We start from the raw sequence: 57,671 nt of genomic DNA, 5'->3' as shown, positions 1-57,671 counted from the left end.
TGTCCTGCTTGCATCCAGTTAGCAAAGCAATGACCAACAGAGTTAATAGGTAAGATTTCCGTTTCATTTTAGATATTTTTATTTAAGTTACTGAGTAAAAGCCAAAAAGCTTTATTCATTTCATTCTTTCATTAGCTATCATTGTTGACAAAGGTTAAATATTCGTTTCAGCTTTTTTTGACAGATACATTTGCTTTGTTCAAAAACGTTCTACCCGTGAAAAAAATCGCCTGCTTAATTATAGTCATCTTGTCGCTTGCCGCCGGCACAATCAATGCACAAAAAAACGAAACATCGATAGTCAGGTCGCTCGGTGTGTCGGCAAGACCTGTTAAAACGCTCAATGCCGCAGAAAGCTTTGCTGACATAGACTTTTTAAAGGTCTCGCTTGCTGATAAAGAAATTGTTGCGCTCGGCGAAGTCACGCATGGCACAGCCGAAGTGTTCAGGTATAAAGATCGTTTGGTCAGGTTCCTGATCAGCAATCTGAATTTCCGGTCAATTGGTTTCGAAAGCGATTATGCGGCCGTAGCGAAAATAGATGATTACATCAATGGCGTGGCAGACACGCTTATCTTTCTACCAGGAAGCGCGCTGATGTCTACAAACAGGCAAATGATCGACTGGCTTCGCAGGTATAACGGCACACGACCTGAAGCCGATCGCGTACATGTTTACGGACTCGAAGCGCGCGGTTACTCAGGTATCATTACTAAACTGCTGACGGAAGAGCCTGGCCTGGAATCAGCCGACCGGGAACGACTTCGGGAGATAGCCGGCAAGCCTTATGAAAGAATAGACAAAGCGGACCGTAGTGATCTGTTGAATCTGGCGGTTCGCCTGCGGCGGACGAATTTGTCTGAAATCCGGGCCCATTACGTTCAGATGCTTGAACAGATCGCAAAATACCCTGCTGAGGGACGCGGATTCAGGGATGCATATATGGCGAGAAATGCAGAATGGCTGAAGCATCGGGCCGAAAACGGCAAACTGATCATCTGGGCTCACAACGGCCATGTGGCTAAAATGAAACTGTATGGTTATCCGACGCTGGGAACCCATCTGCATGAGCGTCACGGAAGCCGCTATGGCGTTATCGCAACCGACTTTAATCATGGTAAGGCTTACGTCAACGTCTGGATAGCTAAGAATAAGCCCCTGCTTGGTTTTCAGGCCCACTATTACCCCGAAGTAAAGTCACCAAAAGGCTACGAATACTACTTCAGCAAAAGCCGGTACAGCAACTTTATCCTGGATCTGCGAGAGGATGACCACGATGCGGACCTGGCTGCTTTCCTGAAGTCACCACGTGAGATGCGGCTTATTGGCGCATGGAGTGTGCCGTCTGCAAAAAAGCTATCGCTTTCAGACAACTTCGATATACTCGTCTATTTTAACGAAACAACAAGTCAGTGGTAAGATGTCCTGCCGGATTTGCAATCCGGAGAATTGAGCCGCGGATTTTTAATCCGCACGATGACAATCCGGGTTGAAAACCCGGTGCTCAGTTACTCCAGATTATAAATCTGGAGCGACGACCGCACGATAACAAGCCGGCTAAAAAACGATGTCCTGCCGGATTTGCAATCCGGCAGCACTGAGCCGCGGATTTCTAATCCGCACGATAACGAGCCGGGTAAAAACCCGGTTCTCAGTTGCTCCAGATTATAAATCTGGAGCAACGGCATGGTAACAAGCCGGGTTGAAAACGATGTCCTGCCGGATTTGCAATCCGGCAGCACTGAGGCGCGGATTTTCAATCCGCACGATGACAAGCCGGGTAAAAAACCCGGTGCTCAGTTGCTCCAGATTATAAATCTGGAGCGACGGCCGCACGATAACAAGCCGGGTTGAAAACGATATCCTGCCAGATTTGCAATCCGGCAGCACTGAACAGCGGATTTTTAATCCGCACGATAACGAGCCGGGTAAAAAAACCGGTGCTCAGCTGCTCCAGATTATAAATCTGGAGCGACGGCCGCACGATAACAAGCCGGCTAAAAAACGATGTTCTGCCGGATTCGCAATCCGGCAGCACTGAGCAGCGGATTTTCAATCCGCACGATGACAAGCCGGGTAAAAACCCGGTTCTCAGTTGCTCCAGATTATAAATCTGGAGCGACGGCCGCACGATAGCAAGCCGGTTAAAAACGATGTCTTGCCGGATTTGCAATCCGGCAGCATTGAGCCGCGGATTTCTAATCCGCACGATAACGAGCCGGGTAAAAACCCGGTTCTCAGTTGCTCCAGATTATAAATCTGGAGCAACGGCATGGTAACAAGCCGGGTTGAAAACGATGTCCTGCCGGATTTGCAATCCGGCAGCACTGAGGCGCGGATTTTCAATCCGCACGATGACAAGCCGGGTAAAAAACCCGGTGCTCAGTTGCTCCAGATTATAAATCTGGAGCGACGACCGCACGATAACAAGCCGGGTTGAAAACGATATCCTGCCAGATTTGCAATCCGGCAGCACTGAACAGCGGATTTTTAATCCGCACGATAACGAGCCGGGTAAAAAAACCGGTGCTCAGCTGCTCCAGCTTATAAATCTGGAGCGACGGCCGCACGATAACAAGCCGGCTAAAAAACGATGTTCTGCCGGATTCGCAATCCGGCAGCACTGAGCAGCGGATTTTCAATCCGCACGACAATCCGGGTTGAAACCCGGTTCTCAGTTGCTTTGGATTATAAATCTGCGCGACCCCGGCGGGGTTATACCTTAGGCATGTGGGGACAAAAAAAGAGGCCTTTCGGCCTCTGCATTTATTTTTTCTTTGTTCTTGGGTTTGGTCCGGCTTTCTTTTCCATCTTCTTCAAAGTTTTCTCCTTAAACTCGCTCAAGGCATCGGCCAGGCTCTGCAGCTCAGGATCAAGGCCGGGCGCGAATTCTTCCGGACGCTCAGGCGCTACTGGAATAGGATAGGACTCATCAGGCTCTTTCTTGGTAACGAGTTCAGTACCATCATTCGCAGGCGCGCTGCCTTTAAAAATCAGGTCCATCATCGATGAGTCGAGCCTGAAGTGATATTGCTCACGGTGAATACCGGCATCAAGCAGCTTTTTTACTTCCGGATATTTTGATGAGTCGAACTTCGGAATCGGGAGGGTCTTGGCCCAGTCAATACCCAGTGTTTCCAGCGCTTTAGCAAAAGCCATCTGGTGCGCCTCATCACGCACAATGAGAAATGAAACTGTCGAACGCAGCGTCTTGTTCTCTGACATCTGGTAAATGCGCGACTTCTGAATACGGCCGGTTGCTTCGAGCACCAGGTTGTCCATGAGGTCGAGTACCAGGTTGCCATGATTGTGGACGTATGAGCCGCTCCATGGGTTGCCAGCAGCATCAACAGGCAATGCCCCCTGCGCGCCCATAATGAAATGATGCGGATTTTTTGCCAGACGACCAACATCGAGGGTTGCCTCGCCGCCTTTGCCCGGCGTGTCAAACTTGTCGCCATTATAACCGGGCGCGCCATCAAGTAATTGCGATATAGTTTTGCTGATCAGCTCTACGTGGCTAATCTCCTCAATGCCGATCCCCTGAATCAGATCAAGATAAGGGATTCCGTCGCCACGGAAGTTGAAACTCTGAAACAGAAACTGCATCATGGTCCGCATTTCGCCGAACTGTCCACCCAGGCCTTCCTGGAGTACATTTGCAGCTGCCGGATCCGGTTCATCAACCACGATCGGGTTGATCAATTTTTGCATGTGGTAAAACATAATCTTATTTTTAGGTGGTTTAAAATTCTATTGTCTGCACAACGCCCGATCGGTTTCTGGCGGGTCTTCGTCCCGTCTTGTTCTGTTGATCATCTTGCTGAGCAGGCTGTTCATGGAAGGTCATAAATTTGATATTTCACTGTAACCGCTGCCCGCACCATTTGTTTAAAATCAAGCCCCTTTAATGATAATGAGGTATTGAAAGGTCGGTCTCAGTATAAGATTTCCCTTCTATACTGTACAGTTTTATTGCTGGAAGGATATACTTATCTTCGGTTATGATCCGGATCGTCCTCTCTTTTTTATTTTCCGGCTGCGTGTTCAGCGCCCTGGCTCAGAATCCGGTCGACAAGCAATTGGAGTGGTACGCGAAAGCAAACCCCGCGGCGCCGATTTTTGTCCATTTTGATAAGAATGTGTATTCAGGCAACGAAACCGCATGGTTTACCGCTTACCTGTTCGGACCCCTGCGCGACCAACATGAGGTTCTATGCATGTCATTGATACGGGACTGGGATTCTTCTTTGGTGCTGCAGCAAAAATTTATAACGGGTAGAGGGCTCGCTTTTGGACAGATCCAGCTTCCAGACAGTCTGGCCGGCGGTAACTATCGCTTTATCGCCTTTACAGATCATATCTACAAAGGGGAACCCCGGGCAATCTTTATTCAGCCGGTTACAATCAAAACCGGACATCAGCTGCCGCTCAATGCCAGGCTGGTCCTTGAAAAACCTTCCGACACCCTCTTAAATACTGCCCAATTGCGCCTGGCAGTAACCAGCGGCGATTATCGTTTGTTAGACAAGCCGGTGGATGTACTTTACAGCTATGGTAACATCCAAAAAAAGACCAGGTCAGACATAGCCGGTCAGCTCGTCATGCAAATACCGCTCAATCCGTCTGCACGCGATCCGAATATACATGTCCAGGTATCCTTGAGAGGAGATACCGATCGGGTAGCATTACCGCTCATTCCACCCTTACGCAAGGCGGTAGTCAGGTTTTTCCCGGAGGGGGGTCATCTGATCGATGGCCTGCCTTCGGTAGTTGCTGTCGAAGTTCAGGATCAATACGGAGCACCGGTAGCGACATCCGGAACGCTGTTTGAAGACCAATTGCCCCTGCTGCAATTTGAAACAAATGAGCTTGGAACGGGCCGGTTTATGCTGAGCTGTCTGAAAGGCAAAACATACACGGTTAAATTGAAACATCCACAGCTGAGAGACAGTCTATTCAGACTTCCGCCTGCACTTGAGCAAGGCCTGGCCCTGCATGCAGCCCGGGCGGTGGTGGGGGACAGCCTTAGAATACGTATCATGAGCACAGAGACAAACGAGCTCGTTTTTTACCTGCATAATTTCAGACAGTCTTACCTGGCTGCAAAGCACAGTATGCGTGGATCAGCCCAGAACTTCGTATTTCCGCTTCATGATGTACCTGAAGGCTTATGTGCACTTACCATAACTGATAGCCGGGGGCAGCCGCTGGCTGAACGTATGTTTTATGCACACTACCGGAAACCTGACAGACACCTTACTCTGGTGTCATCAAAAGCCCGCTATGGCAAACGCGAGCAGGTTTCAATAAATATCGAACCTATGCATCACGTTACGGATGCCCTCGTCTCTGTAGCCTGCGTCCAGGCCAACCGGCTCAGTGCAATAAATCATAAGGATATTCGCAGTCATCTGGCTTTGCGCGACGACCTGGAAGACTTTCCACTTACCCTGAATGCCTTGCAACACAGCGAACAGCTGGAAGACATCCTGCTGATTAAAGGCTGGCGGCGTTATACGTGGGACAAGGTTCGGAACAGCCAGGCTGCAGATACGGTGGTACACCGTGACAGCATGGTCTTTGCCGGCAGTATAAAGCGAGGCCGGAAAAGTCTGAACAAGCCGGTAGAGATTGCGCATCTGGCGGGGAAGCGGTTCAGTCAGATTCAGACAGACGCTGCGGGAAGATTTTTCCTGAAGCCCTTCGACCTATATGTCGGGTCCGGTCAGCAGGCCTATTTATTTGTTCCTGGCAAAACATCCGAACAATACGAACTAAGTGTAACCGACCCTTATCAGACATTGGCTGTAAATTATGGTAAAAGATATTTCGCCATGCCCATCCCTGTTGCACCCATGCTCGAGCAAGAGAACAGGTCGCTGAGTTTATCCGGAAATGAGCGGTCAATTGTGCTGAAAGAGGTGGTGATTAAAAAAAATAGAAATGACTTTTTCGCGGGAACGCGGGGCGTAAATGCGTGCGGCGACTATGTCTGCCAATACAACATTCTAAACTGTCCAAACCACGCCGGCGATCCGCGTCTGAGGCAGCCCATTAAAGGAGAAACATACCTGACAAACGGCTCAAGGCAAGTTTACCAGGGCTGCAATGACCGTCCTGCCGGTGCCTCGTCCTTCAAACTCAATCCGGTATATCAGCACAAGGAGTTTTATGTAAATACCTTCACTGAACCGGTCGATCAGGCGTTCTGGTCTACATTGTACTGGAATCATGCCCTGCAACTTGAGGCAGGTAAACCTAGAATACTGAAGTTTTTTACCGGCGATATAACAGGGCCTTTTAAGATTGTTGTGCAGGGCATAAGCAATGCTGGTGTGATCTACGAGGAAATGGAGTTTGAGGCAGGAAACTGATATACACTGCGCTTATGCATATCGCGTAATTTATATTCGCCTTAGAAACGGCTACAACATTCTTAGATTCGGTTACAGGGCTGCGCCTGGCTCTTTCCATCTTTGTCATATCAAGTTGAAACAAGATCAAAAAAAGCATGAATATGAAAAAAGTATGGTTTATAACAGGCGCGTCAAAAGGGCTGGGTCTTAATTTAGTTCAGCAGTTACTTACAGAAGGACATCTCGTTGCCGCCACCTCAAGGAATGTGCAGTCGTTCGAAGATTCAATAGGCAGCCATGTAAATTTTCTGCCGCTGCCCATGGAGATTACGAGTAATGAAGACGTCAAAACGACAATCGATAGCGTAATGCAAAAGTTTGGGCGTATCGACGTCGTCGTGAACAATGCGGGTTACAGCCAGATCGGGGCCGTCGAAGAACTGTCTGATGAGGAGGTGAGAAAGAATTTTGACGTAAACGTTTTTGGTGCGCTGAATGTCATCCGGAATGCGGCACCTTATCTGCGCAGCCAGCGGTCCGGTCACATCTTTAACATTGCGTCTATAGGCGGGTATCTTGGTAATTTTCCGGCCTTTGGCATCTATTGCTCTACAAAGTTTGCTATGGCCGGCTTTACTGAAGCACTTGCAGAAGAAATGAAACCCTTCGGCGTACATACCACGCTGGTTTATCCCGGGTACTTCCGCACAGGTTTCCTCGAAAAAGGCTCGGTGATGACACCCGCTAATCCGATTGCTGCCTATCAGAATGCCCGCGAAGTTGAAGCTGCTCATTTAAATGACATTAATGGCAATCAACCAAATGATCCTCAGAAAGCAGCTGAAGTATTTATCGGGCTGAGCGAACAGCAACAGCCGCCCGTTCACTTCTTTATGGGTGTAGATACATATGATTTTGTTAAAGGCAAAATCAGCCTTATTGAAGAAGCGCTTGAGGCTACCAAAGAACTTGCCGCATCTACTGCAATTGAAAACTAATTTTCAAAAATTAAGTATTTTAGAATATGCATACGACATTTCGCTTCCGCTCCCTTCAGGATTTACATACGTACTACAGTTTGCCGCAGCCCGAGCATCCGCTTATCAGTGTCATCGACTATAGCAAAGTGAAATATCCTGAAAGCGCATCAGAATTGCGGTGGATGCAGGACTTTTACATCCTGGCGCTGAAGCGGAATGTTAGTGGCAGATTTAACTATGGTCAGCAGCCTTATGACTTCAACTCGGGCGTGTTGTCATTTTTTGCGCCGCAGCAGCTCTTGCATGTTGAGATCAATCCCGATGTGCAGATTGAGCCTTCCGGCTGGCTGTTGCTGATTCACCCGGACTTTCTTTGGAATACTTCGCTGGCCAGGACAATCAAAACATACGACTTCTTCCAATACAAAGTGAATGAGGCACTGTTTCTTTCGGATAAGGAAGAAAAGGTCATCGCCGGAATCCTGCAGAATATCGAGCGCGAGTATCAGTCAAACATGGATAAATTCAGCCAGTCGCTCATTATTAACCAGCTGGAATATCTTTTGATCTATGCCGACCGCTTTTATCAGCGCCAGTTTTTAACCCGGAAAATTACCAATCACCAGGTTCTGGATAAACTGGAGTCGTTGCTGGAAGATTATTTTTCAGATGAACACCAGACGGCGAAGGGTCTGCTGAGTGTTCCGTCTATTGCATCACAGCTGAATATTTCACCGAACTACCTGAGCAGCTTGCTGAAGGTGCTGACTGGTCAGAGTACCCAGCAGTTTATTCACGAAAAACTGATCGCGAAGGCGAAAGAACAGTTGTCATCGACAAACCTGTCGGTGGCTGAAATTGCTTATACACTTGGTTTCGAGCACGCACAATCTTTCAGCAAATTGTTTAAGGCAAAAACGAATCAGACGCCACTGGAGTTCAGAGCGCAGATGAACTGATAAGTTTTTGGCTTACTGATGTAAGCCGGTTAAGTAAAATTTCGATTGGATTATCGCGATAGCCCTCTGTAAATGTCGCTTATGACCCGGACCGGGCAAGGCCGTATCAGGTAGTTTTGCTTAACACTTAACAACAATGTTATGAGAAAGATAACACCCCATCTATGGTTCGACAACAACGCTGTAGAAGCAACGCAATTTTACACAACACTCTTTCCCGGGTCAGAAATAACGAATATTTCAACGATCAGAGATACCCCTTCGGGCGATTGTGATATCGTCTCGTTCAAACTGTGGGGGCAGCCATTTATGGCTATCAGCGCGGGCCCATTTTTCGAGCTCAATCCCTCGGTTTCCTTTATGGTAAACTTTGATCCCCTGTTCTTCGGTCCAGGCGCGGACGCAAAAACGGTTGCGCAGGCAAAACTGGAAGCGGTTTGGGAACGACTAGCTGAGGGCGGAAAGGTGCTGATGCCGCTTGATCAATATCCCTTCAGCGAGCGATATGGCTGGATACAGGATAAGTATGGTGTAAGCTGGCAACTGATCCTGACCGACCCCGCGGGTGATAAAAGGCCAGCTATTATACCCTCGTTAATGTTTACAGGCGGCAACGCCGGCAGGGCAGAAGAAGCCATTGATTTTTATGTTGCTGTGTTCAACGACGGTAAGCGTGGCGAAACGCACCGGTATGGCCCCGGTCAGCAACCAGACATAGAGGGTTCTCTTACTTACGCTGACTTCCGGATTGAAGGCGCGTGGTTTGCGGCCATGGATAGCAGGCAGGAACTGAACTTCGGTTTCAACGAGGCTGTGTCATTTATTGTAAACTGTGATACGCAGGAGGAGATCGACTACTACTGGTCTAAACTATCGGCTGAACCGGCTGCCGAGCAGTGCGGCTGGCTAAAGGACCGTTTCGGACTTTCCTGGCAGGTCAATCCCTCAAGAATGGATGAAATGCTGAAAGATCCCGATCCAGAGCGCGTTAAACGCGTGACACAGGCCTTCCTCGGGATGAAGAAATTCGATATTGCTCAACTCGAAAAAGCGTTTGCGGGCGTATAAAAAGCGCTTAAGGCCGGTCCGGCAGACCGGCTTTGCTATGTTTTGCCGGCGGCAAAACACATGACCAAGCCGACGCGCAAAGTAGAATACCTCTGTCATTCAATAGCGCAAAAAATGACTGCTGAAATCCGACAAACAAAACCTGAGGATTTTGAGTTTATAGACCATATCGCTTCAAATGACCCGTAAATTAACTCTTGCGGCAGCACTGGTAGGCCTACTCGCTGCGTGCACCACCGACAAAAAACCGAACACCTCTGGCAAACCTGTTGATTCTTCGAAAACACCTGCTACACAAGCCGCTGCCGGCACCAATGCCTGGACAAAAAGCCTGCAATTGCTTGCCCAAAGCGCCGACGAACAAAATACCGGGAAATTGAAAGCGTATTTCAATTTTCCGGTAAATGCCGACACGACCCAGATATGGGAACTCGTTTACAATAGTCAGGATGAAGATAAGCGGCCAAAGGAACTTCCACAGATCTTTACCGAAGCTGATTTCGAGACCAATTACAAATATATCTTCAACGAAGATTTTTCCACTAGCCTGCTTGCCGTAAACGTAGCAGAACTTGCGAACAAAGGCGAGTATACAACACAAAAGGTAAACGGCAGACAGGACACATGTTTCATGATTGCCCAGTATGACAAAAAAGCTTCCGCCCTTCAGCTCTCGGTTTCGTATCCAGGTGGAACAGATGAGGAAGGTAATTATGTAAGCGAAGGTGAATATGCCGTAATCTACTTTTTCAAAATCCTGCCTAACGGGCAACTCTTGTTTGATAAAGTTCTGTTTGCGGGCTAAACAACTGCTTTGAGCTATTCTTCAGCGAGACAATTGTTATTAATGCGCGGCACATGCGGCCGCCTGCTTATTGCTGCGTATGAGCGGCTCGTTGTGAATTGCAGTAGGACTGGATTTTTTCGATTTTGCCGTTGGTATCAAAACTGTATACATCGCACGAATGCACCGAACTTAACAGCCGGCCATCGCGCCTGAAGGTTGCATAACCATAAATAACAACGTGGCTGTCATCGCAAACGGTGCCACGTTCCTCAAATCTGGTATCTACGGTGTTGAAGTAAGCCGCGATACCTTCACAAAACCGAAGAACCCCGGCCTTTCCTTTTATGTGTTTTGCTTCTTCGTAGATATGAAATTCGACATGATCGGCCAAAGTAGTGGCTGCATCGGTAAATTTTCCTGTCGAGAATGAACGGGCGGCGTCCAACCGCGCTGTGTTAAAGACTGACATGGCTTGCTAAACGCTGTGTTCGTCTTTGGTTCCTTTAAGCACCGCATAAATGGCCATCGCATGCCCATGCCCGAGGCCGAAATCTGCCTTTAGCCAGTTAGTGATTTCTGTAGCCTTAACCGTTAATACGCCGTCTTCTGTAAATCCTTTTTCAGCGGCCATAGCCCTGAAATCTGCCGGGTCTTTACCCGTTTGCTGCTTGATTGTTTTTAGGTATCCCTGGAATGACATGAATCTCTGTTTTTGTCAAAGTTAGCAGATGTTCGTGATACAACCCGGCCTGCCTGCGACATTTTTGAGGGCGATAAACGACAATTGAGATCCCCTGCTTGGGAAGCAGGCATTTAGCCCGAAGCAATGCTCCGGGCTGTTAACCAGAGGGACGAATTGATATTTTGAAAATTGCTGTTGTAATCGCCATATAAGAATATCGTGCTACTGATGCATGACTCAGTGTTCAGTGTTGTCCGGGGAAAGTTTTGCGAAAGCCAATAGTTCTTTGGTTTCCAATTGATGTGAGGCTATGGTATCGAACCGCTCACCGCCGCGGGGGCTCCTTCTTTTTGGCGAAAAAGAAGCAAAACGCTCCGGCTGTGTATCTCTTCTTGCATAAAAGCATCAAAAGTCCGAGGGCGGCGGGAAAAGGCCCGGATTACCCCTGCATCATTCTGTTCCGGGCTGGTTCCCCTCCTTGGTTCTTCGCGACCTCCTTAAAACAGTGCAAGACTTTTAATACTTTTCTGCGGCGAGAAGATACAAGGCCGGTTCGCACCTAACAGTGGCAATAAGCAGGCAAAACCCTCATCAAAACCACCGCCTGTACGTAAAACCCCAGACATAGAATACAGGGGGGCTTGATTCAGAAGACTCAGGCAAATACTGTTTTGAGACTGCTTAGAAGGATTCTATTTCATTCAGCCAATTTTTACCGGACAACAGTGACTAAGTGTTTATGGGTTTCTGAACCACGATGCAAACCGGGAAGAATTTTTCATAACGCGCAGCCAATCAGGCTTGCTGCTTTTCCGGTAAAAGAATACTTACCATTTCAGCAATCCGGTTAGATATGCCAACTTCATTATCATACCATGTTACCACCTTAACCATTCTGCCAATGTTTTTGGTCATGCTGCCATCGATTATTGATGAATGGGTATTACCGAGAATATCTGCAGAAACAAGCGGTTCTTCTGTGTATTCCAGAATACCTTTGAGTGCATTGTCAGCGTAATGCCTGAAAAGATCGTTAAGTTGCTGCGCAGATACCTCACGTTTCAGGTTGATCGACAAATCGGCAATGGAAGCATCGATAACAGGCACCCGGTAAGAATAACCATCCATAATTCCTTTCAGGTTAGGCAGCACGTCGCCAATTGCTTTTGCGGCGCCTGTTGTTGTCGGAATGATGGAATGTGTTGCTGCGCGGGCCCGGCGAAGGTCTTTGTGCGGCGCATCCTGCAGGTTCTGATCTGCAGTAAAAGCATGTACAGTTACCATAAAACCGGATTCTACACCAAATTCTTTATCAAGGATATAAAGGACCGGGGCAATACTGCCTGTGGTACATGAGGCCGTCGAGTAAATGTCATCATCGCCAATCAGCTCGTCGTTGATGCCATGAACAATCGTTTTCACGCCGCCTGTGGCAGGAGCGGTGATCAGCACTTTTTGCGCGCCCGCGCTAATATGGGCCTGCGCCGCGTGGCGGTCTGTAAACCGGCCGGTTGACTCAATCACAACGTCGACCTCCATCTCGTGCCAGGGAAGTTTTGCGGGCTCCCTCTCACTAAGCAGACGGATTTTGCGGCCATTCACAATGATATTTTCGCCATCTTCCGATATCTCTCCCGGGAAACGCCCATGGGCTGTATCATATTTTAGCAGGTGCGTCAGGGTTCTTATATCTGTCAGATCATTGACCGCGACAACTTCTGCATTCGATTTATTTTGGAGGGCGCGAAGGGTCATTCTCCCGATGCGGCCAAATCCGTTAATTGCTATTTTCATAACTGTTGTGTTTAAGATCAAAATGTATTTTCAGCGATTAAACCGGTCAGCGACGTCCTGAACGCCCGCCGGTAATCGGATGGGGTAACCATAAAGTGGCGCAGAAAAACCCGGCGCATAGACACAAGGCCGCCTAGTCCACATGCCGCTGCGACTTGTTCAAGTGACATAGCGCCATCTTCAAGGTGTCTTCGGGCCGCTTCAACGCGCAATTTTTCCAGATACCGGGCAGGCGGTAAACCTGTTTGCCGGTGAAAAACACGTGTAAAATTCCGTTGACTCATGTGGACGTGTTCAGCCATTGTTGCCACATCGAGCGGCTCCCCAATGTGTTTTATAAGCCAGGGTCTAAGCTTTGCAGCAAGTTCGTGCGTCTCGTGAATGGGAAGAAGGTTGCCAAATTGCTGTTGAAAACCCGGACGGTTAAGATAAAATACCAGCCTGCGTGCTACCTGCAAGGCTATGTCCCGGCCAAGGTCTTCCTCAACCAAGGCCAGGGCAAGGTCAATTCCGGACGATACACCGCCAGAGGTATAAATTTTTCCGTCGCTCACATGGAAGGGGTTAGAGTCTACCAAAATCTTCGGGAAGTTCCGGCTAAGCAGTTCGCTGCGGTCCCAATGGGTGGTTGCCCTTTTGCCATCAAGCAGGCCTGCTTTCGCGAGCGAAAAGGCGCCTGCGCAAATCGAGCCGATCCGGCGCATTTCCTGTTCTTTTGCTATCAGCCAGGAATAAAATGACGAATACCTGGGATCGTCAAGATTCTGGGCGCCATGCGTGCCCGCAATCAACAGCGTATCAATGGAATCGCTTATATCGAACACAGTCTGACTGCAGGTGATATCCAGGCCAACTTCATTTGTCACTACCCGATCAGCCGTAGGCGCTACAACCCGGACAATGTAGGAGGCGTCTTTACCGGCAGCCTCAAGAACGGCATTGGCGCTGTTAAATACATCGACGGGTCCTGAGAAGTCGAGTAACATTCTACCTGTCATTGCCACGATTACTACATGTCGTTTCGTAGCTCCAGTCTCAGTGCGTTTCTCCTGATTCATGAAACAAATCTAAGCTTTCTGAGATCAGGCTGAAAGGACATAAATTATACAATTCAGGCCAAATCAGATCTCCCTCTAGTCTCGTTTTATTGGAGTTTATAGATTAGATCCGCGCCCGATCTAAAAAAGCTGTTACGATCAGCCGTTTGCGAAGCATATCCCAGCTCTATACGCCGATGCGCTGGAAATTATCAGAAAGGGTCAGACACATAAGTCGATGTCCGTCAGGCTTTACTGTGTCTGGAAGCGGGATTTTTTAAGTCTATTGTGCATGACTTTAGATGCAGGGTTCATCCAGCAGATGTTAGAAAACGCCAGCAGACCGATTAACCGGCGCTGCTGGCGTCGTAAATGGGTATAAGTTTTAAACTTCTGACTCCGGCGCGCCGTTCGGGTCCATCCAAACAAATTCCCAATGGTGGCCGTCGGGATCATCAAAGCTGTGCTGGTACATAAAGCCATAGTCGCTTGCCGGGTTAGGAATTGTTGCACCGGCGGCTTCCGCTTTGGCTACCATTTCGTCAACCGCTTCTTTGCTATCTGCAGAAAGGCAGATGGAACATTCAACGGCTTTATGTGCATCGACAATCTGTTTGTCGGTAAAAGTCTGAAAAAATGCCCTTTTCAACAGCATGACGTAAATTGTGTCGCTGATCACCATACAGGTTGCTTTTTCATCGGTAAACTGCGGATTGAAGCTATAACCGAGTTTGCTGAAAAATGCAACAGAACGGTCGAGGTCTTCAATGGGCAGGTTGACGTAAATTTGAGTTGCCATCGTATTTCTAATTTGTTTACCCAAAATTACGTTTATCGACTTTTGCCGAAAGCGTGCAAATACGACAAGCGCGCGGGCGTTTTGTGACTTATTATCTTTATCTCCAGCCCAACGCAGGCGCTACATGTGTCAGAATCGAAGACAATACATGCACATTGTACTCAACGCCCAGGGTATTCGGAATTGTTAGCAAAAGCGTATCTGCCTCTTTGATTGCTTCATCTTTCGCAAGCTCTTCATTGAGTTGATCCGGTTCGGCGGCGTAACTTCTGCCAAAGATTGCGCGCTTGTCCTGTTCAATCATTCCGATCTTATCTGTACGGTCGGCTTCCCGGCCGAAATAGTAGCGATCCTGGTCATTCACGAGCGCAAAAATTGACCTGCTCACAGAGACCCTGGGCTCGCGGGTGTGACCCGCTTTTTTCCAGGCCTCGCGGTAAAGCCTGATCTGTTCAGCCTGCTGTTCGTGAAAAGGTTTGCCGCTTTCATCATACTTCAGGGTTGAGCTTTGCAGGTGCATGCCGTTTTCGGCGGCCCACACAGCGGTAGCGTTGGAAGCTGCTCCCCACCAAATCCGTTCCCTCAGGCCAGCTGAATATGGCTCGAGCCGCAACAGGCCGGGCGGATTAGGAAACATTGGGTAGGGGTTGGGCTGGGCAAATCCGATACCCTGAAGTTTTTCGAGAAACTGCAGCGCTTTTCGCCGGCCCATATCGGCATCGTTTTCACCTTCATCCGGCGTGTAGCCGAAGTGACGCCAGCCTTCTATGACCTGTTCGGGCGAACCCCGGCTAATGCCCAACTGGAGCCTTCCTTCAGAGATCAGGTCGGCCGCTCCCGCGTCTTCAACCATATACAATGGGTTTTCGTACCGCATGTCAATTACGCCTGTGCCTATCTCGATCCTGCTGGTCTTTGCGCCTACGGCCGACAGCAAAGGAAAGGGCGAGGCTAGCTGCGCTGCAAAATGATGCACGCGGAAATAGGCACCGTCAAGGCCGATCTCTTCGGCCGCCACAGCGAGATCAATAGATTGCAGCAGCGTATCACTTGCTGTCCTGACCTGATAAGCCGGATGGTTGGCCCAATGCCCAAAAGATAAAAATCCGATTTTTTTCATATGTCCTGCCGGTAAATTTAAGCGTTAATCTTTGATCTGAAAACAGCCGGCGAGCAACAAGTGTTGGCTGAAAGTCAAGAGATCTATACACGATTTTTCAAGCCGGCAATGTCTATAAAACAAATGGGTGAAGCAGGTAACTTGTATATATAAAACATAACTGCTAGTTTCGGGGAAATTAACCCCTCATACAATGATTTGCGCAAATTGCAGCACTGAATTCAATACCAAATACTGTCCGGAATGCGGCCAGGTTGCCCGGGTCAAACGCATTAATGGTCACTATATTCTTCATGAAATAGAACATGTGCTGCACTTCGAAAAGGGTATCCTTTATACCATCAGGGAATTGCTGATCAGGCCAGGAGACAATGTACGGCGCTTCATTACTGAAAACAGAAGCCGCCTGGTTAAACCGATCATTTTCATCATTGTTACCTCACTTATCTATACGCTTGTGAACCATTTCTTTCACATCGAGGAGGGCTATGTGCAATACCAGGGCGGCAAAACATCTTCGGTTAGCCATATTATGAAATGGGTTCAGGATCATTATGGTTATTCAAACATCATTATGGGTTTGTTTATCGCATTGTGGATACGGCTGTTTTTCAGGAAACATGATTATAATGTCTATGAAATTCTGATCCTCCTGTGTTTTGTAATTGGGATGGGTATGTTGATTTATGCCATGTTTGCCATTGTACAGGGATTGACGCACATACATGTAATGACAGGTGCTGGTTTTGCCGGGCTCGCTTACACAAGCTGGGCTATCGGGCAGTTTTTTGATAAACGGAAAGTGATTAACTACTTTAAGGCATTGGCTGCTTATATTCTCGGAATGATTACTTTTATGATTGCTGCAGCGCTGTTGGGCGTGCTGATAGACATTGCCATGGGAAACAGCGCTGGCACTTCTGTTATCAAGTTGTCAAACATTCCCTTGCAGTCAGTAACCATATTGGGCTGATATACCAAAAAAAGGCAAGTTTCAGTGTCCAATTGACAAACCATATAACAACTGCCTTTTTATTCGACTGTTATGGCTGAAATCAAGACAAAACCTACTGCCGCAGATGTAGGGGAATTCATCGATGCGTTCGCCGATACCGAACAAAAGCGCCTGGATGCCCTCCAGCTGTTACAATTCATGCAGGAAGTTACCGGGCACACGGCTAAGGTGTGGGGATCGTCCATTATAGGATTCGGTAGTTACCACTACACATCCGAGCGGAGCAGGCAGGAGGGAGACTGGCCGCTGGTCGGTTTCTCGCCACGCAAGGCGGCCATTTCCCTGTATGTATACTCAGGCGCACCGGGACAGGAGGAATTACTGGCTGGTCTCGGTAAATTCAAAATGGGAAAAGGCTGCATTTACATAAAAAAGCTTGCTGATGTCAATCAGGAAGTACTCAAACAGCTCATCGAAACAACGATCGTTTTTTTGGAAGACAAGTACGGCAAAGCTGCTATTTAATGATATTTCGGCAGCTAACCCGGGTGTCAGGGGTAAGCGGTCGAAAGTAACTATACCAGACCTGCACGTGCCACCGTCATTTGGTTGGTGAGCCATGCCGGATGTTATCCTGCAGCAAGTGCAGCCCGGCAAAAATGGATAACTTTATAAACTTCCTGAGTCAGGCCAGTTTTTCCAATGGGTGTTTGGCTTTAACCGGGGCTGATAAAGCGCGGGATTTCCGCTCACGATTACTTTAGCAATCAGCTGCCAGGTTTCATAGGCGCCCGGCCTGTTCTCGTTCCAATTCTGCCGGTTTCGTTCATTTGTAGCTTTTTCCTGCTGTCTTATCATGCCGGCGAACTGCTCAAAGCTCAGTTTTGTTCCTCCGGCTCCGGTGTGCGTCTGATAAGTAAGAAGCATCTGTCGTTCGCTCATAGGTTCATTGGGAGTATAATTAAAATCCCTGTGATGCCATTCGTCAACAACCAGTATCTTTTTCATTCCCGACGGCAGCGACTTTCGAAGTTCCGGATCTGTTGCGCGGAAAAGCGCCCTGTGGCTGACAATGACAAGCCGGGCCATCTCTTCTATACGCACGCTGCCCGATTCTGTCTCGCTAAGCTCAATCCCGGCTTCGCTGAATGCGCGACTGGTGTACGTTAACGAAACCTTCGATCCACGCACCAGCCAGAAAGCTGCGCCTTCCTTTATTTCTTCACCATTAACGCTTTCTTCAAAACTGTTAGCTAAAACAGGGTAAATGCTGTAGCTATTGGTGGAGCGGCCGTTGTAATGTTCAAGATTAAGCAGACAATTACCGTAGTAATGGATATCAAGGCTGATTGCCCCGGCCCGCGGATTATAGCCGAGCCGTTCAACGGCAATGGCCCATCTTTCACGTTCATCACAGAAAACGTTCAAACGAACATCGATGAGGTAGGAGTACGGCTCGCCAAGCATGACGAAACCATCATTACCATCGTTGCTATGATCAAGCTTATCCAGTATTTCCTGTTCAGTAGTCAAAGAAGACACAAACATTACATGACCGGTTCGACAAGCAGGACATTAAATTTATGACCATCAGGATCGGCGAAGCCCCCGTACAGGAAACCATCGTCGTCCCGGGATGGCTCACGAAAGACACTTCCGCCCGCACTTTCGGCCAATCTCATCCATTCATACACCTCTTCCGCTGAGTTTGCAGAAAGGGAGAACATCACTTCATGACCACTGCTCAACTGATCGGCATGAATACCGAAGGCACTGGCAAGTTTCGGCTTTCTGAAGAAATGAATAACCAGATTATTTTCGGCAAAGAGAAAACTTGCCAGGTCGGCTGTTGCTGCACCATTAGGCTTAATTCCCAGCGCCAGGTAGAATTCAGCTGATCTTGCCACATCCTCAACGCCTAAATTCACCCATATTTGTTTCGTGATCATCATTTGTTGTGTTTGACTTCGGAATCAACCAATTCGACCTCCGCAATATCTTTACGTTTTACCGTTTTTTAAGTCGATCGAGGTTAAGCCGGCTTAACCTGCATTTGAACAATTCCCCAGATCACCCCGAGCAGCACCTGGAAAATCAAAATAGAGATCATCACCATGACGCTTCTCATCACCAGCGTCCATTTGCCATACCCGAAGGGCGAGAATAACTGCCGGTAGTACCAAACGTCGTACAAAAACACCGCGGGTGTGACTACCCCGATATAAATCATTGAGAGTACCTTGATATCAGTGTAAAAAATTACCACTATCGTGAATAACAGACCAATTATCAGTTCGGCTGCCGCTTTGTAAGAGTTTGCAACCAGGTGTTCTGAAAAATTCATTTTGGCCCGCCTGAACCATAAAAAACTGAAAACTGAATTGAGCGGAACCAGCAGGATGATCACCAGCTTGGGGTACTTAGATACAAACTGCTCGAATGCGTTCATAGCCTGTTTGTTATTTCCCGGGGTAAGTTGGGAAATCTTCACATGAACATAGGGAGAAATGAGTGCGGTAATGGTAAGAATGAGAATGATCAGTGTGATGAAGCTGAAGTAATTCACACGTTTTCCCTGGATGTATTCGCGCACGCTGTGTCCGGGCCGCGTGAACAGTTCTTTTACGGTATACAGCAGACCTTTGTCTACATGCCAGACGCCGTGTACAAAATCATGCTCTACAAAGTGTTTGATCGAATAACGGTGGGTACTCGCCTTTTGCCCGCAATCCGGACAGTATTTTGTTGTTAATGGCGCGGTACAATTCAGACAGCCGTGTGACATGGTTATAGAGCCTCTCGTAGTTTAATTTCTTTATTAATCATCATCAGGTTGATGAGGTTCGGCAGGTAGACAGGAAACAAGGTAAACGCAATCGCGGCAAGGTACCTGAGTTTTGGATCTGTAAAAGCCAGATACAATAACGCAGCAAAGGCAAGCAGCATAACTGCACCAAGGCCGGTAAGAATTCTTTTTATCAATTGTCGCTTTTCATAAAGCTGTTCAAGCGTGAGCGCTTTATGGTCTTGTTTCGTGATCATAGTCTGTTTAGATTGGTAGATCAAAAATAAAAGAAATGTTTAATTATAAGGGCATTCCGGTTGAATATCCTTTAAAAGATATTTAAATGCGCGCGCGGGCTCTTCACAACAACTTGAACCAGTCCATGCCGTTTGGCGCAAACTTTTTTCAGTATTAATGGGTTTGTTAACTGTCTGGCCGCCTGCATTTGCCGATGATTACCAAATCAAGTTTTTATGTCAGTTCTTCTCATCCGGATTCTTTTTTTCTGTTGTGTTCCAACAGGGATATATCTGCTGGTCACTGGTATCAGGCTGCTCAGAAAGGGCTTTAACGGTTCACTCGTGCTCGACATTCCGTATACGCAAACGACCGGGACTTTTACCCTAACGGAAGCTGGTCGTTTTTCAATCTGGCAAAAATCTCCGCTGTTGAAATTAACGCCCGCCGGCAATTACAAGCCTGTTATTCGTAATGCACGCACGAGCGAAATAATCCTGCTTTCCCGCTCACTGCTCAACATGCAAACCAGTAATTTTCACGAGGGTCGAATGGAACTGTTCACCTTTGAGGCACCGGCTGACAGGTATTTGCTTGAGCTGGAGCCTGGCTCTGGTCTAAGCGGCATACAGCATAGGCTCGCCGCTGCATTGTCATCAGGCAGCATAGATCTTTCAAAACACTTTATTCAGATCAGAAAGAGTCAGCCGCAGATAATGACTTTATTAGCGATTCCAATTATTATTATCGGTTCGGCAGGTACCCTTGGTGGATTTATACTCGGGCTTATTGCTGATCAGCTGTTTGCTTAGCTGGGCATAGTGCGTGGTTTTATAGTGGTGGTTACCCGGATCTGCAACAACTACGCTCATTTTTCGCCGGTTATTTTTCTTGCAAACCTATCCTTAACATGCCGCTGTATGTATGTCGCCAGTCCGCGACCGGCTTCTGCACAGCGAGTCATGGCCTTTATATTTGCGGCGCCGGCGCTGGCATTTGTGTACTCGTAGGTAATGCCGTTAACAAAACGTACGCGGATAAATCCTGAACCGGCCTCATAGCCCGTTACGCCTGAATCTCCGTGTTCATTTGCATATTTTTTCATAGTCGAATCCGCTGCTTGTCCTGAATTTCGGCATACATCTATCGCGCGCTAGCGTCATAACAACGTACACAAGTATACAATCGTTTGAAGAATCCGCAATCCGGCTACAAAACTTCCCGATTTGGCTACATCGTCTGATGAACTGTTAAAGAACTTTGTTACATCAAAATTACAGGTATGAAAAATGAATTAAAAAGTAAGGTCTGGTTTATCACCGGAGCCTCGCGTGGTTTCGGGCGGGTATGGACAGAAGCAGCATTACAAAGGGGGGATAAGGTAGCAGCAACAGCACGTAACCCTGCAAGTCTGGCGCCGTTGAAAGAACAGTTTGGCGAGAATGTATTGCTGATCGAGCTGGATGTAACGAATCCAACGCAAGCCGCACAAGCCGTGCGACAGGCATATGATTATTTCGGAAGGCTGGATATCGTATTAAACAATGCAGGGTATTCGCTGGTCGGAACGATTGAGGAAGCACATTCTGATGAAGTTAAGGCTATGTATGAAACCAATGTATTCGGTCCGCTGGCTGTTATCCAGGCTGCATTGCCCATACTACGAGAGCAGGGCGGCGGTCATATTCTTGGTACATCAAGTAATCTGGGCCATGTCACCTTACCCGTTATCGGCTATTACTGCTCAACGAAGTGGGCGTTTGAGGCCATACATGAAAGTCTTGCTGCCGAGGTGCAGGCATTCGGCATCAGGGTGACGATCATCGAACCCGGCGCCTATGCTACTGAGTTCGCCAGTCAGGATTCGCTTCGTTTCGCTGCAGGAATGGATATGTATGCAGGTGTGAAAGAGCAGTTTTTTCAGTCACTTCAAACGTTACCAAAGGGTGATCCGCTGGCTACGCCCCAAGCGCTCTTTAAAGTAGTGGACGCGGAAAGTCCGCCCCTGCGCTTCCACCTTGGCAGCGAAAACCTGCCCTGGGTAAGAGCGGCCTATGCCGAACGCCTGGCCGTATGGGAAGAATGGGATGCTGTCTCAGTTTCTGCGCAGTCTTTAAACGGGCGGCAGTCCTGAACGCGGCGCCGGATCAATTGATATCATTAACTTTGATGGTGATGAAAAGAGAAGAAAAAAATCTGCTCAGGTTTGATACCCTGGCTGATGCCCACAGGGCATTTGGCATAACAGCGCCGCTGCATCCGCTGATCAGCATGATCAAGCAGGCGCCATCCTGGTCTGCACTCGGAATACCTGCACAGCATGTCTTAGGTTTTTATAAGATCTCATACAAACCAAAACTTTCCGGCAAGCTGCGCTATGGGCAGGGCTATTATGATTTCGATGAGGGCGGACTGCTGTTTGCAGCTCCCGGACAAATCATGGGACATCTGGAGAACGAGGAGGCCGTTTGCTCTGAGTATACATTACTTATTCATCCGGACTTCTTTCTTGGACATCCGATCGCCAAAGAAATTGGTCAATATGCGTTTTTCTCTTACACCACCAACGAGGCGCTGCACCTCTCAGAAACCGAAAAGGCTACCATCATGTCAGTTTTTAAATTTATGGAAGAAGAACTGAACAGTCGCATCGATGATTTTAGTCAGAATGTGATCATAGCGCAACTTGAATTGCTCCTGAACTATGCAAACCGCTTTTACCGCCGCCAGTTCATTACGCGCAAAGCTGCCAGCACTGACCTGCTGCAGCGACTTGAAGACATCCTGAATGGCTACTTTAATGACGAGCAGGCCTTGAGCCGGGGCCTGCCCAGCGTCCAGTTTCTGGCGGAAAGTTTGAATCTTTCTCCGGGTTACCTGAGCGACATGCTGAGGACCCTCACCGGCCGGAACACGCAGCAGCACATTCATGACAAGCTCATGGAAAAGGCGAAAGAAAAGTTATCGACTACACGGCTGACTGTTGGGGAAGTGGCTTATGCTCTTGGCTTTGAACATCCATAATCTTTCAGCAAGCTGTTCAAAACAAAAACAAATCTGTCTCCGCTCGAATTCAGACGCTCCTTCAACTGATGCAAACGGTCGAATCACGTATCAAGGCCTCCGTTTCAAGATGGAGGCCTTTTGTCGTTGCGGCCTGACTAACTCATTGAAAATAATCCGAATGGATTGCCTTCTGTATCAACACAGATAGCGCAAAAACCATACTCGCCGATAGAAAACTTTGGCCTGCTGACTGTGCCTCCGGCCCCGGCAACGCGCGCTTCCTCAACGCTGCAATCCTCGCACGGGAAATACACCATAGTATTTACGCAATGTCCATCGCCTTCTTTTGTTCCCGGCATCTCAATCAAGGCCCCGGAGACACCCTGATTTTCCATCGGCGAAAAAAATGCCATTTTCATGCCTTCGTCCGATTCGCCAGGCGGATTGCTGTCAATAAAATTTGTTCCGATAACTGCGTTGTAAAACTTTTTTGCGCGTTCGATATCCTTCACGTAAATCTCGAACCATGCGATGATGTTTTGATTCATTGCTGAGGTGTTTTGTTTATCAAATGTACGTTGCACAGGCGGTTAGTGCCATGGTCGCTTGCGCCAAATGAGCGGGCGGTTTGTGACAATTCGTTGGAGAGGGATTTTCCCGGCTTGCAAACACCCGGGATACTAAAGTTGTTGTAGCCGTATACACGGGTAGCATGCTAAGACAGGCTGTAAACTTGTAACCATATGCCACTGTCGTTAAACCAGCATAAATCATGACAAACAAAGATCTACTCCATAAGGCAAATGCGGCGATAACGGCCGGCAACCACGAAGAATTCCTGACCTATTGTACAGATGATACCGTATGGGAATTTGTCGGTGAACAGACGCTTCGCGGCAAAGAGGCGGTGCGCAGGTATATCAATGAAACCTATCTAGAGCCACCGGAATTTATAGTCGAAGATCTGATCGCTGATGGAGATTTATTAACAGCGGTAGGAGAGATCAGCCTGAAAGAGGAAAGAGGTGAAACAAGATATTACCGGTATTGTGACGTATGGCGCCTCCGCGATGGTAAGCTGCACAGCTTAAGGGCATTTGTGATTGGAAAGAGTGGCTCGGTGATAGAGGATGTATAATCAATGCTTGAATCATCTAACCTGGCGCACGTAAAAATGCCGGCGAAAATGTAAACATTGCTCTTAAAGTTTACTTTTGCAATGCATGCGTTTTAAACTGATTCTTTATTCCCTTGTCTTCCTTTTTTGTTTCAACAGCGCTAAAGCTAGGCCTTGTAATTGCCAAGAGGTATTGCGTAATAGCATAAAAGCGGTAGCCGCAAACTATTCGCTATTTAAAACGAAGGTTACGCGGTCCAATTCGTATTCTTATCACGCATTCAATTCCGTTTACCTGGAAAAGGCGCAGCACGTGGCTGACAGTCGAAGTTGCCAGGCGCTGATGGACGAATGGGTTAAATTCTTTAATGATAGGCACCTCTGGGTAATAGTCAATCCGACTGGCGAAAAAATCAGTTATATCAGTAAACAGCTGAACTTAAAAATTGCCCGTTCCAGATGGGCGGATAAAAAAATTGCGAAAGATTCGATAGAAGGCCTCTGGGAAATGGAAGGCTATCGAGCAGTAATCATTCCTGATAAAAACATATATGGCCATTTTGATGCCCTGATTGTATCATCTGATAACAACGTTTTCAAACCTGGAATGTTGAAAATGCACCTTTGGAAGCGAGACGGTTTTTACGAGATGGACTTCTATCGCCGCGATTCCACAGTCGTTAGATCTGCAATCAGATTCACCGGTCGTAATACACTGATAGACAATGATGATATAGCCTGGCGGCGGATGGAACCCCTCAGCCCTGGTACGCCGGTGCCGTCATTACATGAGCTTTCTGTGAATGACCCATACCGGCCGACATTGAGTTGGCATGATAGTGTCACGGCCATCTTCACGCTTCCCAGCTGCGCACCTCGGTACGCTCCGGTAGTCGACAGTGTGATAAGTCAAAATAGAGAAAAGCTGGCATCCTGCGCATATTTGGTCATTGATATCCGTAATAATGGAGGCGGCAGCGACCGGACGTACAGGGCGCTGCTACCGTATATGCTGAGCGGGCCCGTCGTCATGCCAAAAGTCGGCTACTATATGACCGAAGAAAATGTGAAATTATTCAGAAGCACTGGCATACTAAAGAGCCTCAATTCAAAAGACACATTGCAGCGAGATACCATGCTAACGGCTGTATCATCATCACCGGTAACAGCTAATACTTATCATGAAAAGCCAGTTCAGGTTGCTATCCTCATGGGCCCGCAGACAGCCAGCAGTGGCGAAACGTTTGTGCTCAAGACTAAAGCGAGTCCGCGTGTCAGGACCTATGGCCAGGCAACAGCAGGCTGTGTAGATGGATTCAACGGCAATGTTATCGATGTAGGCGGCGCTACGTTACGATATCCAACATCTGTTCGTACCGTCAATCTGCCCGAAGATGCTATAGACCCCTTCGGTATTTTGCCTGACGTTCCGGTATCACCGCATGAGCCGGAACCGCTCCGGTTTGTAATCGGGCATATGAAAACTGCGGATGCAAACAAATTAAACCGGTAAGATTTCAGATCAATCAGTCGACGGGTTCCCAAAGCTCAATAGCATTGCCTTCCGGATCGAGAAGGTGCACAAACTTGCCGTACTCATAGGTTTGAATTTCATCAGTGAACTTTATGCCCTCACGTTGTAATTCTGAAACGAGCAGCTCGAGATCATGAACACGATAATTGATCATGAAATCTTTTTGTGAAGGTGCAAAGTAGGCTGTGTCGGCGGGGAAGGTGCTCCAGGCCGTTGATCCCGTTTTTTCCGGATTCTGCTCATCCCGCCAGTTAAAGGTAGCACCATAGGCAGTGACAGGAATGCCCAGATGTTTTTGGTACCATTCATTCATGGCAGCAGGATCTTTGCACTTAAAGAATATGCCGCCAATACCGGTTACTTTCTTCTCCATTGTCTGTTCAATGTGCTTATGTATATCATCAGATAGCTTGTGGTCCTGCCACCGATTATCTTAGCCGTAAATCTCTTTTCTGGCCGATGCAAGCGTATTCTTCAGCAGGCCTACAATTGTCATCAGGCCTACACCGCCGGGTACCGGAGTAATATATGATGATTTCGGTGCAACATTTTCAAAGTCGACATCACCAAACAACTTAAATCCTGACTTCGTCTGATCTGATGGTTCCCTGTTTATACCCACGTCGATAACAACGGCGCCCGCTTTAACCATATCGGCCGTAATAAAATTTTTCTTTCCAATAGCTGCTACAATGATGTCGGCCTGCAGAACCTGTTCCTTCAAATTTTTGGTTCGGCTGTGCGTAAGGGTCACTGTGCAATTTCCCGGATTGGCGTTGCGGGCCATAAGGATACTCATCGGCATGCCGACAATGTTGCTTCGTCCGACAACAACACAATGTTTGCCTGTGGTATCAATCTCGTAGGCCTCCAGCATCAGCATAATCCCGTAAGGCGTAGCCGGCAGATAACAGGGGAGGTTTCTGACCATTCTGCCCAGATTGATCGGGTGAAAACCGTCGACATCCTTTTTCGGATCAATCGCTTCTGTCACTTTTTCCGGATCAATATGTTTCGGTAGCGGCAATTGAACAATGAGTCCGTCAACACCCGGGTCTGCATTAATCTCCCGCACTTTCTCCAGAAGCGCTGCTTCAGACACTGTAGTGTCAAAGCGAAACAGTGACGACTGAAAACCGACTTTTTCGCAATTCTTCATTTTGCTGGCCACATAGGTCTCACTGCCGCCGTCATTGCCAACCAGAATAGCCACCAGGTGTGGTTTACGACCTGCTTCAGCAAGAAAGGCTGCAGCTTCTTCAGCAATGTCCAGTTTGATTTTTTCAGATACGAATTTTCCGTCTAGGATGTTCATGGTTTATCGGTTTAATAACCCCTTGCAATATTTCCGGCGAAATACTCCCCACCACGATCCGGCTGCGCACTCCGCTGTTGAACTTGCCTGGCAGCTACATGGCCAGAGGTTGGTATCGGTTTAAGTTGATATATGCGGCATCTGTCTTTTAATCAACATTTATAGTGTGATAAATGTCTAATAATCAATCAGATGCCGATTTCTAAATTCAGTATTAGTCAAGTTTGAGCACCGCCATAAATGCAGATTGCGGTATCTCTACGTTTCCGACCTGACGCATACGTTTTTTACCCTTTTTCTGTTTTTCAAGCAGCTTACGCTTACGCGAGATATCGCCGCCATAACACTTCGCCGTAACGTCTTTGCGTAAGGCACGAACGTTTTCACGGGCAATAACTTTTGCTCCGATCGAAGCCTGGATAGCTATTTCGAACTGCTGACGCGGAAGAAGCTCGCGCAGTTTCTCGCAGATCTTTTTGCCAAAATCGTAAGAATTTGCACGGTGAATAAGTGAAGACAGGGCATCGACAGGCTCCTGGTTCAGGCGGATATCGAGACGCACAAGATCTGACTTGCGATACCCGATCTGGTGGTAATCAAACGAAGCATAACCCTTGGAAATCGTCTTAAGCTTGTCGTAAAAATCAAAAACGATCTCGCCCATTGGCATTTCGAAGATCAGCTCTACACGGTCTGCCGTCAGGTATGACTGATTAACGATAATCCCGCGTTTCTGAATACAAAGGCTCATGACCGGGCCAACAAATTCGGCTTTGGTAATGATGTTTGCTTTGATGTATGGCTCTTCCACGAAATCCATCTTACTTGGATCAGGAAGATCTGAGGGGTTGTTTACAATAATTTCCTCGCCCTTGGTCGTGTAGGCAATGTACGAAACGTTGGGTACGGTCGTGATCACTGTCATGTCGAACTCGCGCTCCAGCCGCTCCTGGATAATCTCCATATGCAGCATACCGAGAAATCCGCAACGGAAACCGAAGCCAAGCGCGGCAGAACTTTCAGGTTCAAAAACGATCGAGGCATCGTTCAGCTGCAACTTGTGCATACTCTCACGCAGCTCTTCGTAATCTTCGGTATCAACCGGGTAAATACCGGCAAATACCATTGGCTTTACTTCTTCAAAACCCTGAATGGCCCCGGCCGCAGGGCGGTCAACCGTAGTGATCGTATCACCCACTTTTACTTCCCGGGCTTCTTTGATGCCCGAAATAATGTAACCCACATCGCCGGTTTTGATCGAAGTGCGGGGCGACATATCCAGTTTCAGCACGCCGACTTCGTCAGCAAGATACTGTTTACCCGTATTGATGAATTTTACTTTATCGTTCTTTTTAATTTCACCGTTTACCACTTTGAAGTAGGCGATGATACCGCGGAATGAATTAAAAACCGAATCAAAGATCAGCGCCTGAAGTTCCCCTTCAGGATTACCGACAGGCGCAGGCACGCGGTCAATAATGGCCTCAAGGATATCAAAAACGCCCATTCCGGTTTTCCCGGAAGCGGGAATAATGTCTTCACGTTTGCAGCCGATGAGCTCAATGATCTGGTCTTTTACTTCCTCGGGCATTGCGCCGGGAAGATCCATTTTGTTAAGCACCGGTATGATTTCCAGGTCATGTTCCAAAGCCAGGTAAAGGTTTGAAATAGTCTGAGCCTGAATACCCTGAGAAGCATCGACGATGAGCAGAGCACCCTCGCAGGCTGCAATAGAACGGGATACCTCGTATGAGAAATCCACGTGTCCGGGGGTATCGATGAGATTGAGCACATAGTCCTGACCATTGAGCGAATAGTTCATCTGAATGGCGTGGCTCTTGATCGTGATGCCGCGTTCGCGCTCCAGATCCATATCATCAAGCAACTGGGCCTGTGCTTCGCGCTGGGTAATGGTTTTTGTGTATTCAAGTAAACGGTCGGCCAGGGTACTTTTTCCATGGTCGATATGCGCAATAATGCAAAAATTACGTATGTGCTTCATCAGTGGGCGCAAAGATACGATTTTGACTTTATAAAATGGGTCATGAGACAATGTCGATCAGCTATGGTCCATGGCGATGGGAGTTGCTCAGATAAAAAAATGAAATACCTTTGCACCGCATGGAATGGAAAGACCTTTTATCAAGCCGCCGTTGGGGATATGCGCCAAATCCTGATCAGGATGATGACGCCGCCCGATCACAGTTTCAGCGCGATTACGATCGCCTCATCTTCTCATCGCCATTCAGGCGCCTGCAGAATAAAACGCAGGTCTTTCCGCTGCCGGGCAGTATCTTTGTGCACAACCGGCTTACACACAGTCTTGAAGTGGCCAGCGTTGGGCGCTCGCTCGGACGCATTTTTTATAACCGCCTGAAGAAAGACCGGCCTGACCTTGATCTGGAACTGCCCCTGATCAGTGAGGCAGGAAACATTGTTGCCGCCGCTGCACTGGCACATGATATCGGCAATCCCGCATTCGGACATTCCGGCGAAGCCGCCATTTCCAGGTATTTTACAGATGGGGAAGGCCGCCGGTATGAAGCGGACCTGCTGCCTGAACAATGGTCAGACTTTGCCAGCTTTGAAGGGAATGCCAATGCCCTGCGCATCATGACGCATTCATTTCATGGCAAGGGAAACGGGCAGTTCGCGCTCACGTATTCTACGCTTGCCGCGATTGCGAAATATCCATGTTCTTCAGACGCAGGCAAACAAAAGAAGATCCTCCACAGGAAAAAATATGGTTTCTTTTATTCAGAGCGTGAGACTTTTTCGGCGATTGCCGAAGAGCTGAAGCTTGCAAAGGAAGACGGCGTACAACCGATCTACAAAAGACATCCCCTTGTTTATCTTGTTGAGGCCGCAGACGATATTTGTTACGGCGTGGTCGACCTCGAAGACGCACACCGGCTCAAAATCCTGTCTTATGACGAAATCAAATCATTGCTGCTGCCGATCTGCGGGGACGACCGCATGGAAGCCCGGCTGGAGAATGATATGAGTGATGATGATGCTAAAGTCAGTCTGTTACGGGCCAAGGCAATCAACAACCTGATTATGACATGCGCGGACGTGTTTTACACACACCAGGACGAAATTCTGGCCGGTACCTTTAACAGCAGCCTGACCGATGCCCTGCCTGAACCGCTTTTGTCGGCCTGGAAAACCATTGCAGACGTTTCAGTAAAAAAGATCTACAACTACTCTTCGGTTATTCAGAAAGAAGTGTCGGGATATAAAGTGATGGCTGGCCTGCTCGAAGAATTCGTCCCTGCGGTGGTAAACGGCAAGGGTCATTACTATCAGAAGCTTGTGAAATTAATCCCCGGGCAATTTCTCACAGAAAGGGAAGATACCTATTCGAAAGTGCAAAGTGTGCTTGACTTTGTTTCAGGCATGACCGATCTCTACGCTGTGGAACTTTATAGCAAAATTAAGGGCATTTCGTTTCCATACATTCCGTAGCCGCAGGGGTGGCCGGTTATCCGGTTGTATAAACATGCGCCGGCAGGCTGTTTAGGGCATCAACAAGTTCACGCACCTTTTCTGGTGTTGTCTGCTCGAAACTATATTCATCGGTCAGACTTCCCATCAATGCGTCAGTATTCCGGAATAACATATTGCTCGGAATGTGTACTTTACAGGAAGCATGGAATTGTTCTGCACCGGTCGTTGCCAGTTCAGCGATATTTTGTGCGTTTACGCCGGCCCCGGGCATAATTTCGATCCGGCCGGCTGCCTGCCTGACCAGGTCGGCAATCGTGTCTTTACCTGCTATAGCACTTTTTCCGGCACCAGAGGTCAGAATGCGCACAATACCCAATCTGATCAAATCTTCAAGGGCCTGGCATGGTGCGTTTGTCATGTCAAATGCCCGGTGAAAGGCGACGGGCAGGGGGGCTGCAAGTGCGATCAGCTCAGCCATACGCGCCAGGTCAATGTTGCCATCCTGATCGAGTATGCCTGTAACTATTCCGTCACAACCAGTTGATTTGCAAAACTCTATATCGGCTTTCATGACGCTGTACTCAAGACCGGTATACAGGAAGTCACCACCTCGCGGCCGGATGATTGGCCACAGTTCAATGCCGAGCATCTCTCTGGCCAGCTGCAGTTGTCCTGCAGAGGGAGTTGTACCGCCTTCGGCCAGGTTATCACAAAATTCAACCCGGATGGCACCGCCTTCCTGCGCCGCAAGTGCAGATGGAAGGGAATTTGCGCATACTTCTATACCCCTCATGACTGATAGTAGCTTTTACCCTTAATAAGCGTATCCTGCTTGTCAGCGTTGCAAACCGCATAACTGAAACCTTTCTGGATAGCATACGCGCCATATTCTCCCTTTTTGTTCAGCGCGAGAAAACCTACCTGTATATTTTTAGCGGTTTCAGGTTTTTTCCTGATGATGCGCATGACGGCCTCTTTGCAGGCTGCTTCCGGTGAATAACCCTGCCGCATCAGTTCGACAACCAGGAAGCTGCCAACATTCCTGATTACCTCTTCGCCTACACCGGTTGATGTGGCACCGCCAACCTCGTTGTCTACATACAGTCCGGCACCGATAATTGGGCTGTCGCCTACACGACCGTGCAGTTTGAAGGCCATTCCGCTGGTTGTACAAGCGCCCGAAAGGTTTCCCTGGGCATCAAGTGCCAGCATTCCGATTGTATCATGGTTGTATTGATTTCCCGGTAACCTGGTAGGTGCAACTCTATACGTCTTGTTCTCTATATTGATCACAGGCTCATACTTTGCTTTCTTCAGCCATTCTTTCCAGGCCTTCTCTGACTCTGCCGTAAGCAGGTTTTCCTTTTTGAAACCATTCTCAAGGGCAAATTGGAATGCGCCGTCGCCTACAAGCATGACATGCGGCGTTTTTTCCATTACCAGGCGGGCTACAGATATCGGGTGTTTGATATGCTCCATACCGGCCACAGAACCGCAGTTGCCATTATTGTCCATAATGCAGGCATCTAAGGTAACTTTTCCATCCCGGTCAGGTAATCCGCCGTAACCAACAGTTTGTATTGCAGGGTCTGCCTCAGGCACGCGTACACCTTTTTCAACCGCATCAAGTGCAGCCCCATTTTTTGACAGGATGGTCCAGGCGGCCTTATTTGCCGGGATGCCAAAATCCCATGTTGAAATGACGACCGGCTTCCCGGCAGCGGGTTTCAGGATGGCTGCGCCGAAACTTTTCTGCGCCGCCAGAAACGACGCTGAGAGGACCGAACCTTGTATGAATTTTCGTCTGTTGAGCATGTTTGATTAATAAGTGTCGTTGCGGCCTGTAAAAGCGCGCCCCCGAAGATAAAAATAAGCATGAAATGCTGCCTACTTATTTTCTAAATGCATAGGACCAGGGCTTGCGAATTCACATGCTGATGGATAAATTTTATCCGCCAGCATGTAAATTCCTGTATATTTAGCACATGAATTACCCTGAATTGCTCGAAGGGATCAGGCAGGAAATTGCGGGCCGGTTTGCGGTTGCCGCCAATGCTGACCTGGTTTATCATAACCTCTCACATACAGAGTCTGTTGTTCGCCATGCTTCTGAACTGGCCGTACATTATAAATTAAACGATCAGGATTTTTTTGTTGTCATGGCTGCCGCCTGGTTCCATGATATCGGCTACCTCACTAACGTCGGGGAACACGAACTTCAAAGCGCGGCCGATGCGAAAGCATATCTGCAGCGCCTGTCGGTACCCGTAGGAACCATTGAAGCGATCGAACAATGCATCCTGGCTACCAGGATACCGCAAAGACCGGAAACGCTTGTTGAACAAATACTTTGCGATGCAGATCTTTTTCATCTTGGGACTGAGGATTTTAAAGAGCGGAACCGGGTGATGCGTAAGGAAGCACAATTGTGCACGGCGCAGACAATTGATAAAGATAAATGGCGCGAAAAGACCATCGCGTTGCTCCGTTCGCACCGTTACCACACGGATTATGCCCGGCAAAAACTGGAAGCCGGAAAAGCGCGTAACCTGAAGCGGCTCGAAGCGCGTGCCGAAAAGTTAGCCGAAACAGCCGGTAAAGCTGCGCTGGCGCCTGCGCCGGAGATACAAGCCGCGGAGCCCAATAAAAAGTCAAAGTCTGACCGGCCGGAGCGGGGGATCGAAACCATGTTCCGCATCAGTTCGGGCAACCATCAGCGTCTGAGTGATATGGCCGATAACAAGGCCCATATTATGATTTCAACGACGTCGATCATCTTGTCAATTGTAATCAGTATTCTGCTGCGTAAGATCGAAGACGAACCGCAAATGATCATTCCGACCCTTTTGCTGCTGCTGGTTTGTGTGACAACAATGGTTTTTTCCATCCTGGCCACCAGGCCTTCGCTTCCGCGTGGCGTGTTCAGTCATGAAGACATCGAGCAGAAAAAGGTAAACCTGCTTTTTTTTGGGAATTTTTATCGCATGAGCCTGGACGATTACAGCATGGGCATGCATAAGATGATGGATAGTAAGGACTTTTTATACGGAAGCCTCATCCGCGATGTGTATTCGCAGGGCGTAGTGCTTGGTCACAAATACCGTTACCTCCGCGTGGCCTATAATGTGTTTATGTTTGGCATCGTCGCCGCTGTGCTCGCCTTTATTATCGCTGCCTTTGCAGACTATTGATTATGACAAGGCCGGTATTTTACAATCGTGATTTGAGCTGGACCGGTTTTAACGGCCGGGTGCTGGAAGAAGCGGGCAAGCCTGGCGTTCCGTTAATGGAAAGAATTCGTTTTCTGTCTATATTCTCATCGAATCTCGACGAATTTTATCGCGTGAGGATGCCTGTTGTTATGGCGCTGCACGCCAACGGCCGGGATAAGCGTGCTGTCGAAGAAAACGTTCAGGCGCGAATAACTACACGCATATCTGCACAGCAGGCCCGTTTTGGCCAGATCTTGTCCCAAACGATTATACCTGAGTTAAATGAACTTGGCCTGAGTTTCCATTATGGCAGCGAACTTCCTGAAGCGCTGCTGCCATCGCTTCGCGCTGTGTTCTTTAATGAAATTCTGGGCTTACTGCAAGTTTCAAAGGTAGAGTCGGGGAAACAGCTTCCGCCGGTAGCCAATAACAGGATTTGCCAACTGGTCGTAACTGCCGACAGGACCGGTGCTGAATGCCTGTATCAGGTTTATGTGCCGGCAGAGGAGGCGGGCCGCTTCGTCAAAGTCACAACCCAGGACAGTGAGCACATTGTTTTTATCGAAGACATTATTCGTTCTTTCCTGCCTGCCCTGTTTCCTGATCATGCCATAAACGGCGCATACAACATGAAAATAACGCGCGATGCCGAGCTCAACATTGCTGAGGAATATGGCGAGCGCCTGCCGGATATCCTGGAAGCGCGGCTGCAGCAGCGTGAACTTGGAACGGCCACCCGGCTTTTGTATGAACCGGGTATCAGCATGCGTCATCTCTACGCCCTTATAGCCGCATCGGGTCTGGAAAAGGCTATGGTGGTTGCCGGCGGCCGGTATCATAATCTTAAGGATCTTGCTGCCTTACCGGCAGGAGGCAGGGCTGCATCGTATCCGGTGCAACAGCCTGCCGAAATACCTGATCTAACTGCTGCAGAGCGCCTTCATAAGGAGATTGAAAGAGGAGACCTGTTGATCCACACTCCATACCAGGATTATAGTCCGGTGCTGCGCTTCTTTAATGAGGCGGCGACAGATCCCGATGTCCTGGAAATATCAGTAACGCTGTACAGAGTTGCCACCCAGTCGAAAATTGCCGGAAGCCTGATCACTGCGGCCAGGAACGGCAAACGCGTTACGGTGCTTGTTGAACTCAAGGCGCGGTTTGATGAGGCGAATAACATCAGGTGGGCGAAGACAATGAAAGCCGCCGGCGTGGCGATTGTGTACAGCCGCTACGATCAGAAAGTGCATGCAAAGGTTGCTTTGATCAGGCGGCGGAATAACGCAATGCCCTATCTGGGCCTGATGGCAACCGGTAATCTGAATGAGACGACAGCCAGGTTTTATACAGATCATATTCTGCTTACCGCTGATCAGGACCTCCTTATGGGCTTAGGTGATTTGTTTGCGTTTCTGCGTTCAGGAAAACAGGCAGCTGTACCGCATTTTTCAGAGCTCCTGGTGGCCGGATTTAACCTGCAGGAACGATTTATGGAGCTTATAGATGGCGAGATCAGTGAAGCCACGGCCGGCAGGCCGGCGCGTATCGTGTTGAAGATGAACAACCTGGAAGAACGTAAGCTGATCTCAAAGTTGTATGAAGCATCAGCCGCAGGCGTGCACGTACAGTTAATCATCAGAAGTATTTGCTGTCTTATTCCGGGTATACCGGGGCTTAGTGAAAATATCACGATTCGCCGTATTGTAGGCCGATACCTTGAACACGGGCGGATCTTCATTTTCGGCATGGGCGCTCGCGAACAGTTGTTTCTTGGTTCTGCAGACTGGATGAACCGCAATATTTACAACCGAATCGAAGTTTGTTTTCCGCTGAAAGATGCCCGCCTTAAAGAAGAGATTAACGAAATGATCAGACTGCAGCTGGCGGATAACCTCCAGGCAGTTACGCTGGACAGCGAGTTGGAGAACATTCCCATGGCCGTCAGTCAGCAACCGGTCGACTCGCAGGCAGCAATTTATCAATTCCTTGCTCAAAGTACGGTGATTAAAGAAACGCATTCAACGACACCTTGATTATGAAGCTTCGCTATCTCATCTATGTATATCTGCTTTCCTTTGGCGTAACAGCCTGCCGGGAAAAGGAAACATTCACATCGCCGGCAGGGTATGACCTTAATAAGCCGGAAAAGTTCGTCATGCCCGAAAGCCTGCTCGAGATTTCAGGGATCTGCTTTCGCCCGGGCCAGTCTGACACAATCTATTCGATACAGGATGAAGAGGGAAGGCTTTTCCGTCAGCAGTGGGGGGTGAAGGCCCAGAAAAACAGCCGCTTTGCCGGCGACGGCGACTATGAAGATGTAACATTCCTCAATGAGCATTTTTTTATTTTGAAGAGCAATGGTCAGATCTATAGCCTCCCCGCGTCCGCAACCGCGGTACCTGATGGGGAAGAAGCCAGGATACACAAAAAGCTCGTCCCAAAAGGTGAGTATGAGGGCCTGTATGCAGATCAGCATGAAAAGCGATTATACATGCTTTGTAAAAACTGCAAGGGGAGCCAGGCTGGAAGCGCAGGCGGGTATGTGCTTACGCCTAATGCTGCCGCAGATAGCATTACTGTTACGGGTCAGTTCAGTGTGACCGGCGTCCAGACGGGGGCCAGCAAGAAAAAAAAGAAACCGGAACCGTTCAGGCCGTCGGCGCTTGCCCGACATCCGGTTACGGGCGACTGGTTTATTCTTTCCTCGTTTAATAAACTTATCGTTGTTGCCGGGGCAGACTGGAAAGCAAAAAGCCAGTTTGCCTTAGACGGAAGTGTTTTTAATCAACCTGAAGGCATCGCTTTCGACCCGTCAGGAAACCTTTACATCTCCAATGAGGGGGCTGAGATAGAGGCCGGCAACATCTTAAAATTCAAATATCACCCATAAATGTATAAATGGATCCTTATCGGCCTGTTTTGTTTGCCCGGGTTGCTGCGGGCGCAACGTCTGCGCGTTGAGCAGCGCGTAATCCTGATTGGCGATGCCGGTGAAATGGACCGGCAGCAGGGCGGAGTGATCACAACAGCGCTTGAAAAAGTGATAGCAGGAAGGACCCGGGTCATGTATCTTGGTGACAACATCTATCCGCGGGGCATGGGCTTACCGGGCAGCAGAGAACGCGCTGAAACGGAAGCGATCCTCCGGTCACAGTACCAGCCTTTCAGGGCGGCCGGTGTCCCTGTGGATTTTATTCCGGGAAACCATGACTGGGACCGGATGGGAAACAAGGGCCTCGCCAAGGTGCGCGCGCAATGGTCTTTCCTTGAAAGTCAGCATGATTCGTTACTCCGGGCTATCCCGGCCGACGGATGTCCGGGGCCGGAAGAAATACCTGTGGGCAAGGATCTGGTTATTGTGGCTTTCGACAGCGAATGGTGGCTTTTTCAGCATGAAAAAGAAACGACCGCCGACTGCGACTGTCGCACAAAGGACCAGGTAACAGAAAAATTGGAGGCACTTTTTTACAAAAATCGTAATAAGGTCATCCTGCTGGCCATGCACCATCCTTTCCAGACTTACGGCCGGCATGGAGGTTACTACAACCTTAAAGACCATTTGTTTCCTTTTACAGCCATCAGCCCTAAGCTGTATATACCCTTGCCGGTAGCCGGTTCGCTGTATCCCTTTTTAAGGCGAACCTTTCCGAACCCGGAAGACAGGCCACATCCGCAGTACCGGGAAATGATCAAACGTGTGGACGGGGTTTTCTCCGGTTTTCCGAATTTGGTCCACGTATCAGGTCATGACCACGGCCTGCAGCTGATAAAGAAGGGTGATGATTTACAGGTGGTGAGCGGCTCAGGTGCAAAACACAGTTTTGTGGCGCGGGGAGCCAATAGTTTGTACGGGTCGGTATTGCCAGGTTTTGTTACTGCAGACCTGATGAGCGATAAATCACTTCAGCTGACTTATTATGCACAGACCGACTCAGGTTTCAGGGAGGTTTTTGCTTATAACAAGCCATACAGCCAGACGCAGTCAGCTGAACAGGCCATATACCGTTCGTTTACGCAGGATAGCATGAGGCGTGCATTACTGCCCCGGTATGACAGCGTTGGCCGTTTTCACCGGCTGCTATTCGGCGAAAATTACCGCCGTGAATATGCCCAGGTCACAACGCTGCCCGTTATCCGCATCTCTGAAGCCTTCGGCGGATTGCGCCCGCTTAAACCTGGCGGGGGGCACCAGTCGAGGTCGTTACGTCTGGCAGATTCTGCCGGCCGCGAGTATGTTCTGCGGAGCGTTCAGAAATATCCGGATGTGCTGATCCCTGAGCGCCTGCGCGAAACATTTGCAAAAGACATCGTTGAAGACCAGATGTCGGCACAGCATCCGTTCTCGGCACTTGCTGTGCCGCCGCTGGCAGCCGCTGCCGGTGTTCCCCACAGCAATCCCGTTATCGGGGTGGTGGCACCTGAAGATGCACTGGGTATTTATAATAAAACATTCGGTGGTATTGTAGCCCTCCTTGAAGAGCGGGAACCAGCGGGAAAGTCAGACAATACGCCAAAAATGCTCGACGCCCTTAACAGCGACAACGACAATACCATAGACCGTTCCGGGTATCTGAAAGCCCGCCTGCTTGATGTGCTCATCGGCGACTGGGACCGCCATGGCGACCAGTGGCGCTGGGGTTACACGAAAGACGGGAAAAACAAACATTATTTTCCTGTTCCGCGCGACCGTGACCAGGTCTTCTATAAATCAGAAGGCCTTGTCGTCAGGTACGCTACAGCAAAATCTCTGCTTCCTTTTATGCAGGGATTTGCTGAGGAGATCAAAGATATCAATACCAATCTTTGGGAGGCCAGGCAGACAGACTCGAGGATTCTCGTCCCTATGCCACTCGAACAATGGCAGTCCACGACACAATCGTTTGTAGACGCCATGACAGACCAGGTTTTTGAGGCAGGGCTGCGCAGGCTTCCGCAACCGGCTTACCAACTGCGGTACAAAGAACTGTTTGATACGCTGCAGGCCCGCCGCGCCATCCTGCCCGATGAAATGAACAAGTTTTACCGCTTCATCAACAAAATAGCAGACATCCAGCTGAGCGATAAAAATGAAGCAGTTTCCCTGACGGCGATGCCGGACGGCAGCGCCAGTCTGTTGGTTCGCAAAATCAATAAAGAAGGGCAGCTTAGGGATTCGCTGGTCAGCAAGTCATTCGACCCGCAGATTACAAAGGAGATAAGGCTTTACCTGAACAACGGAAAAGACAGCGTGCATGTTGATCTGGACGGCTCGCCGGTCAGATTGCGGATCATAGCAAAAGGCGGGGATAAGAAATTTGATATGGCATCCGCCGGAGGCGATATACGGTTGTACAAAACGACAGCTGCAGCCAGGCTGACAGGTCCGGCGGTATCCAGGCTCCGGATTACGTCATCAGACGACAGCCTGAATACAGCTTTTGTACCCGTTAATCTGTATCATGTGCCGGTTTATTTATTAAACGCCGGCCTGAACCTGGATGACGGGCTGCTACTCGGTGCCACGTATAAATATACCCGTCAGGAAGGCTTTAGAAAAGAGCCCTTTGCCAGTTCGCACCGCTTTACTGCCCTGCACGCCTTTGCAACTGAAGCCTTCCAGTTTAAATATAATGGCGAATGGACCCAACTGCTTGGAAAAGCAGATCTGCTCACCCAGCTGAATATAAAAGCGCCAAACAATACAATGAACTTTTTTGGCAGGGGCAACGAAACACCATTTGACCGTAGGGGCGATTACAAAAGATTTTACCGTACGCGGTTCAACTTATATACGCTTGAAACTGCCCTGCGCTGGCGGCAGGGTGCAAACAGCCAGCTGTTTGTCGGGCCGTCTCTTCAGTACTATCATCTTGATCCTGAGGAAAATGAGGGGCGTTTCATCAGCAGGGCTTCATCACTTGGCTCTTATGACAGCCTGTCTGTCGGGCGAAACAAAATGCATGCCGGGCTGAGTCTGCATTACCTGATGGACGGGCGGAATAACCGGCTGCTTCCGCAATGGGGTGTGTATGTCAGCTTTCGGGCCGAGGCCTGGGCAGGCCTAACCGGTGGCGCGCGGTCTTACGCACAGATTATGCCGCAGCTGGCGCTCTATAAGAGCCTGAATATGCGCGGGTCAATTGTGCTTGCTAACAGGACCGGCGGAACCTTCGGCATAGGTCATGCTGCCTTTTATCAGTCAGCTTTTCTGGGTGGACAGGATAATTTGTTAGGCTTTCGTCAATATCGCTTTGCCGGCCGGCACAGTTTGTATAATAATTTGGAAATGCGCGTAAAATTAGCGGACTTTGCGAGCTATATTCTGCCTGGGCAATTCGGACTGATCGGTTTTTATGATACCGGGAGGGTTTGGGAACCCGCAGAAGCTTCATCTAAATGGCACTATGGCCTCGGCGGAGGACCATACTTTGCTCCGGCACAAATTGCGGTCGTCAAATTCCTGATGGGTCATTCGGAAGAAGGCTGGTATCCATACCTGACGGTGGGGATGCGTTTTTAATTTGAATCAGCTGCGTTATGCAAAATAAGATCTTAAGTTTGCGCAAATTTATTTACGAGGATCAGGCACCTTACTGCGCCATCCAGTCAAACCTAAGTTTTGCCCCCTTTGTCAGACACCTCAAACAGAAGGTGGCCGGCGTTCCTCATCCAAAATCTAACTTTTACCGGTACGCGCTGGCCAAGCTGGCTGAATATCCGGAGCTTGAGAAAACGCTTTCCATTGAGCAGGCTGCATCTTATACAGATGTACTGGATGTGATCTACACCGCACTTTCGCCCTTACTTACAGATGAGGAGACTCAGTTGTGGGCGCTCTCGGCACCCGGCGAGGCAGAATTCTTTTATGGCACCAACGCCTTTTATGAAACGATTGATGCCATAGCGCAAACGGGCGGCAATTTTTCGCTCATGAACCAGAACAAAGCCGAAGAAAAGAAGATGATGAGCCTGTACGGCGTTATTGCCGAACGGCTGTTCAACGTCAAAACCGGCATGTACAGCAGCATGGTTCACCGCATCATTGACAGCAAAACCGGGCTCGAAACCTATTACCGGCTTAGTATTGACTGGCGGTTTGTCGATGTTTATACCGATGAAACACTTGCGCAGCCGGGTCTGGACCTGATCGAGGAATTTATGCGTGGCGATGTCGATGCACTCGCTATGGCGCGCGAGCGTTTCCCGCTTGATAAATTCAGGTTTGAGGGCTTTTGTGCGATCACGCTAAAGGATGTGACCGCCGAATACGCCTTGGATGCGGTGAAAAACATGATTATATCACATAATGATTGTGATACTTCAAGCAACAAAAACCACCTGGAAGCAGCCCTCCAGACCTTGTTCGGAAGCAACCGGATACGCTTCAATCTGCTTCCGTTCTTTAACATTAACGGGAAGCCGCTGCTGCGCAATAATTTTGGTCTGCATAGCGTGATTTATGACCTGGTCGGCGATGAAACAGAAAAACAATCGGTTTATGAGCAGTTCGTAACGGAATACATTGCCAACCCGCGCAGGCTGATCTTTCTGGATATTTCTGAGAAACAGCAGGCAGACAGTCCGGTCCTGACCCTGCTGGCGGGCGTGGGCAGAATCCGTTCATATGCGCTGTTTCCTTTTTATTACAGCAACCGCTTTGTCGGCTGTGTGGAATTATACAGCAGGGAGCCTGCGGTATTCACGGCGGCCCTGCTGCCTACAATGGCTCATGCGTCAGACCTGCTTGCGCAGTTGCTTCAAAACATCATCCTTGACTTCGATACCGAGGTGTCAGCCGTGATTACAGACCAGTTTACACCGATCCAGGAGTCTGTAAGGTGGCGTTTTAACGAAGCCGCCTACAATTACCTGAATGAAATGTATAACGGCACGGCCAAACCCGTTATTGAACAGGTCGGCTTCCAGGATGTGTATCCCTTTTACGGCGCAATTGATATCCGGAATTCAACGATAGAGCGAAATGATGCGATCCGTAAGGATCTCTTCGAACACTTCAGGTTGCTTGGTGATACCCTTAAAGACATTAAAGGGCAGGTGCCGGAAGCGTTTAAGGACGATGTTATGGTCAACTTTGACGATTGGCTCCGCGATGAATTGTCAGAGATATCAGACCGTGTGGTGCTCAAACTTGATGACTACCTGCGGCTGCAGATGCTGCCCTTTTTACGCCAGCTGCGCGACACATACCCGCAGCTGCATCATGTTGTCGATGCATATTTCGAGTCTACACATCCGCAACGGGGCAGGGTGTTTGAGCACCGGCAGCGGCTGGAAAAAAGCATGCAGACCGTTAATCAGCTGATTGGTAGTAAACTGATTGATCTGCAGAAGGAGCTGAACGAGGTGTTTCCCGGTTACTTTGAGAAGTTCCGTACAGATGGTTATGAATTTGATATCTACCTTGGCCAGTCTATCGCGCCTGACCGGAACTTTGAACAGTCGTTCCCCGGGATATACCGGCTAAAACAGCTTCGGGCAATGGCACGTATTGCACAGGGTACGCACAAGCTTTTGCCGTACCTGCCAACGCCGCTGCGCACAACCCAGCTTATATTTATCTATGAGAACCCGATAGACATCAGTTTCAGGCAGGAAGAACAACGGTTTGATGTAGAAGGGAGTTATAACATCAGGTATCATGTTGTTAAAAAACGGATAGACAAAGTCCACATCAGGCATACTAACGAACGGCTTACCCAGCCAGGTACACTTGCACTTGTATATTTCAATGAATCTGATGCCAGGGAGTATCTGAATTACATACGCACGCTTCATTATGAAGGCCTGCTTGCCGATGAAGTTGAACAGCTTGATCTTGAAGAACTGCAGGGTGTTGACGGACTTAAAGCGCTGCGTGTCAGGGTGCTTGTAGAGGAAGATTCTGGCTCTAATCAATAATCTCAAAACGATCGGCATCTGCCAGAAAAGGAAACTGCCTGCGTATTTTGATCATTTCCTCATAATTAAGGGTCAGCGTATACATGTCTTCATCTTCCGGTTTATAGTAAACCGTATTTCCGTATGCGTCAATGCACATGGAATGACCGCTGTGATACACCTGGTTGCCATCATGGCCCACCCGGTTTACACCGATTACATAACTCTGGTTTTCGATCGCGCGGGCCTGGATTAACGAGCGCCAGTGCATGGATCGGCGGTCGGGCCAGTTTGCAACGAGCAATAAGATATCGTATTCGCCATCGACGTTCTGGTTCCAGGCCGGAAAGCGCAGGTCGTAACAGATGGCCAGCCTGATCTGCCAGCCCTTCAGCGCCACGATCACCTTTTCCTTACCGGCTGTATAATGCTGGTGTTCATCGCCCATGGCAAAAAGATGCCGCTTATCGTAATGGGCATACGTTCCGTCGGGCCGCATCCATACCATGCGGTTATAATAATGTTTATTTTCTTCAATGATGAGGCTTCCCGTAACCACACAATCGTATTTTGCTGCTGTTTCGCGCATCCAGCTGACGGTTTTTCCGTCCATCGGCTCGGCCAGCTGCGCCGCGTTCATGCTGAAACCGGTATTGAACATTTCCGGCAGAATAATGAGATCAGTTTTTTCCTTAATACCCATATTGAGTCGCAGACCGATATTCTGCAGATTCTTATCCGTATTTTCCCAGAACAGATAAGCCTGGTAAATGGTGACTTTTAAGTTGGGAATGTTCTGGTAGTCGGGATTTTCCATCATACAGCTTTGGTGTTTGTGTATTTAATAAGCTGGTCAACAGCCTTTTCCAGGGTCTCAGTTCGTTTGGCGAAACAAAAACGAAGCAGATGCTGATCGTTTTTGCCCGTATAAAATGCAGAGACGGGTATTGCGGCTACGCCGGATTCCCTGACAAGCTGCATGGCCATGTCTGTATCGTTGTCAGTGCTGATGTTTTCGTAAGATACGCATTGAAAATAAGATCCTGCGCAGGGAAGCAGCGTAAAAGCTGTCTGCTGAAGCAGGTTCCTGAACATATCGCGTTTTTCCTGGAAGAAACCGGCCAGAGACAGGTAGTGGCCAGGCTCTTTCAGGTATTCGTCTATAGCATATTGCATTGGTGTATTAACGCTGAAAACGTTAAACTGGTGTATTTTTCTGAACTCGGCCATGAGATGCGCGGGGGCAAGGCAATAACCAATCTTCCATCCGGTGGCGTGCAACAGTTTTCCAAAAGAGTAAATAACAAAACTGCGTTCACGCAATTCCGGATACGTGCATACGCTCAGGTGAGGTTTGCCATCATAAACAAGATGTTCGTACACCTCATCGCTTATAATCAGGATGTCTGTGTCTCTGATTAGTTTAACCAGCTCCTGCATGTCCTCATCAGAGAAAATTTTGCCGCTCGGGTTTTGCGGCGTATTGATGATGATCATGCGGGTTTGCGCACTGAAAAGTTTTTTCACCATGCTCCAGTCTATGCTGAAATCGGGTGCCTGCATCTGGTACGGTTTGACCAGTCCGCCAAACAGTTTTACAGTCGGCGCGTAACAGTCATACGCAGGTTCAAAAATGATCACTTCGTCTCCGGGCGCGATGACCGTGGCAAGTGCGGTAAAAATAGCCTGTGTACCGCCCGCGGTAATAGTCATTTCGCTTTCGGGATGATACTTTGCTCCATACAGCTGCTCAGTTTTTGCGGCAAGGCGCTCACGCAGGCTCATCAGTCCGGGCATGGGTGCATACTGATTGTGACCCGAACGCATGGCACGTTCCGTCAGTCTGAACAGCTCGGGGTCTGCATCGTAATCGGGAAAGCCTTGCGAAAGGTTAATTGCACCGTGTTCCATTGCCAGTTGTGACATGACGGTAAATACGGTAGTGCCAACCTGAGGAAGCTTCGATTTGAGTGTGATCATGAAAAACGAATGTACTACTTTCTGAACGCATTGACAAAACCACGCTCCGGACATGCCGACAACCAGACAGCGGGTACTGATTTTTCCCGATTTGTTTCTTATTTTTACTAACCATTCATAGCTATGACATTTAAAACCAAAGAGAGCAGGCTGCTCCTCATCCTTGGCGGCATCCTGGTTGCCAACGCCATTCTTTCTGAGTTTATAGGCGTAAAACTGTTTTCTGTCGAGGAGACTCTGGGTTTTGAAAAATTTGATCTGAACCTCTTCGGCGTAAAAAACCTCTCATTTGTCATGTCGGCAGGTGTACTCACCTGGCCCGTTATTTTTATCATGACCGATATCATCAACGAGTACTTTGGCGTAAAGCAGGTGCGGTATCTCTCTGTCCTTACATCGATCCTGATCGCCTATGCGTTTTTTGTGGTCGGTGGTGCGATGAAACTGGCCCCCGCAGATTTCTGGGTGAACCAGCAGATAGACGGAAAGGCAGTCGACATGAACAGGGCATTTGCGGGCATTTTCGGCCAGGGAATGTGGATCATTGTGGGGTCGATTGTTGCTTTTCTGGTTGGGCAGTTCGCCGATGTACTGATCTTTCACCGGATTAAACGGCTAACGGGCGAAAGAGCGCTGTGGCTGCGCGCCACCGGGTCTACACTGGTATCGCAGCTCATAGACAGTTTCGTCGTTATTTTTATCGCTTTTTATTTAAACCCGCAGTATGACTACACCTGGAAGATGGTGGCGGCGATCGGGTTGGTAAACTATACCTATAAGTTTGTCATTGCTATTCTCATGACACCGATTCTTTATGTGGTGCATGGCATTATCGACCGTTTTCTTGGCAAAGACCTGGCGCATAAAATGGTGCAGATGGCGGCGAGGAAGTAGGTTTAATTAGTAGTTCGTAGTAAGTACATAGTAGTTAGATGGGGGCCATTGCCAGATATGAGATGTGAGATATGAGTCCTGAGACAGCAGAATTCCCCAGCCGGTTAGGGCGTTTGAGGGGTTAGGCGCCGTGGTCTTTCATCTTGGTTCTTTTTTCTTTACTCGCATTGCGGGGTTCTGCGCTCCCCCGTCGTCATCCCGAACGCCAGCGGAGCGCGGAGGGATCCCGCTTTTCGATCGCTTTAGCTTGTGATTGTGCGCCACCAGTTGCATAATCTTTTGTGATAGTATTACTTGTCTTGAGAAGATATCAGAAAAACGGCCGGTACTGATTCGTCGCAGGAGATCCCTCGCCGTTGCGATTCCGGAGGAAAGGGATTGCGTAAACGCGCTTGGGGATGACGGCGTGGGGCATGGGCAGCGGCCCCGGCGGCTGAAAGGGTTCTGTGCCCAGACTTAATGACCCGTGGTGGGAATCCTCAGACTATTTCGGCAACTTCTCCATGCGCACCACGACCGGGATCGAATTGAGCGAGCTAAGGAAAGCAACGATTGCATTTTTCTCGCTGTTGCTTAGACGCAGGCCGCGAAGCAGTTTGTCATTCTTAGGAAGGAGCGGATCGTTTTCCTGCTCAGGGCGCACCCGCTGCACAGGCATACCGATATTGTACATGTTCAGCACGCCGTCCATGTTTGGAAATAAACCATTATGGAACCACGGGGCGGTACGCATCACGTTACGCAGTCCCGGCGTTTTGAACCGGCCAACATCTTCCGCTTTTTTGGTGATGTCGTAAAGTCCGAGGTCCTCATACTTGCGGCCATAATAGGTAAGTCCGAGGTTGTGGAACTGTTTATCAGTAAACATCGGACCATTGTGGCAATTGATACAGCGGGCTTTGGTACGGAAAAGGTGTAAGCCAACAACCTGTTCATCGGTCAGCGCATTTTTTGTGCCGGTAATAAACCGGTCGAAATCGGTACGGCGGCTTACAATCGTCCGCTGGAAAAGCGCGAGGCTTTCAAAAATGCGTTTATTCGTAATCTTCGCTGAACCAAAGGCTGCCTGGAAATAGGGTTGATAACCTTTTATTTTTCCAATCTTCTTAGCAAGCTCCTTTACATCCTGATGCATCTCGTTATGTGCCGCGATCGGACTTTCGGCCTGATCTTCAAGGGCACCCGCACGGCCATCCCAGAACAGCCTGTCTGCATACCACACGTTTTCTAAAGATGGCGCATTACGTTTATTCGGTTGGTGGTCATGACCTACAGAAACCTGGCGGCCGTCTGCCCAGTTCAGGTCGGGCACATGACAGCTTGAGCAGGAGATCTGGTTTGATCCTGAAAGGCGCGGATCAAAAAAGAGGGTCTTGCCCAGTTCGACAATTTTTACGATCGAATCAATCTTCAGGCTGACCGGCGAAGGCAGGAGGGGAGCGAGCTCTTCAAACTTTACACCAGGGTCTACGTTGGCTTTGGGCCAGAACTTCGACGGACCAGAATACAGCTTACGCAGCGAATCGACCGGGATCGGATCATCATCGCGGTGTTCACTGCCGCGAAAAGAAATAAATGCAAGGACGGAGAATGAGAGCAGTAAAGCGGCAAAAACCCTTTTCATGGCTTAAAAATACAGATTTATACTGAAATTGCTGAAAAAACGGTCTTTGCCAGGGTTGGTTGCCGCATTAAGTGGCTTGTATGTCTGCTTCCATTTCGAAAGATAAGATCCGTTGAATGAAAAACCGGTACGCAGTCCGGGAACGATGCGGCCGGTAACAATTTGAAGTCCGAAATCAACAGAGAAGTTGCCGCTGGTGGCATAGGCAAAGTCAGGATAAACTACACCGCGGCTAAAAGCTGTTTCCTGGGAACCCGGAACGCTCATACTGTTATCGGGGGACCAGCCGAAGCGTCCGCCCAGATCCGCCCGAAGTCTTTCCCCGCGTTTGAGCCGACCAAGTACGCCGGCCCGGATGCCCGCCTCAAGCCTGGTATAATCGACCAGATGGGAACTGACGATGTCTTCATGCGCGGTTGCAAGGTAGGCAAATGATAATCCGAAATCAGGAACAAACATTGCCGTTCCCTGCATCTGCACCGAATAATTCAGGGCAGCCTGCGTTCTGTCATAGTAATAGTTTGACCCGCCTTTTGTAATGTTGAAATCCTGTCCATTCTCGGCAATGGCAGTAACCTCCAACTGATGGTTTAACCGCCCGCCGGTGTGCGTCATGATAAGCCGGGCGTCAATTTTGTCCATGTCGAAGCGACCGATATCTGCCGTAGCTGTTGACCGCTCAAGTCTGATCATATTGGTTTCGGCCCGCTGTTCATAGCATAGTGAACCCATTAAAGACAAATGTGCACCTGTAAAAATGTAACCTGCTTCGGCGCCGGTGTTGCGCAGCCTTCGGCGGAAATCCTGGTTCCCCTGGCGGATGGCAATGAGGCCATAGCCCTGCATCAGGTAATTGACCCTGTCGGGATAGGCAGCGCTTCCGCGATAGGTAATACTTTTGAACGTAAGAATGTTCTGTTCATCGCCGTAACCCCAGATTGCGCCCGCGTAAAGTACACTGTTACCCAGCTGATAACTAAGCTGCGGGCGTAATTTAAGCGAAAATGCGTTTACCTCCGGACGCGGATCAACCGATCTGGTCGAAGTTTTGAAATCATAGTCAATACCAGAGCCGATATTCAGTTTTCCCGGAACCAATGCATACAGAAGCATACCGGATAAATGATATGCGGTACGCTCAAAAGGTCCGGGTTTGATTGATCCATAATAGTATGGCTGCTCAAAATCTTCGGTGCCTTTCGCACTCCAGGCAAGGCTATCCTGATAACTTCGCGTAAGGCGGATTTTTCCAAATGTTCGAAACCGCTTAAACGTGTTAATTCCCTGAATACCGAGCAGCGCCTGCTGGTCACGAAACGGCTGCTGTGCCTTTCTGAAAGAACCCTGCGTAAGGCCATAGCCCACATCGATCGTAGCTGTTGAGGTATCCCGGAAATTAGCCAGTCCGGCAATATTTGATGTCTGGTACCCGTACTGACGCAAAGCCAGCGGATTCAGATAAATACTGTCAGCCGGGGTTTGTGCAAAACCACCGGCCGACAGGATCAATAACAAGATGATATAAAGAAATTTCAATTACTTAAATGCGTTTTTTGACGGGTCGGCTTTGTCTAATTCTGTAAAGTCATTTTTCGAGTTATTCGTATCCTGCAGTACGCGGCGGCCGTTTATTGTTTTTGCCGTTTTGCGAATCAGCGACTGTGATGAGTACTGTCCTTTTGATACAAACGTAAATCCGGCATCAAGATTAGCCTGTAAACGTTGCGGAAACTGGTTGTTAGCAAGCGGGGGCTGAACCTCTACTGCATCAAGGACAACAGCATGCGGAATCTGAAGATATAGCTTGGTGTCTGCAGTTACACTGGTGATATCAGGTGTAGCAAATTTTCCAAATGTAGCAATGTTCTGAGGCGCTTTCGCAAGGAAATAAGAATCGCGGCCTGTTGCATCAAAGATCAGGTCACGGTCGCCACGTAAGATTACGGTTAAATTTGGAACATTCGGATTGTTAATGTCTGAATTCAATGGATTCACACCCGGTTGATCGCCTACATACACTTCAAAATCAGCACCGCTCAGATCAACGGTTAATTCGGGATCTCTTACCGTGATTTGTGTGCCTGTAGCGCCAATGTAGGCCCCCTTGTGATTTAGGGCTGTTGCTGCAATGATAAGGCTGGCACCAGGCTGAACAGGATGCTGTTTGCCCGTTCCCGGAATCATGAACATTGAGCTTGCGTAGATATAATCGGTGTTTGCTTTGGTATTGTTCATACCTACAGATTTGCTCCAGTCAAACTGGCCGCTTGGCAGAATGTATGATCTCGTAAAGTCGATAGCAGTTTTCCTGGTCGGGATACCATGAGCCTGACCAAAACAAAGGCTGTCAGCATACAAAACGGTGTTTGAATTGTTGTAGATCTCTACGAAACAATCGCGAAAGGTGGCACCGTCACGCGCGTTTGAACCGGCATAATAGATTTGTTTCATTAACCAGTCGCCAATTCTCCCGGTTTTCAGCTCAAGTGAAAGGCTGTTTTCCAGATTGATAAGCGGCTGCGACTTTGCGCTGGCATTGTATACAATGTCCGCATCGGTGGTAATTCCGGTAGCCTGTGTATAGGCAGCTGCGGCGACGGTCAGGGTTGCCTGCACATCGTATGCACCCGGCATGATGTCGTTCAGAACCACATTACCGTTGGCATCTGCGGCAGCTTCAAATGATTGCCCGTTCTCAACATTCTGTACCGTTACCTTAGATTTTGAAAGGTCAAAGCCATAAGCAGCGGCACTTGCTTCAACCTGTAGTTTTAAGTTCAGTTTAACAGGTCGCACGTCACCGGTCCGATCCTTTTTACAGGCTGCAAGACCTACAGCAATAAAGAGAAGTAAGAATAGATTTTTTCTCATGATTTAAAATTTGAAAGATAATTCGGCACCTACACTGATGGGCTCATTAAATACGTAAAGCTGATTTGTTGAGTCATCATAATAGCGCGGTTGTATATTCAGAACATTGTATGCATTGAGTGAGAAGCGGATTCTTTTTTTAAATTCTTTAGACAGCCGCATGGAAAGATTTGCATAAGGCCTGGGCAGGCTCGCAAATGAATCATTGGCCTGCGCCAGTCCGAGGTGCCCGTAATCCGCATTCGCTGGATCAAAAGTGCTTATCGGGTACCGAACCATATTTTTGTCCAGATAAGCTACAGGCACGCGGGAGCTGAGCGTTTTAGTCTCGTCTTTCCAGGTCATATCTATAAGCGCAGATACGACCAATCCGAGCCGGGGTATGTGCGTATTCGTATTGATACGTGAAACAAGCGACCACTTATCAAAAGAATTTGCCTCGTAAATAGCGTACCAGGCTTTCCGGCCTTCCCTGATAAATATTTCATTTGATACCGATGCGCGTTCGCCCGCGTTTCTATAGGTGCTGTAGCCAAAGACTGTGTTAAATGATAGACTTGTCTGGATGACATCTATCTTTTTTGTGCTGACCAGCCATTCGACACCGGAATTTTTCGAGTCGACCAGATTTCCAACTTCAGAAATCTGAAGACCGGGCCAGATACTGTCTCTGCCCGCGGGAACGTAACCCGGCTTGCCTTGCGGATTCGGTACGGCATTATACAGCGCAACCGTAAGCGGATGATACATGGATTGGGTTGTAAAACCGCGGGTGTTAATCTTATGATATGCAGTTATTGAAGTGGTAAAGAACGGTTTATTTAACAACACACCCAGTTCTGCCTGTTGCGAACGTCCTGGCTTCAGGTTACTGTTATCCGGTACATGGCGCCACGTGTGCAGCAGGTACAGGCTGTTCCTTACATCGCCGGTATAATAGTCGATAAGCGGCAGGTCAATATATGTCGGCCCGGGATAACGGTAAGCCAGCGACGGTGCTTTAGTGGCTATACCATACGCTGCATTGATCCTGATCCCTCTGCCCAGATCCAGGTTGGTGTTTACCCTGGGCTGTAAGCTGGCGTAGCCGTTCTGAAAGTCCAGCCGCAACCCCGCAGATGTGTTCAAAGTTTTCCCGAAAAGGCTAAGCTTAAAGCGATCCTCCACATAAGCGCCGGTATTTACAAGGGCGGGGACCAGTTCAAAATTATAGGGACGTTCATTGCGGTTCTGCGAGTTGGGCAGTCGCGGGCGGTTGGGATCTGCCAGCACACCCTGACCGGCATTAGACGAACGGGAAAAACTTAAGCCCAGGCTAACAGCGTGTTTAATGTTGCCGGTACTGAAACCTGAAAGCAGATCAAGACCACCGTTTATGTTGATCGGCCGGCCAATAATATGGTCTACTGCAGTATAGGTACCCGGAATGTAAAAACCTTCATAAGTGCCGGTGGTGTCTTTTCCGCCCATGCCTTTCGGACTTCCGTTGAGGTAATAATCTGCATAACTTTCGCTGTAAGACCGGTCGAACCCGATTGTCAGATTGATAGATTTAAGGTAACTGTGTTCAAATGTATAACTTGTACGGTTGCCAACGCGAACAGAGCGGGCTTTTGAATACGTGCGCCGCAGACGGTCATCATCCGGATCGGTCTTTGCGTTATCAAACTTCTCACTGAGGTCTATAGAAAAGTTATTTTTCAATCCTTTAGCGAAGTAAGAAGTCCACATCACGCCGCCATTCAGACGGCTGTAACTTTTCATTTTGTCGCGCGGGTCGTTGTTGCTGAGCAGATAATTCAGGTTTACATTGATGGCGCCGGCCTTTTTATTCAGAACAAAACCCTTTGAAAGCGAGGTATTGGTCGAACCGCCATTAAATCTTGCTGAAAACTGATAAGGCGTACCGCCAGCCTGTCTGTTGATGATGACTGCACCATCTGTCATATCCCCGTACTTAACCGGTGCGATGCCCTGAATAACCTCAATGCTTTCAATATTATCGGCCGGAATATCGCGCAGGTCAATCCCGCCAAAGGTAACATCATATTGCCTGTTATTGCGGGAGTCATTGAGCACACCGCCACCCACACCGAAGGTGCCGATGTTGCGGCTTTGCATGTTTGCGTTGTTGGTTTGAACAATACCGTCTACGACAATGCCGATACCCATGGCATTGTTTCGTTCGGCGGCTCCGTCAACGTTTCCCCTCAATGTGAGATTCGTCGGCCCCTGCAAATCAAGCGGAACTATTTTTTTTCCGGGCAGGTTGTTGAGAATATCTGTAATACTAAACGCCTGAACCTGCTCGATGGCCTGGCGGTCGAAAATGATTGATGTGTTTGAAGAGGCATTCTTTCTTACAAAGTTGACTTCTACCTCCCGGAGATTCAGGTCGAGTGTTTGCATGCTGAACTCGATCAGTTGTTGAGCTGGCGTTATGATCGAATCGACAGTTTTGTAGCCCACTGCCGTAATGCGCAGCTGCACCTTGCCCTGACCCGGGGCCGAAATGCTGAACATACCATTTTCGCCGGCATAGGTGGTTTGCCCCGATTCAGGCAGTGTGACGGTAGCAAATGCAATTGCACCCTTTGGACCGGAAATACGGCCGCTTATGCGTTGCTGCCCAAAAGAAAAGATAGAGATGATCAGAAAAAACAGCGTAAAAATTAATCTTCTCAATGCAAGTAAAGTCTAATCCGGCACAAAAGTGCGCAAAAACCTGCAAAAAGGAAGAAATTATTTAGAATTAATCTAGTTAAGCTTGAAGCAACTTTTTCGTGCGGCTTTGAAATCTTAAAAACAGCAGGATCGAAGCTGTAATTAAGCCGAGCACCAGGCCATACCATATTCCGCTGATTCCCCAGTCCAGATAGATTCCCAGCAGATAACCAACCGGTATGCCAACTACCCAGTAGGAGAGAAAGGTAATGACGGTGGGGATATTAACATCGCCGATGCCGCGCAGCACCCCGAGGCCCACAACCTGGGTGCCGTCAAACAGCTGGAAAAAACCCGCAAGAATCAGCAACTGACTGGCGATGGTAATCACAGACATATCTGAAGTATAAGCGTAGGGCAGGAGTGTATTGGCCAGCATAAAGATCAGGGCCGTACAGGTCATAAATAACAGGGTAACGTGGTAGCTGGCAATTGCCGACCGGCGCAGGTCTGTAAAGGCCTGCCTGCCGAGATTGGTCCCGGTCTTAATCGTAGCCGCCGCGGCGATACCGCTGGCCATCATATAGGTAATGGAGGCCAGGTTGATGGCCACCTGATGGGCCGCCTGTTCAACCGCGCCCAGCGTACCGGCAAGAATCGCAGCACCGCTGAATGCGCTGATCTCAAACAGGTACTGAAGCGCCACGGGCATACCCAGCTTCACGATGCGCAGGCTGCGTGTACGTTCAATCAGACCCAGTTTGAAACCGGTCAGGTAAGTTTTGAAGTGTTTGGAACGCATCACATAGGTAAACATCACCACCGCCATCAGGCAGCGGTCTATCAGCGTGCTCCAGCCTACACCGGTTACACCCATCGGGGTAATACCGAACATGCCCTTTACGAAGATCACCCCCAGGATCACGTTAATTACATTACCCCAGATCGATACCATCATGGCCTGTTTGGTAAAGCCCAGTCCTTCGGTGAACTGTTTAAGGGTTTGAAAGATGAGCAGCGGAATAATGCTGATACCCAGCAGGCCGAGGTAGGGTTTTGCATAGGCCACCACCTCCGGACTCTGGTCCAGGTGATCGATGATGAGCAGCGTACCAAAATGTACAAAAAGATAAAGTAGAATCCCGGTGAAGATATTGATCATCAGGCTTACCGAAAGAAGTTTTCCGCATTCTTCATGGTTCCGCTCGCCGTTTTCGCGGGCCACGAGCGGCGTTAAACCGTTTGAGATGCCGAGGCCAAAAACGAGCACCAGCATAAAAACGCTGTTCACAAGCGAGACGGCAGCCAGTTGTACCGTGCCGGCAAAGTGCCCGACAATGACACTGTCGGCCAGGTGAACCAGCGTATGCCCTAGTTGTGAAACCACGATAGGCAGCGCGAGGTGCAGGTTTTCCCTGTAATAAGATTTATAGCGATTATATAAAGTCGGGATCATAAGGGCACAAAGATCGCGAATTCCCCTGTCACCCGGTACTCATTTTTTTATGAGGCTTGCAAGCCCGCTGCCTGCGTAAAATATTCTTCTTTTTCTGAGGTATGGGGCAGGAGCACACCGGCCAGGATCAGGCTGACAAGTATTTTTTGCGTTTTGCGGTAAGAGGCGCGGATCAGTTTGCTGAATTGTTTGAGGGTGATGCGGCCGTTTTCTTCGAGGTAGGTAAGGAGTTTGCGCTCATTGTCAGAATAAACGATTACCTGGTCCTGCGGCTGCGAAGACTGTTTGAGCACATCAACGATAATTTTGCTGGCCAGGACCGTTTTGTCCTGAATACGGATATAGGCCCACCACTTGCCGTGCTCGTCGAGTGCATAATGTGGTTTGGTATCGCTTTCGGGGATGTCGGCCACGAGGACGAGTTTATCATCGACATAAACTTCTTCGAAATGAATGTCGACCGCCGGCCGGCAGAACTGGCTGGCCGATTTTTCAAGCATATACCGTTCTTCATCTTCAGATTTGAGGCCTTTGATCCGGCCATCGTCGGCCACACCGACCAGCAGTTTTCCGCCCTGGTTATTTGCAAAGGCAACGAGGCTTTTGGCGATCTTTTCATTGCTGGTGATGGTCTTTTTAAAATCGAGGGTCGTTCCTTCTCCCTGGAGGATGAGCTTCTTGATATTCATGACGCTACAAGGTAGTGAAATAATGTGAACGTGACAGCGCTAAATGCGAAGCTGAGATGGGAATGACGGAAGAGGTGGGGGGGCGGAAGAGGCAAAAAAAAAGGCCGGTTGTTCGAACCGGCCTTTTTGGGGACACAAAGATTATTTTGCGTTTTTCTTTTCAGTAACTTCAGAACGGATTTCCTGAGCAAGCACTTTCAGATCTTGCATGCCTTTACGAACACGGGTTCCTGCAGCTGCATTACCTGCGTTATAGAATTTCTCTACGTCGGTTTCGATTGAAGCAACGAGTGCTTTCACTTTCTCGAATTTTTCCATATTTATCTGTTTTAATTTTTTTCAATAATAGCCAAAGAATGTTATTTCCGAATGATTTTTGTGTTTTTTTTATTTATTGTAACCAATTAACTGAAAATGAGATTTATGCAAACGAGATAAAGTGCCTTTTCCCGCGGGATGACGAAGCGCTTCCCCCCGTGGCGGGCATGAAAAGGGCATTTCCTGTGTGTTTAAGAATTGAGTTTTAAAGGATGCACGAAAATCTTTTCACATTTATTTCGCATTAATAAAAGAATAAATCTATATTTGCACTCCCAAAAACGGGAAATGATTCCGTAGCTCAGCCGGTAGAGCATAACACTTTTAATGTTGGGGTCCTGGGTTCGAGTCCCAGCGGGATCACTGAAAAACACCTCAAAATGGCTTAGAACCCTGCAAATGACATCATCTGCAGGGTTTTTTGTTTTTGGACTGTGCCAAAATTTGCACCAAATCGCATCCTTGAGGTGTCTGATTCGGTGCTTCAGAACTGCGCTGATTTTCGCACCACCGAATAGCTTGTAAGACATTGTATATCAACATTTTTTGCAGCTAAACATCTTGATGGAGATTGGTAGCAAATCGATATTTGTATCGTGCAAAAAGGTTCCCCTTGAACGCGATACAGCTCGCTCCCGAAGGTCGGGACGCGATTTGTTCACCTTTTATCGATTGCATTTATGCGAATCAATTTCCATCTGCTCTTCTACATGAAGAAGCAAAACATTAAAAAAAGTGGCTCAGGCCCAATTTTTCTCCGTATCACTGTTCAGGGTCAGCGGACGGAACTGAGTACCGGCCGGGTATGTTCTGAAAAGCACTGGAACACCAAGACAGGCAGGCACACCGGAAAGTCTGAACACGCGAAGTCTTTCAACACCTATCTCGATCAGTTGCAAGGACGCATGTATGAAGCCCACAGGCGTTTGCTGGATCAGCAAGAAGAAGTGACTGCCCGAACCCTGCGGGACGAATTTTTAGGCCGGGAAAAGCCAAAACCCGAAACGCATACGCTGTTGAGGCCATTGCCGACCACAACGACAAAATGCAGGCGTTGGTCGGTAAGCAATACGCCATCGGTACCCTGAGCCGTTTCAAGGCATTAGAGGCACATGTGCGAGCATTCCTGGTCACTAAAAAACTCAAAGACATTGACATTCGCCAGGTGGATCAGCGGCTAATTAGTAACTTTGAGTTCTACCTGCGCAGCAGCCAGGACTGCGCCAACAACACGACGGTGAAGTATTTAAAGAATCTGGGTAAGATCATTCGCATCTGTCTGATGAACCAATGGATTGACCGCGATCCGATGCTGGGCTACAAGCTGCGCTCTGAAAACGTGGAAAGACCGTTTCTTACTGCCGACGAACTGGAACGAATCCATCAGATCCAGTTTCACACCCCCCGCCTGGGCCAAGTCAGGGATGTGTTCCTGTTCTGCTGTTACACCGGATTGTCTTATGCCGATGTGGTCACGCTGTCGCTGAAAAACATCCAACCTGGTGTAGATGGTCATCAGTGGATCTTTGCCAACCGGACAAAAACCGGAACACGTTCGGCTATCCCATTGCTGCCAAAGGCGAAGGTGCTGCTTGAAAAGTACCAGGATGATCCCTACTGTCAAAGCCGCGACAAGTTGCTTCCGGTCACGTCAAACCAGAAGCTTAATGAATACCTGAAAGAGATTGCCGAACGCTGCCACATCAATAAAGTGCTGACCATGCACATTGCCAGGCATACCTTCGCTACGACAGTAACGCTGCAAAATGGTATACCAATAGAGACCGTATCAAAGATGCTCGGGCATACCAGCTTGCGAACCACACAGATTTATGCGAAGGTGTTGGATAGTAAGATTGGGAAGGATATGGAAAGCTTGAGAGGGAAGTTTTAGGACAAGGAGTGCCCGGCTTTGCCCGGCACTTTTTATTTTTGATAATGTTACAATTGTGAAAGCCTTAACGCTGTTACAGTTTTATTGATATTTAAGCTATCTTGGAAAGTCATAAATGAAAATACCTGTTGAGCAGCGAGGCCTAAAAATCTATCAATGTATGTCGCTGTAATTGGCACTAACGCTGTAACTATCTTAAAATTACGTTTTGAAAATCAATGAGAAAGGAGGAGGAATATGCCAGTAAGACTCTTGTATTTGTCTATACTGATCCTTTTCTGCTTAAACTTCAGTGTTAACGCTCAAAAGATTGAGAGCTATGATTCTAAAGGGAGTATGGTCTTGAAGGTTGTCCGCGATAATATTATTGCCGATAAAATGAAGGACTCGACCGCGATTTACAGCCTCTCAATTGTGATTTCCGTCACAAAACAGAGAAAGAAGCTGAACGTCGCAACGGAGTTAAATAACGAACAGGTCAGGTCTTTCTTTGTCGGGACCGAAGCGCTCAAAAAACTTGACTATAACAAGTTGATGAAAGGCAGGAAAGAATCGAAGTTTGTGGTCAGCGCATACATTCTAGTGTATGGCTCCCGAAGTGATAGGGTGGTCAAACTATCGGATGTTCCTGCCGCTCTTAAGTTTCTTTTTGTACAAAATCAGGCAGACCAGGAGAACTTAGGTACCGTGCTACTTGAGGTTGATAAGAAAGTATATCATTAGGGGAGTGTAACGCGAACTGTGTCAGTTCTAAATTAACGCCTCTCAGAAGCCTCTGTTCTCCTGAAGAATTCTGTCACCAAATTTAATGTATAATTGCGAGAATGCCAGTCCCCAGTTATGGATTGGCATCGTCCATTTCTTGCTGATGTTTTTAATGACCAGGTACATGAGTTTCATCAGCGCCTGTTCAGAAGAGAAAGCCCCTTTGGTCTTGGTAATTTTACGGATCTGGCGGTGTACGCCTTCAATCGGATTGGTGGTGTAAATGACCTTTCGGATCACCTGGTCGTATTCAAAGAACGCCGAGAGGTTGACCCAGTTGTCCAGCCATGACTTGCAGCTCAGGGGATATTTCTTGCCCCATTTTTCTTCAAACTCTAGCAGTCTTTCATATCCCTGCTGTTCGTTATTTGCCTGATAGATAGGTTTCATGTCGGCCATTACGGCCTTTTTATCTTTCTCAGGAACATAGCGCATGGACGAAC

Annotated in this window: 52 protein-coding genes and 1 tRNA gene (1 of these 53 running past the window's edge); 24 read left to right on the top strand and 29 right to left on the bottom strand. The window is 48.5% G+C overall.

What is annotated here, in order from left to right; translation table 11 throughout:
- A protein-coding gene (locus EJV45_RS19745) for a thrombospondin type 3 repeat-containing protein (RefSeq protein WP_129715659.1) crosses the window boundary here: on the bottom strand, window positions 1-67 show its 5' portion. 650 nt of this gene lie to the left of the window's left edge; only the first 67 of its 717 coding nucleotides appear in the window; the start codon lies at window positions 65-67; its stop codon lies off the left edge, out of view.
- A 149-nt stretch (window positions 68-216) separates the two neighbouring features.
- On the opposite strand from EJV45_RS19745, the gene EJV45_RS10620 reads away from it, so the two are divergent.
- Window positions 217-1,419: an erythromycin esterase family protein gene (locus EJV45_RS10620; RefSeq protein ID WP_165305034.1), complete on the top strand. Its 1,203-nt coding sequence runs from the start codon at window positions 217-219 to the stop codon at window positions 1,417-1,419.
- A 1,347-nt stretch (window positions 1,420-2,766) separates the two neighbouring features.
- Here EJV45_RS10620 and EJV45_RS10615 read toward each other — a convergent pair.
- Complete coding sequence (locus EJV45_RS10615) at window positions 2,767-3,714, bottom strand: manganese catalase family protein (RefSeq protein ID WP_205942369.1); 948 nt, start codon at window positions 3,712-3,714, stop codon at window positions 2,767-2,769.
- 290 nt (window positions 3,715-4,004) lie between these two features.
- Here EJV45_RS10615 and EJV45_RS10610 point away from each other — a divergent pair, with 290 nt between their 5' ends.
- The 5 genes from EJV45_RS10610 (at window position 4,005) to EJV45_RS10590 (ending at window position 10,171) form a co-directional block, all read left to right on the top strand.
- Window positions 4,005-6,377: a hypothetical protein gene (locus EJV45_RS10610; RefSeq protein WP_129715656.1), complete on the top strand. Its 2,373-nt coding sequence runs from the start codon at window positions 4,005-4,007 to the stop codon at window positions 6,375-6,377.
- 143 nt (window positions 6,378-6,520) lie between these two features.
- Window positions 6,521-7,357, top strand: a complete 837-nt coding sequence (locus EJV45_RS10605; protein WP_240755253.1) for an SDR family oxidoreductase — start codon at window positions 6,521-6,523, stop codon at window positions 7,355-7,357.
- 26 nt (window positions 7,358-7,383) lie between these two features.
- A complete protein-coding gene (locus tag EJV45_RS10600) occupies window positions 7,384-8,298 on the top strand; it encodes an AraC family transcriptional regulator (RefSeq protein WP_129715654.1) in 915 nt (304 codons plus the stop codon).
- 141 nt (window positions 8,299-8,439) lie between these two features.
- Window positions 8,440-9,366: a VOC family protein gene (locus EJV45_RS10595; RefSeq protein ID WP_129715653.1), complete on the top strand. Its 927-nt coding sequence runs from the start codon at window positions 8,440-8,442 to the stop codon at window positions 9,364-9,366.
- A 178-nt stretch (window positions 9,367-9,544) separates the two neighbouring features.
- Window positions 9,545-10,171 (top strand): hypothetical protein, encoded by a 627-nt coding sequence (locus tag EJV45_RS10590; RefSeq protein WP_129715652.1) that lies wholly within the window; start codon window positions 9,545-9,547, stop codon window positions 10,169-10,171.
- A 67-nt stretch (window positions 10,172-10,238) separates the two neighbouring features.
- On the opposite strand, the gene EJV45_RS10585 is transcribed toward EJV45_RS10590, so the two are convergent.
- The 6 genes from EJV45_RS10585 to EJV45_RS10560 form a co-directional block, all read right to left on the bottom strand.
- Window positions 10,239-10,622: a nuclear transport factor 2 family protein gene (locus EJV45_RS10585; RefSeq protein WP_129715651.1), complete on the bottom strand. Its 384-nt coding sequence runs from the start codon at window positions 10,620-10,622 to the stop codon at window positions 10,239-10,241.
- Between the two features lie 6 nt (window positions 10,623-10,628).
- Window positions 10,629-10,853: a DUF4287 domain-containing protein gene (locus EJV45_RS10580; RefSeq protein WP_129715650.1), complete on the bottom strand. Its 225-nt coding sequence runs from the start codon at window positions 10,851-10,853 to the stop codon at window positions 10,629-10,631.
- A 777-nt stretch (window positions 10,854-11,630) separates the two neighbouring features.
- Complete coding sequence (gene gap / locus EJV45_RS10575; RefSeq protein ID WP_129715649.1) at window positions 11,631-12,629, bottom strand: type I glyceraldehyde-3-phosphate dehydrogenase; 999 nt, start codon at window positions 12,627-12,629, stop codon at window positions 11,631-11,633.
- 17 nt (window positions 12,630-12,646) lie between these two features.
- Window positions 12,647-13,687: a GlxA family transcriptional regulator gene (locus tag EJV45_RS10570; RefSeq protein ID WP_129715648.1), complete on the bottom strand. Its 1,041-nt coding sequence runs from the start codon at window positions 13,685-13,687 to the stop codon at window positions 12,647-12,649.
- A 364-nt stretch (window positions 13,688-14,051) separates the two neighbouring features.
- Window positions 14,052-14,465, bottom strand: coding sequence for a VOC family protein (locus EJV45_RS10565; RefSeq protein WP_129715647.1), 414 nt, complete (start codon window positions 14,463-14,465; stop codon window positions 14,052-14,054).
- Between the two features lie 97 nt (window positions 14,466-14,562).
- Window positions 14,563-15,585, bottom strand: a complete 1,023-nt coding sequence (locus tag EJV45_RS10560; protein ID WP_129715646.1) for an LLM class flavin-dependent oxidoreductase — start codon at window positions 15,583-15,585, stop codon at window positions 14,563-14,565.
- 193 nt (window positions 15,586-15,778) lie between these two features.
- Between EJV45_RS10560 and EJV45_RS10555 the strand changes: the two genes are divergently transcribed.
- A complete protein-coding gene (locus EJV45_RS10555) occupies window positions 15,779-16,558 on the top strand; it encodes a DUF3667 domain-containing protein (protein ID WP_129715645.1) in 780 nt (259 codons plus the stop codon).
- A 72-nt stretch (window positions 16,559-16,630) separates the two neighbouring features.
- Window positions 16,631-17,065 carry a DUF1801 domain-containing protein gene (locus EJV45_RS10550; protein ID WP_129715644.1) on the top strand — a complete coding sequence of 145 codons (435 nt, stop codon included), beginning with the start codon at window positions 16,631-16,633 and terminating at the stop codon, window positions 17,063-17,065.
- A 144-nt stretch (window positions 17,066-17,209) separates the two neighbouring features.
- On the opposite strand, the gene EJV45_RS10545 is transcribed toward EJV45_RS10550, so the two are convergent.
- The 4 genes from EJV45_RS10545 to EJV45_RS10530 all read right to left on the bottom strand — a co-directional run bounded on the left by EJV45_RS10545 (window position 17,210) and on the right by EJV45_RS10530 (window position 19,582).
- Window positions 17,210-18,088 carry a hypothetical protein gene (locus tag EJV45_RS10545; RefSeq protein WP_129715643.1) on the bottom strand — a complete coding sequence of 293 codons (879 nt, stop codon included), beginning with the start codon at window positions 18,086-18,088 and terminating at the stop codon, window positions 17,210-17,212.
- Window positions 18,088-18,492, bottom strand: a complete 405-nt coding sequence (locus EJV45_RS10540) for a VOC family protein (RefSeq protein WP_205942368.1) — start codon at window positions 18,490-18,492, stop codon at window positions 18,088-18,090. The genes EJV45_RS10545 and EJV45_RS10540 overlap by 1 nt, the downstream gene beginning before the upstream one ends.
- A gap of 80 nt (window positions 18,493-18,572) precedes the next feature.
- On the bottom strand, window positions 18,573-19,325 hold the full coding sequence (locus EJV45_RS10535; RefSeq protein WP_129715642.1) for a DUF3667 domain-containing protein: 753 nt from the start codon (window positions 19,323-19,325) through the stop codon (window positions 18,573-18,575).
- Window positions 19,326-19,327: 2 nt separating this feature from the next.
- The gene (locus EJV45_RS10530) at window positions 19,328-19,582 is read right to left on the bottom strand and encodes a hypothetical protein (protein WP_129715641.1); all 255 of its coding nucleotides are present in this window, start codon (window positions 19,580-19,582) and stop codon (window positions 19,328-19,330) included.
- A 216-nt stretch (window positions 19,583-19,798) separates the two neighbouring features.
- Between EJV45_RS10530 and EJV45_RS10525 the strand changes: the two genes are divergently transcribed.
- Window positions 19,799-20,374: a hypothetical protein gene (locus tag EJV45_RS10525; RefSeq protein WP_129715640.1), complete on the top strand. Its 576-nt coding sequence runs from the start codon at window positions 19,799-19,801 to the stop codon at window positions 20,372-20,374.
- Between the two features lie 56 nt (window positions 20,375-20,430).
- On the opposite strand, the gene EJV45_RS10520 is transcribed toward EJV45_RS10525, so the two are convergent.
- The gene (locus EJV45_RS10520) at window positions 20,431-20,667 is read right to left on the bottom strand and encodes a hypothetical protein (RefSeq protein ID WP_129715639.1); all 237 of its coding nucleotides are present in this window, start codon (window positions 20,665-20,667) and stop codon (window positions 20,431-20,433) included.
- Between the two features lie 177 nt (window positions 20,668-20,844).
- On the opposite strand from EJV45_RS10520, the gene EJV45_RS10515 reads away from it, so the two are divergent.
- Together EJV45_RS10515 and EJV45_RS10510 are read left to right on the top strand one after the other, a co-directional pair.
- Window positions 20,845-21,696 carry an SDR family NAD(P)-dependent oxidoreductase gene (locus tag EJV45_RS10515; RefSeq protein ID WP_129715638.1) on the top strand — a complete coding sequence of 284 codons (852 nt, stop codon included), beginning with the start codon at window positions 20,845-20,847 and terminating at the stop codon, window positions 21,694-21,696.
- A gap of 41 nt (window positions 21,697-21,737) precedes the next feature.
- Window positions 21,738-22,586: a helix-turn-helix domain-containing protein gene (locus EJV45_RS10510; RefSeq protein ID WP_370291313.1), complete on the top strand. Its 849-nt coding sequence runs from the start codon at window positions 21,738-21,740 to the stop codon at window positions 22,584-22,586.
- 137 nt (window positions 22,587-22,723) lie between these two features.
- Here EJV45_RS10510 and EJV45_RS10505 read toward each other — a convergent pair whose 3' ends face one another.
- A complete protein-coding gene (locus EJV45_RS10505) occupies window positions 22,724-23,116 on the bottom strand; it encodes a VOC family protein (protein ID WP_129715637.1) in 393 nt (130 codons plus the stop codon).
- Between the two features lie 224 nt (window positions 23,117-23,340).
- On the opposite strand from EJV45_RS10505, the gene EJV45_RS10500 reads away from it, so the two are divergent.
- Window positions 23,341-23,706, top strand: coding sequence for a nuclear transport factor 2 family protein (locus EJV45_RS10500; RefSeq protein WP_129715636.1), 366 nt, complete (start codon window positions 23,341-23,343; stop codon window positions 23,704-23,706).
- A gap of 172 nt (window positions 23,707-23,878) precedes the next feature.
- On the top strand, window positions 23,879-25,198 hold the full coding sequence (locus tag EJV45_RS10495) for a S41 family peptidase (protein WP_165305033.1): 1,320 nt from the start codon (window positions 23,879-23,881) through the stop codon (window positions 25,196-25,198).
- 13 nt (window positions 25,199-25,211) lie between these two features.
- On the opposite strand, the gene EJV45_RS10490 is transcribed toward EJV45_RS10495, so the two are convergent.
- From EJV45_RS10490 to lepA, 3 genes are all read right to left on the bottom strand, one after another.
- Entirely contained in the window at window positions 25,212-25,592 is a 381-nt protein-coding gene (locus EJV45_RS10490) for a VOC family protein (protein ID WP_129715634.1), read from the bottom strand.
- 60 nt (window positions 25,593-25,652) lie between these two features.
- Window positions 25,653-26,534, bottom strand: coding sequence for a bifunctional 5,10-methylenetetrahydrofolate dehydrogenase/5,10-methenyltetrahydrofolate cyclohydrolase (locus EJV45_RS10485; protein WP_129715633.1), 882 nt, complete (start codon window positions 26,532-26,534; stop codon window positions 25,653-25,655).
- A gap of 214 nt (window positions 26,535-26,748) precedes the next feature.
- Window positions 26,749-28,536 carry a translation elongation factor 4 gene (lepA, locus tag EJV45_RS10480; protein WP_129715632.1) on the bottom strand — a complete coding sequence of 596 codons (1,788 nt, stop codon included), beginning with the start codon at window positions 28,534-28,536 and terminating at the stop codon, window positions 26,749-26,751.
- Between the two features lie 119 nt (window positions 28,537-28,655).
- On the opposite strand from lepA, the gene EJV45_RS10475 reads away from it, so the two are divergent.
- Window positions 28,656-30,002: a deoxyguanosinetriphosphate triphosphohydrolase gene (locus EJV45_RS10475; RefSeq protein WP_129715631.1), complete on the top strand. Its 1,347-nt coding sequence runs from the start codon at window positions 28,656-28,658 to the stop codon at window positions 30,000-30,002.
- A 16-nt stretch (window positions 30,003-30,018) separates the two neighbouring features.
- On the opposite strand, the gene EJV45_RS10470 is transcribed toward EJV45_RS10475, so the two are convergent.
- Window positions 30,019-30,777, bottom strand: coding sequence for a copper homeostasis protein CutC (locus EJV45_RS10470; RefSeq protein ID WP_129715630.1), 759 nt, complete (start codon window positions 30,775-30,777; stop codon window positions 30,019-30,021).
- Complete coding sequence (locus EJV45_RS10465) at window positions 30,774-31,799, bottom strand: N(4)-(beta-N-acetylglucosaminyl)-L-asparaginase (protein ID WP_129715629.1); 1,026 nt, start codon at window positions 31,797-31,799, stop codon at window positions 30,774-30,776. Before EJV45_RS10465 ends, EJV45_RS10470 begins: the two co-directional genes overlap by 4 nt.
- Window positions 31,800-31,969: 170 nt before the next feature.
- Between EJV45_RS10465 and EJV45_RS10460 the strand changes: the two genes are divergently transcribed.
- The 5 genes from EJV45_RS10460 to EJV45_RS10440 are packed head-to-tail and all read left to right on the top strand — an operon-like array spanning window position 31,970 to window position 42,094.
- Window positions 31,970-33,175 (top strand): Pycsar system effector family protein, encoded by a 1,206-nt coding sequence (locus EJV45_RS10460; RefSeq protein WP_129715628.1) that lies wholly within the window; start codon window positions 31,970-31,972, stop codon window positions 33,173-33,175.
- A gap of 2 nt (window positions 33,176-33,177) precedes the next feature.
- On the top strand, window positions 33,178-35,229 hold the full coding sequence (ppk1, locus tag EJV45_RS10455) for a polyphosphate kinase 1 (RefSeq protein ID WP_129715627.1): 2,052 nt from the start codon (window positions 33,178-33,180) through the stop codon (window positions 35,227-35,229).
- Between the two features lie 2 nt (window positions 35,230-35,231).
- On the top strand, window positions 35,232-36,086 hold the full coding sequence (locus EJV45_RS10450) for an SdiA-regulated domain-containing protein (protein ID WP_129715626.1): 855 nt from the start codon (window positions 35,232-35,234) through the stop codon (window positions 36,084-36,086).
- Window positions 36,087-39,695 carry a BamA/TamA family outer membrane protein gene (locus tag EJV45_RS10445; protein WP_129715625.1) on the top strand — a complete coding sequence of 1,203 codons (3,609 nt, stop codon included), beginning with the start codon at window positions 36,087-36,089 and terminating at the stop codon, window positions 39,693-39,695. It begins immediately after the preceding gene.
- A gap of 17 nt (window positions 39,696-39,712) precedes the next feature.
- Window positions 39,713-42,094, top strand: coding sequence for a GAF domain-containing protein (locus tag EJV45_RS10440; RefSeq protein ID WP_129715624.1), 2,382 nt, complete (start codon window positions 39,713-39,715; stop codon window positions 42,092-42,094).
- Here EJV45_RS10440 and EJV45_RS10435 read toward each other — a convergent pair.
- On the bottom strand, window positions 42,084-42,890 hold the full coding sequence (locus EJV45_RS10435; protein ID WP_370291346.1) for an amidohydrolase: 807 nt from the start codon (window positions 42,888-42,890) through the stop codon (window positions 42,084-42,086). The two genes, EJV45_RS10440 and EJV45_RS10435, sit on opposite strands and share 11 nt — an antisense overlap.
- Window positions 42,890-44,053, bottom strand: coding sequence for a methionine aminotransferase (locus tag EJV45_RS10430; protein ID WP_129715623.1), 1,164 nt, complete (start codon window positions 44,051-44,053; stop codon window positions 42,890-42,892). Before EJV45_RS10430 ends, EJV45_RS10435 begins: the two co-directional genes overlap by 1 nt.
- Before the next feature lie 123 nt (window positions 44,054-44,176).
- On the opposite strand from EJV45_RS10430, the gene EJV45_RS10425 reads away from it, so the two are divergent.
- Window positions 44,177-44,947: a queuosine precursor transporter gene (locus EJV45_RS10425; RefSeq protein WP_129715622.1), complete on the top strand. Its 771-nt coding sequence runs from the start codon at window positions 44,177-44,179 to the stop codon at window positions 44,945-44,947.
- Window positions 44,948-45,431: 484 nt separating this feature from the next.
- Here EJV45_RS10425 and EJV45_RS10420 read toward each other — a convergent pair whose 3' ends face one another.
- From EJV45_RS10420 to EJV45_RS10390, 7 genes are all read right to left on the bottom strand, one after another.
- Window positions 45,432-46,571: a cytochrome-c peroxidase gene (locus EJV45_RS10420; protein WP_129715621.1), complete on the bottom strand. Its 1,140-nt coding sequence runs from the start codon at window positions 46,569-46,571 to the stop codon at window positions 45,432-45,434.
- Window positions 46,572-46,574: 3 nt separating this feature from the next.
- Complete coding sequence (locus tag EJV45_RS10415) at window positions 46,575-48,107, bottom strand: DUF6850 family outer membrane beta-barrel protein (protein WP_129715620.1); 1,533 nt, start codon at window positions 48,105-48,107, stop codon at window positions 46,575-46,577.
- The gene (locus EJV45_RS10410) at window positions 48,108-49,442 is read right to left on the bottom strand and encodes a DUF4876 domain-containing protein (RefSeq protein ID WP_129715619.1); all 1,335 of its coding nucleotides are present in this window, start codon (window positions 49,440-49,442) and stop codon (window positions 48,108-48,110) included.
- Between the two features lie 3 nt (window positions 49,443-49,445).
- Window positions 49,446-52,127 (bottom strand): carboxypeptidase-like regulatory domain-containing protein, encoded by a 2,682-nt coding sequence (locus EJV45_RS10405; RefSeq protein ID WP_129715618.1) that lies wholly within the window; start codon window positions 52,125-52,127, stop codon window positions 49,446-49,448.
- A 76-nt stretch (window positions 52,128-52,203) separates the two neighbouring features.
- Entirely contained in the window at window positions 52,204-53,562 is a 1,359-nt protein-coding gene (locus tag EJV45_RS10400) for an MATE family efflux transporter (RefSeq protein WP_129715617.1), read from the bottom strand.
- 47 nt (window positions 53,563-53,609) lie between these two features.
- Window positions 53,610-54,251 carry a helix-turn-helix domain-containing protein gene (locus EJV45_RS10395; protein WP_129715616.1) on the bottom strand — a complete coding sequence of 214 codons (642 nt, stop codon included), beginning with the start codon at window positions 54,249-54,251 and terminating at the stop codon, window positions 53,610-53,612.
- 141 nt (window positions 54,252-54,392) lie between these two features.
- Entirely contained in the window at window positions 54,393-54,569 is a 177-nt protein-coding gene (locus tag EJV45_RS10390) for a histone H1 (RefSeq protein WP_129715615.1), read from the bottom strand.
- Window positions 54,570-54,859: 290 nt separating this feature from the next.
- On the opposite strand from EJV45_RS10390, the gene EJV45_RS10385 reads away from it, so the two are divergent.
- The 4 genes from EJV45_RS10385 (at window position 54,860) to EJV45_RS10375 (ending at window position 57,186) form a co-directional block, all read left to right on the top strand.
- Window positions 54,860-54,932: transfer RNA gene (locus tag EJV45_RS10385), tRNA-Lys, on the top strand.
- Window positions 54,933-55,279: 347 nt separating this feature from the next.
- Complete coding sequence (locus EJV45_RS19640) at window positions 55,280-55,657, top strand: Arm DNA-binding domain-containing protein (protein WP_240755251.1); 378 nt, start codon at window positions 55,280-55,282, stop codon at window positions 55,655-55,657.
- Window positions 55,615-56,463 (top strand): site-specific integrase, encoded by an 849-nt coding sequence (locus EJV45_RS10380; protein ID WP_240755250.1) that lies wholly within the window; start codon window positions 55,615-55,617, stop codon window positions 56,461-56,463. Before EJV45_RS19640 ends, EJV45_RS10380 begins: the two co-directional genes overlap by 43 nt.
- A 378-nt stretch (window positions 56,464-56,841) precedes the next feature.
- Window positions 56,842-57,186: a hypothetical protein gene (locus EJV45_RS10375; protein WP_129715614.1), complete on the top strand. Its 345-nt coding sequence runs from the start codon at window positions 56,842-56,844 to the stop codon at window positions 57,184-57,186.
- A 42-nt stretch (window positions 57,187-57,228) separates the two neighbouring features.
- Here the strand turns inward: EJV45_RS10375 and EJV45_RS10370 are convergent.
- A partial coding sequence (locus tag EJV45_RS10370) for a transposase (protein ID WP_165305032.1) occupies window positions 57,229-57,671 on the bottom strand: 443 nt, incomplete at its 5' end.

The organism is Pedobacter sp. SYP-B3415, from assembly GCF_004138205.1.
In the GTDB taxonomy this organism is placed as follows: domain Bacteria; phylum Bacteroidota; class Bacteroidia; order Sphingobacteriales; family Sphingobacteriaceae; genus Pedobacter.
The sequence above is the reverse complement of the archived record's forward strand: the minus strand, read 5'-3'. Positions and strand labels throughout refer to the sequence as shown.

What these genes read in the sequence shown, in the direction of transcription:
- EJV45_RS10615 (WP_205942369.1), bottom strand. Translation starts at nt 3,714, where the DNA reads ATGCAAAAATTGATCAACCCGATCGTGGTTGATGAACCGGATCCGGCA.
- EJV45_RS10610 (WP_129715656.1), top strand. Translation starts at nt 4,005, where the DNA reads ATGATCCGGATCGTCCTCTCTTTTTTATTTTCCGGCTGCGTGTTCAGC.
- EJV45_RS10605 (WP_240755253.1), top strand. Translation starts at nt 6,521, where the DNA reads ATGAAAAAAGTATGGTTTATAACAGGCGCGTCAAAAGGGCTGGGTCTT.
- EJV45_RS10600 (WP_129715654.1), top strand. Translation starts at nt 7,384, where the DNA reads ATGCATACGACATTTCGCTTCCGCTCCCTTCAGGATTTACATACGTAC.
- EJV45_RS10595 (WP_129715653.1), top strand. Translation starts at nt 8,440, where the DNA reads ATGAGAAAGATAACACCCCATCTATGGTTCGACAACAACGCTGTAGAA.
- EJV45_RS10590 (WP_129715652.1), top strand. Translation starts at nt 9,545, where the DNA reads ATGACCCGTAAATTAACTCTTGCGGCAGCACTGGTAGGCCTACTCGCT.
- EJV45_RS10585 (WP_129715651.1), bottom strand. Translation starts at nt 10,622, where the DNA reads ATGTCAGTCTTTAACACAGCGCGGTTGGACGCCGCCCGTTCATTCTCG.
- EJV45_RS10580 (WP_129715650.1), bottom strand. Translation starts at nt 10,853, where the DNA reads ATGTCATTCCAGGGATACCTAAAAACAATCAAGCAGCAAACGGGTAAA.
- gap (WP_129715649.1), bottom strand. Translation starts at nt 12,629, where the DNA reads ATGAAAATAGCAATTAACGGATTTGGCCGCATCGGGAGAATGACCCTT.
- EJV45_RS10570 (WP_129715648.1), bottom strand. Translation starts at nt 13,687, where the DNA reads ATGAATCAGGAGAAACGCACTGAGACTGGAGCTACGAAACGACATGTA.
- EJV45_RS10565 (WP_129715647.1), bottom strand. Translation starts at nt 14,465, where the DNA reads ATGGCAACTCAAATTTACGTCAACCTGCCCATTGAAGACCTCGACCGT.
- EJV45_RS10560 (WP_129715646.1), bottom strand. Translation starts at nt 15,585, where the DNA reads ATGAAAAAAATCGGATTTTTATCTTTTGGGCATTGGGCCAACCATCCG.
- EJV45_RS10555 (WP_129715645.1), top strand. Translation starts at nt 15,779, where the DNA reads ATGATTTGCGCAAATTGCAGCACTGAATTCAATACCAAATACTGTCCG.
- EJV45_RS10550 (WP_129715644.1), top strand. Translation starts at nt 16,631, where the DNA reads ATGGCTGAAATCAAGACAAAACCTACTGCCGCAGATGTAGGGGAATTC.
- EJV45_RS10545 (WP_129715643.1), bottom strand. Translation starts at nt 18,088, where the DNA reads ATGTTTGTGTCTTCTTTGACTACTGAACAGGAAATACTGGATAAGCTT.
- EJV45_RS10540 (WP_205942368.1), bottom strand. Translation starts at nt 18,492, where the DNA reads ATGATGATCACGAAACAAATATGGGTGAATTTAGGCGTTGAGGATGTG.
- EJV45_RS10535 (WP_129715642.1), bottom strand. Translation starts at nt 19,325, where the DNA reads ATGTCACACGGCTGTCTGAATTGTACCGCGCCATTAACAACAAAATAC.
- EJV45_RS10530 (WP_129715641.1), bottom strand. Translation starts at nt 19,582, where the DNA reads ATGATCACGAAACAAGACCATAAAGCGCTCACGCTTGAACAGCTTTAT.
- EJV45_RS10525 (WP_129715640.1), top strand. Translation starts at nt 19,799, where the DNA reads ATGTCAGTTCTTCTCATCCGGATTCTTTTTTTCTGTTGTGTTCCAACA.
- EJV45_RS10520 (WP_129715639.1), bottom strand. Translation starts at nt 20,667, where the DNA reads ATGAAAAAATATGCAAATGAACACGGAGATTCAGGCGTAACGGGCTAT.
- EJV45_RS10515 (WP_129715638.1), top strand. Translation starts at nt 20,845, where the DNA reads ATGAAAAATGAATTAAAAAGTAAGGTCTGGTTTATCACCGGAGCCTCG.
- EJV45_RS10510 (WP_370291313.1), top strand. Translation starts at nt 21,738, where the DNA reads ATGAAAAGAGAAGAAAAAAATCTGCTCAGGTTTGATACCCTGGCTGAT.
- EJV45_RS10505 (WP_129715637.1), bottom strand. Translation starts at nt 23,116, where the DNA reads ATGAATCAAAACATCATCGCATGGTTCGAGATTTACGTGAAGGATATC.
- EJV45_RS10500 (WP_129715636.1), top strand. Translation starts at nt 23,341, where the DNA reads ATGACAAACAAAGATCTACTCCATAAGGCAAATGCGGCGATAACGGCC.
- EJV45_RS10490 (WP_129715634.1), bottom strand. Translation starts at nt 25,592, where the DNA reads ATGGAGAAGAAAGTAACCGGTATTGGCGGCATATTCTTTAAGTGCAAA.
- EJV45_RS10485 (WP_129715633.1), bottom strand. Translation starts at nt 26,534, where the DNA reads ATGAACATCCTAGACGGAAAATTCGTATCTGAAAAAATCAAACTGGAC.
- lepA (WP_129715632.1), bottom strand. Translation starts at nt 28,536, where the DNA reads ATGAAGCACATACGTAATTTTTGCATTATTGCGCATATCGACCATGGA.
- EJV45_RS10475 (WP_129715631.1), top strand. Translation starts at nt 28,656, where the DNA reads ATGGAATGGAAAGACCTTTTATCAAGCCGCCGTTGGGGATATGCGCCA.
- EJV45_RS10470 (WP_129715630.1), bottom strand. Translation starts at nt 30,777, where the DNA reads ATGAGGGGTATAGAAGTATGCGCAAATTCCCTTCCATCTGCACTTGCG.
- EJV45_RS10465 (WP_129715629.1), bottom strand. Translation starts at nt 31,799, where the DNA reads ATGCTCAACAGACGAAAATTCATACAAGGTTCGGTCCTCTCAGCGTCG.
- EJV45_RS10460 (WP_129715628.1), top strand. Translation starts at nt 31,970, where the DNA reads ATGAATTACCCTGAATTGCTCGAAGGGATCAGGCAGGAAATTGCGGGC.
- ppk1 (WP_129715627.1), top strand. Translation starts at nt 33,178, where the DNA reads ATGACAAGGCCGGTATTTTACAATCGTGATTTGAGCTGGACCGGTTTT.
- EJV45_RS10450 (WP_129715626.1), top strand. Translation starts at nt 35,232, where the DNA reads ATGAAGCTTCGCTATCTCATCTATGTATATCTGCTTTCCTTTGGCGTA.
- EJV45_RS10445 (WP_129715625.1), top strand. Translation starts at nt 36,087, where the DNA reads ATGTATAAATGGATCCTTATCGGCCTGTTTTGTTTGCCCGGGTTGCTG.
- EJV45_RS10440 (WP_129715624.1), top strand. Translation starts at nt 39,713, where the DNA reads ATGCAAAATAAGATCTTAAGTTTGCGCAAATTTATTTACGAGGATCAG.
- EJV45_RS10435 (WP_370291346.1), bottom strand. Translation starts at nt 42,890, where the DNA reads ATGGAAAATCCCGACTACCAGAACATTCCCAACTTAAAAGTCACCATT.
- EJV45_RS10430 (WP_129715623.1), bottom strand. Translation starts at nt 44,053, where the DNA reads ATGATCACACTCAAATCGAAGCTTCCTCAGGTTGGCACTACCGTATTT.
- EJV45_RS10425 (WP_129715622.1), top strand. Translation starts at nt 44,177, where the DNA reads ATGACATTTAAAACCAAAGAGAGCAGGCTGCTCCTCATCCTTGGCGGC.
- EJV45_RS10420 (WP_129715621.1), bottom strand. Translation starts at nt 46,571, where the DNA reads ATGAAAAGGGTTTTTGCCGCTTTACTGCTCTCATTCTCCGTCCTTGCA.
- EJV45_RS10410 (WP_129715619.1), bottom strand. Translation starts at nt 49,442, where the DNA reads ATGAGAAAAAATCTATTCTTACTTCTCTTTATTGCTGTAGGTCTTGCA.
- EJV45_RS10400 (WP_129715617.1), bottom strand. Translation starts at nt 53,562, where the DNA reads ATGATCCCGACTTTATATAATCGCTATAAATCTTATTACAGGGAAAAC.
- EJV45_RS10395 (WP_129715616.1), bottom strand. Translation starts at nt 54,251, where the DNA reads ATGAATATCAAGAAGCTCATCCTCCAGGGAGAAGGAACGACCCTCGAT.
- EJV45_RS10390 (WP_129715615.1), bottom strand. Translation starts at nt 54,569, where the DNA reads ATGGAAAAATTCGAGAAAGTGAAAGCACTCGTTGCTTCAATCGAAACC.
- EJV45_RS19640 (WP_240755251.1), top strand. Translation starts at nt 55,280, where the DNA reads ATGAAGAAGCAAAACATTAAAAAAAGTGGCTCAGGCCCAATTTTTCTC.
- EJV45_RS10380 (WP_240755250.1), top strand. Translation starts at nt 55,615, where the DNA reads ATGCAGGCGTTGGTCGGTAAGCAATACGCCATCGGTACCCTGAGCCGT.
- EJV45_RS10375 (WP_129715614.1), top strand. Translation starts at nt 56,842, where the DNA reads ATGAAGGACTCGACCGCGATTTACAGCCTCTCAATTGTGATTTCCGTC.